This window comes from Mesorhizobium sp. Ca11 (genome assembly GCF_020165275.1).
Classification (GTDB): Bacteria; Pseudomonadota; Alphaproteobacteria; order Rhizobiales; family Rhizobiaceae; genus Mesorhizobium.
In genome coordinates this window covers 1-55,692 of sequence record NZ_JAIUHU010000003.1, presented here as the reverse complement: position 1 = coordinate 55,692, position 55,692 = coordinate 1, and the positions used below count along the sequence as shown (strand labels likewise).

Annotated in this window: 57 protein-coding genes and 1 pseudogene (1 of these 58 only partly in view); 32 read left to right on the top strand and 26 right to left on the bottom strand. The window is 63.5% G+C overall.

What is annotated here, in order from left to right:
• A protein-coding gene (locus LB538_RS06635; RefSeq protein WP_224531225.1) for a CapA family protein crosses the window boundary here: on the top strand, positions 1-66 show its final stretch. It extends 984 nt beyond the left edge of the window; only the last 66 of its 1,050 coding nucleotides appear in the window; its start codon lies beyond the left edge, outside the window; the stop codon is at positions 64-66.
• 3 nt (positions 67-69) lie between these two features.
• Here LB538_RS06635 and LB538_RS06630 read toward each other — a convergent pair whose 3' ends face one another.
• The gene (locus tag LB538_RS06630; protein WP_224531227.1) at positions 70-552 is read right to left on the bottom strand and encodes a YegJ family protein; all 483 of its coding nucleotides are present in this window, start codon (positions 550-552) and stop codon (positions 70-72) included.
• Positions 553-703: 151 nt separating this feature from the next.
• Complete coding sequence (locus LB538_RS06625) at positions 704-1,219, bottom strand: hypothetical protein (protein ID WP_224531231.1); 516 nt, start codon at positions 1,217-1,219, stop codon at positions 704-706.
• An 802-nt stretch (positions 1,220-2,021) separates the two neighbouring features.
• On the opposite strand from LB538_RS06625, the gene LB538_RS06620 reads away from it, so the two are divergent.
• The gene (locus tag LB538_RS06620) at positions 2,022-2,960 is read left to right on the top strand and encodes a diacylglycerol/lipid kinase family protein (RefSeq protein ID WP_224531234.1); all 939 of its coding nucleotides are present in this window, start codon (positions 2,022-2,024) and stop codon (positions 2,958-2,960) included.
• 71 nt (positions 2,961-3,031) lie between these two features.
• Here LB538_RS06620 and LB538_RS06615 read toward each other — a convergent pair whose 3' ends face one another.
• Genes LB538_RS06615 through LB538_RS06605 form a run of 3 tightly spaced genes read right to left on the bottom strand, consistent with a single transcriptional unit; the run spans position 3,032 to position 6,770 of the window.
• Positions 3,032-3,949 carry an NAD(P)-dependent oxidoreductase gene (locus LB538_RS06615; RefSeq protein ID WP_224531237.1) on the bottom strand — a complete coding sequence of 306 codons (918 nt, stop codon included), beginning with the start codon at positions 3,947-3,949 and terminating at the stop codon, positions 3,032-3,034.
• A complete protein-coding gene (locus LB538_RS06610) occupies positions 3,946-5,157 on the bottom strand; it encodes a mandelate racemase/muconate lactonizing enzyme family protein (protein WP_224531240.1) in 1,212 nt (403 codons plus the stop codon). Before LB538_RS06610 ends, LB538_RS06615 begins: the two co-directional genes overlap by 4 nt.
• A complete protein-coding gene (locus tag LB538_RS06605; RefSeq protein WP_224531245.1) occupies positions 5,154-6,770 on the bottom strand; it encodes a GMC family oxidoreductase in 1,617 nt (538 codons plus the stop codon). The genes LB538_RS06610 and LB538_RS06605 overlap by 4 nt, the downstream gene beginning before the upstream one ends.
• A 188-nt stretch (positions 6,771-6,958) precedes the next feature.
• On the opposite strand from LB538_RS06605, the gene LB538_RS06600 reads away from it, so the two are divergent.
• Positions 6,959-7,354, top strand: coding sequence for an acyl-CoA thioesterase (locus LB538_RS06600; protein WP_042646168.1), 396 nt, complete (start codon positions 6,959-6,961; stop codon positions 7,352-7,354).
• Positions 7,355-7,480: 126 nt separating this feature from the next.
• On the top strand, positions 7,481-7,684 hold the full coding sequence (locus tag LB538_RS06595; RefSeq protein ID WP_224531249.1) for a hypothetical protein: 204 nt from the start codon (positions 7,481-7,483) through the stop codon (positions 7,682-7,684).
• A 158-nt stretch (positions 7,685-7,842) separates the two neighbouring features.
• Here the strand turns inward: LB538_RS06595 and LB538_RS06590 are convergent, their stop codons facing one another.
• Positions 7,843-8,211, bottom strand: coding sequence for a winged helix-turn-helix transcriptional regulator (locus LB538_RS06590; protein WP_224531252.1), 369 nt, complete (start codon positions 8,209-8,211; stop codon positions 7,843-7,845).
• Positions 8,212-8,301: 90 nt separating this feature from the next.
• Between LB538_RS06590 and LB538_RS06585 the strand changes: the two genes are divergently transcribed.
• Together LB538_RS06585 and LB538_RS06580 are read left to right on the top strand one after the other, a co-directional pair.
• A complete protein-coding gene (locus LB538_RS06585; protein ID WP_095766563.1) occupies positions 8,302-8,907 on the top strand; it encodes an NADPH-dependent FMN reductase in 606 nt (201 codons plus the stop codon).
• Positions 8,908-9,104: 197 nt separating this feature from the next.
• The gene (locus tag LB538_RS06580) at positions 9,105-9,470 is read left to right on the top strand and encodes an avidin/streptavidin family protein (RefSeq protein ID WP_224531256.1); all 366 of its coding nucleotides are present in this window, start codon (positions 9,105-9,107) and stop codon (positions 9,468-9,470) included.
• Positions 9,471-9,516: 46 nt separating this feature from the next.
• Here the strand turns inward: LB538_RS06580 and LB538_RS06575 are convergent, their stop codons facing one another.
• On the bottom strand, positions 9,517-9,990 hold the full coding sequence (locus LB538_RS06575; RefSeq protein WP_224531259.1) for an SRPBCC family protein: 474 nt from the start codon (positions 9,988-9,990) through the stop codon (positions 9,517-9,519).
• A gap of 47 nt (positions 9,991-10,037) precedes the next feature.
• On the bottom strand, positions 10,038-10,907 hold the full coding sequence (locus tag LB538_RS06570) for an SDR family oxidoreductase (protein ID WP_224531263.1): 870 nt from the start codon (positions 10,905-10,907) through the stop codon (positions 10,038-10,040).
• A gap of 104 nt (positions 10,908-11,011) precedes the next feature.
• Between LB538_RS06570 and LB538_RS06565 the strand changes: the two genes are divergently transcribed.
• Entirely contained in the window at positions 11,012-11,905 is an 894-nt protein-coding gene (locus tag LB538_RS06565; RefSeq protein WP_224531371.1) for a LysR family transcriptional regulator, read from the top strand.
• A 152-nt stretch (positions 11,906-12,057) separates the two neighbouring features.
• On the opposite strand, the gene LB538_RS06560 is transcribed toward LB538_RS06565, so the two are convergent.
• Both LB538_RS06560 and LB538_RS06555 read right to left on the bottom strand, forming a co-directional pair.
• Positions 12,058-13,368 carry a hemolysin family protein gene (locus LB538_RS06560; RefSeq protein ID WP_140838599.1) on the bottom strand — a complete coding sequence of 437 codons (1,311 nt, stop codon included), beginning with the start codon at positions 13,366-13,368 and terminating at the stop codon, positions 12,058-12,060.
• 171 nt (positions 13,369-13,539) lie between these two features.
• Entirely contained in the window at positions 13,540-14,247 is a 708-nt protein-coding gene (locus LB538_RS06555; protein ID WP_224531265.1) for an LssY C-terminal domain-containing protein, read from the bottom strand.
• A gap of 53 nt (positions 14,248-14,300) precedes the next feature.
• Here LB538_RS06555 and LB538_RS06550 point away from each other — a divergent pair, with 53 nt between their 5' ends.
• Entirely contained in the window at positions 14,301-15,053 is a 753-nt protein-coding gene (locus LB538_RS06550; RefSeq protein ID WP_224531270.1) for a gamma-glutamylcyclotransferase, read from the top strand.
• Positions 15,054-15,059: 6 nt separating this feature from the next.
• Here the strand turns inward: LB538_RS06550 and LB538_RS06545 are convergent, their stop codons facing one another.
• From LB538_RS06545 to LB538_RS06535, 3 genes are all read right to left on the bottom strand, one after another.
• On the bottom strand, positions 15,060-15,890 hold the full coding sequence (locus LB538_RS06545) for an extensin family protein (RefSeq protein ID WP_224531273.1): 831 nt from the start codon (positions 15,888-15,890) through the stop codon (positions 15,060-15,062).
• 136 nt (positions 15,891-16,026) lie between these two features.
• A complete protein-coding gene (locus tag LB538_RS06540) occupies positions 16,027-17,016 on the bottom strand; it encodes an extensin family protein (protein WP_224531276.1) in 990 nt (329 codons plus the stop codon).
• 132 nt (positions 17,017-17,148) lie between these two features.
• Positions 17,149-17,574 carry a DUF3775 domain-containing protein gene (locus LB538_RS06535; protein ID WP_224531280.1) on the bottom strand — a complete coding sequence of 142 codons (426 nt, stop codon included), beginning with the start codon at positions 17,572-17,574 and terminating at the stop codon, positions 17,149-17,151.
• 177 nt (positions 17,575-17,751) lie between these two features.
• On the opposite strand from LB538_RS06535, the gene LB538_RS06530 reads away from it, so the two are divergent.
• Together LB538_RS06530 and greA are read left to right on the top strand one after the other, a co-directional pair.
• Positions 17,752-18,288, top strand: a complete 537-nt coding sequence (locus LB538_RS06530; RefSeq protein ID WP_095766572.1) for a tetratricopeptide repeat protein — start codon at positions 17,752-17,754, stop codon at positions 18,286-18,288.
• Between the two features lie 260 nt (positions 18,289-18,548).
• On the top strand, positions 18,549-19,022 hold the full coding sequence (gene greA / locus LB538_RS06525; protein ID WP_095766573.1) for a transcription elongation factor GreA: 474 nt from the start codon (positions 18,549-18,551) through the stop codon (positions 19,020-19,022).
• 140 nt (positions 19,023-19,162) lie between these two features.
• Here greA and waaC read toward each other — a convergent pair whose 3' ends face one another.
• Genes waaC through rfaD form a run of 3 tightly spaced genes read right to left on the bottom strand, consistent with a single transcriptional unit; the run spans position 19,163 to position 22,064 of the window.
• Positions 19,163-20,137 carry a lipopolysaccharide heptosyltransferase I gene (gene waaC, locus LB538_RS06520; RefSeq protein ID WP_224531283.1) on the bottom strand — a complete coding sequence of 325 codons (975 nt, stop codon included), beginning with the start codon at positions 20,135-20,137 and terminating at the stop codon, positions 19,163-19,165.
• Entirely contained in the window at positions 20,134-21,141 is a 1,008-nt protein-coding gene (gene waaF / locus LB538_RS06515; protein WP_224531285.1) for a lipopolysaccharide heptosyltransferase II, read from the bottom strand. Before waaF ends, waaC begins: the two co-directional genes overlap by 4 nt.
• Positions 21,114-22,064 (bottom strand): ADP-glyceromanno-heptose 6-epimerase, encoded by a 951-nt coding sequence (gene rfaD, locus LB538_RS06510; protein WP_224531288.1) that lies wholly within the window; start codon positions 22,062-22,064, stop codon positions 21,114-21,116. Before rfaD ends, waaF begins: the two co-directional genes overlap by 28 nt.
• 163 nt (positions 22,065-22,227) lie before the next feature.
• Between rfaD and LB538_RS06505 the strand changes: the two genes are divergently transcribed.
• From LB538_RS06505 to LB538_RS06485, 5 genes are all read left to right on the top strand, one after another.
• Positions 22,228-22,686 carry a thioesterase family protein gene (locus tag LB538_RS06505; protein WP_224531290.1) on the top strand — a complete coding sequence of 153 codons (459 nt, stop codon included), beginning with the start codon at positions 22,228-22,230 and terminating at the stop codon, positions 22,684-22,686.
• 63 nt (positions 22,687-22,749) lie between these two features.
• Complete coding sequence (locus LB538_RS06500) at positions 22,750-23,382, top strand: LysE family translocator (RefSeq protein ID WP_224531302.1); 633 nt, start codon at positions 22,750-22,752, stop codon at positions 23,380-23,382.
• A gap of 152 nt (positions 23,383-23,534) precedes the next feature.
• Positions 23,535-25,019, top strand: coding sequence for a D-glycero-beta-D-manno-heptose-7-phosphate kinase (gene rfaE1 / locus LB538_RS06495; protein WP_224531303.1), 1,485 nt, complete (start codon positions 23,535-23,537; stop codon positions 25,017-25,019).
• A 7-nt stretch (positions 25,020-25,026) separates the two neighbouring features.
• Positions 25,027-25,599: an SIS domain-containing protein gene (locus tag LB538_RS06490; RefSeq protein WP_095766579.1), complete on the top strand. Its 573-nt coding sequence runs from the start codon at positions 25,027-25,029 to the stop codon at positions 25,597-25,599.
• On the top strand, positions 25,592-26,221 hold the full coding sequence (locus LB538_RS06485) for a D-glycero-alpha-D-manno-heptose-1,7-bisphosphate 7-phosphatase (protein ID WP_224531305.1): 630 nt from the start codon (positions 25,592-25,594) through the stop codon (positions 26,219-26,221). Before LB538_RS06490 ends, LB538_RS06485 begins: the two co-directional genes overlap by 8 nt.
• Before the next feature lie 68 nt (positions 26,222-26,289).
• On the opposite strand, the gene LB538_RS06480 is transcribed toward LB538_RS06485, so the two are convergent.
• Positions 26,290-26,766: an Lrp/AsnC family transcriptional regulator gene (locus LB538_RS06480; protein ID WP_040989590.1), complete on the bottom strand. Its 477-nt coding sequence runs from the start codon at positions 26,764-26,766 to the stop codon at positions 26,290-26,292.
• A gap of 277 nt (positions 26,767-27,043) precedes the next feature.
• Here LB538_RS06480 and trxB point away from each other — a divergent pair, with 277 nt between their 5' ends.
• A complete protein-coding gene (gene trxB / locus LB538_RS06475; protein WP_224531307.1) occupies positions 27,044-28,018 on the top strand; it encodes a thioredoxin-disulfide reductase in 975 nt (324 codons plus the stop codon).
• Between the two features lie 71 nt (positions 28,019-28,089).
• A complete protein-coding gene (locus tag LB538_RS06470; protein WP_095766582.1) occupies positions 28,090-28,986 on the top strand; it encodes a LysR family transcriptional regulator in 897 nt (298 codons plus the stop codon).
• 146 nt (positions 28,987-29,132) lie between these two features.
• On the opposite strand, the gene LB538_RS06465 is transcribed toward LB538_RS06470, so the two are convergent.
• The 3 genes from LB538_RS06465 to LB538_RS06455 form a co-directional block, all read right to left on the bottom strand.
• The gene (locus tag LB538_RS06465; RefSeq protein ID WP_224531310.1) at positions 29,133-29,630 is read right to left on the bottom strand and encodes a methyltransferase family protein; all 498 of its coding nucleotides are present in this window, start codon (positions 29,628-29,630) and stop codon (positions 29,133-29,135) included.
• Between the two features lie 784 nt (positions 29,631-30,414).
• Entirely contained in the window at positions 30,415-32,463 is a 2,049-nt protein-coding gene (locus LB538_RS06460; protein WP_095766583.1) for an elongation factor G, read from the bottom strand.
• Between the two features lie 344 nt (positions 32,464-32,807).
• On the bottom strand, positions 32,808-33,665 hold the full coding sequence (locus LB538_RS06455) for an alpha/beta fold hydrolase (protein WP_224531318.1): 858 nt from the start codon (positions 33,663-33,665) through the stop codon (positions 32,808-32,810).
• A gap of 122 nt (positions 33,666-33,787) precedes the next feature.
• On the opposite strand from LB538_RS06455, the gene LB538_RS06450 reads away from it, so the two are divergent.
• Positions 33,788-34,366, top strand: a complete 579-nt coding sequence (locus tag LB538_RS06450) for a methyltransferase family protein (protein ID WP_224551624.1) — start codon at positions 33,788-33,790, stop codon at positions 34,364-34,366.
• Between the two features lie 9 nt (positions 34,367-34,375).
• On the opposite strand, the pseudogene LB538_RS06445 reads toward LB538_RS06450, so the two are convergent.
• Together LB538_RS06445 and LB538_RS06440 are read right to left on the bottom strand one after the other, a co-directional pair.
• A pseudogene (locus LB538_RS06445) lies at positions 34,376-34,534 on the bottom strand (aspartate transaminase); the annotation flags it as partial.
• Positions 34,535-34,613: 79 nt separating this feature from the next.
• Positions 34,614-36,143, bottom strand: a complete 1,530-nt coding sequence (locus LB538_RS06440) for a putative bifunctional diguanylate cyclase/phosphodiesterase (RefSeq protein ID WP_224531325.1) — start codon at positions 36,141-36,143, stop codon at positions 34,614-34,616.
• A 298-nt stretch (positions 36,144-36,441) separates the two neighbouring features.
• Here LB538_RS06440 and LB538_RS06435 point away from each other — a divergent pair, with 298 nt between their 5' ends.
• Positions 36,442-36,837 (top strand): cupin domain-containing protein, encoded by a 396-nt coding sequence (locus LB538_RS06435; RefSeq protein WP_224531327.1) that lies wholly within the window; start codon positions 36,442-36,444, stop codon positions 36,835-36,837.
• 55 nt (positions 36,838-36,892) lie between these two features.
• On the opposite strand, the gene LB538_RS06430 is transcribed toward LB538_RS06435, so the two are convergent.
• Positions 36,893-38,095, bottom strand: a complete 1,203-nt coding sequence (locus tag LB538_RS06430) for a pyridoxal phosphate-dependent aminotransferase (RefSeq protein ID WP_140838564.1) — start codon at positions 38,093-38,095, stop codon at positions 36,893-36,895.
• A gap of 219 nt (positions 38,096-38,314) precedes the next feature.
• Between LB538_RS06430 and LB538_RS06425 the strand changes: the two genes are divergently transcribed.
• The 3 genes from LB538_RS06425 to LB538_RS06415 all read left to right on the top strand — a co-directional run bounded on the left by LB538_RS06425 (position 38,315) and on the right by LB538_RS06415 (position 40,872).
• Positions 38,315-39,217, top strand: coding sequence for an EAL domain-containing protein (locus tag LB538_RS06425; RefSeq protein ID WP_224531331.1), 903 nt, complete (start codon positions 38,315-38,317; stop codon positions 39,215-39,217).
• Positions 39,214-40,074 carry an EAL domain-containing protein gene (locus LB538_RS06420; protein ID WP_140838560.1) on the top strand — a complete coding sequence of 287 codons (861 nt, stop codon included), beginning with the start codon at positions 39,214-39,216 and terminating at the stop codon, positions 40,072-40,074. The genes LB538_RS06425 and LB538_RS06420 overlap by 4 nt, the downstream gene beginning before the upstream one ends.
• 189 nt (positions 40,075-40,263) lie before the next feature.
• Entirely contained in the window at positions 40,264-40,872 is a 609-nt protein-coding gene (locus LB538_RS06415; RefSeq protein ID WP_224531334.1) for a glutathione S-transferase family protein, read from the top strand.
• Positions 40,873-41,322: 450 nt separating this feature from the next.
• Here LB538_RS06415 and LB538_RS06410 read toward each other — a convergent pair whose 3' ends face one another.
• Complete coding sequence (locus tag LB538_RS06410) at positions 41,323-41,535, bottom strand: cold-shock protein (RefSeq protein WP_027168154.1); 213 nt, start codon at positions 41,533-41,535, stop codon at positions 41,323-41,325.
• A 278-nt stretch (positions 41,536-41,813) separates the two neighbouring features.
• Between LB538_RS06410 and LB538_RS06405 the strand changes: the two genes are divergently transcribed.
• On the top strand, positions 41,814-42,140 hold the full coding sequence (locus LB538_RS06405) for a hypothetical protein (protein ID WP_140838556.1): 327 nt from the start codon (positions 41,814-41,816) through the stop codon (positions 42,138-42,140).
• 11 nt (positions 42,141-42,151) lie between these two features.
• Here the strand turns inward: LB538_RS06405 and LB538_RS06400 are convergent, their stop codons facing one another.
• Positions 42,152-42,721, bottom strand: coding sequence for a methylated-DNA--[protein]-cysteine S-methyltransferase (locus LB538_RS06400; RefSeq protein WP_140629883.1), 570 nt, complete (start codon positions 42,719-42,721; stop codon positions 42,152-42,154).
• A 165-nt stretch (positions 42,722-42,886) separates the two neighbouring features.
• Between LB538_RS06400 and LB538_RS06395 the strand changes: the two genes are divergently transcribed.
• The 9 genes from LB538_RS06395 to LB538_RS06355 all read left to right on the top strand — a co-directional run bounded on the left by LB538_RS06395 (position 42,887) and on the right by LB538_RS06355 (position 51,934).
• Complete coding sequence (locus LB538_RS06395) at positions 42,887-43,876, top strand: lytic transglycosylase domain-containing protein (RefSeq protein WP_224531338.1); 990 nt, start codon at positions 42,887-42,889, stop codon at positions 43,874-43,876.
• Positions 43,877-43,911: 35 nt separating this feature from the next.
• Complete coding sequence (locus LB538_RS06390; protein WP_224531341.1) at positions 43,912-44,409, top strand: GNAT family N-acetyltransferase; 498 nt, start codon at positions 43,912-43,914, stop codon at positions 44,407-44,409.
• 424 nt (positions 44,410-44,833) lie between these two features.
• On the top strand, positions 44,834-46,090 hold the full coding sequence (locus tag LB538_RS06385) for an ABC transporter substrate-binding protein (RefSeq protein WP_224531344.1): 1,257 nt from the start codon (positions 44,834-44,836) through the stop codon (positions 46,088-46,090).
• Between the two features lie 23 nt (positions 46,091-46,113).
• Positions 46,114-47,028 carry a carbohydrate ABC transporter permease gene (locus LB538_RS06380; protein WP_224531346.1) on the top strand — a complete coding sequence of 305 codons (915 nt, stop codon included), beginning with the start codon at positions 46,114-46,116 and terminating at the stop codon, positions 47,026-47,028.
• Between the two features lies 1 nt (position 47,029).
• Entirely contained in the window at positions 47,030-47,854 is an 825-nt protein-coding gene (locus tag LB538_RS06375) for a carbohydrate ABC transporter permease (RefSeq protein WP_224531349.1), read from the top strand.
• Positions 47,855-47,970: 116 nt separating this feature from the next.
• Positions 47,971-48,726, top strand: a complete 756-nt coding sequence (locus tag LB538_RS06370; RefSeq protein ID WP_224531352.1) for a DUF899 family protein — start codon at positions 47,971-47,973, stop codon at positions 48,724-48,726.
• A gap of 114 nt (positions 48,727-48,840) precedes the next feature.
• A complete protein-coding gene (locus LB538_RS06365; protein ID WP_224531355.1) occupies positions 48,841-49,395 on the top strand; it encodes a DUF4142 domain-containing protein in 555 nt (184 codons plus the stop codon).
• A gap of 253 nt (positions 49,396-49,648) precedes the next feature.
• Positions 49,649-50,041, top strand: coding sequence for a Rid family hydrolase (locus LB538_RS06360; RefSeq protein WP_224531358.1), 393 nt, complete (start codon positions 49,649-49,651; stop codon positions 50,039-50,041).
• A 312-nt stretch (positions 50,042-50,353) separates the two neighbouring features.
• On the top strand, positions 50,354-51,934 hold the full coding sequence (locus LB538_RS06355; protein ID WP_224531361.1) for an anti-phage dCTP deaminase: 1,581 nt from the start codon (positions 50,354-50,356) through the stop codon (positions 51,932-51,934).
• Positions 51,935-52,016: 82 nt separating this feature from the next.
• On the opposite strand, the gene carB is transcribed toward LB538_RS06355, so the two are convergent.
• Positions 52,017-55,520 (bottom strand): carbamoyl-phosphate synthase large subunit, encoded by a 3,504-nt coding sequence (carB, locus tag LB538_RS06350; RefSeq protein WP_224531364.1) that lies wholly within the window; start codon positions 55,518-55,520, stop codon positions 52,017-52,019.
• Between the last annotated feature and the right edge of the window lie 172 nt (positions 55,521-55,692).

The following is a 55,692-nucleotide window of genomic DNA, read 5'->3' as shown; positions in this document are numbered from 1 at the left end:
GTGCTCAAGCAGCGGGTCGCGGCCCGACTGGTGGCGATTTTTCCCATGGCGGGAAGTGGGCGATAGACCTCAGCAATCGAAGCCGTATTGGGCGCGCATGTACTCGGCCTCTTTCTTCGACATCTTCTTGAGCATCACGCAGACGGTGAAGCTGCCGACCTGGCGGCCGTTCCTGGTGTAGCCCCAGTCGGAGATGTCGTCCCTGGTGAATTCGATGTTCTGGCCAAGGACGACGTTGCGGACGATTTCCGGCTCGTTCGCCAATATCCCGACGAAGCCGTTGGCCGTCCGCTTGAAGGGAATGACCCAGAAATGCTCCGTCGCCTTGCCGTCGACGATCATCACCTTCAGCTTGAACCTGTCGGTTCCCGGCGGCGGAGCGTCGGACAGGTTCAGGAATTCATCCAGGCTGGATCGCGCCTTCTCGACCGCCGCCGCCATCTCGGCGTCGTCGGATGCGATCACCATAGCCTTGTCGTCGCCTTCCGCCCTGGCATGCAAGGGAGCGAGCGCCAGCAGCAGGGATAACGCGATACGAACGGCAATTGTCATGACACCCCCCGGTGAAGGCCAATATCCTGTGCGTTATCTTCGGGCAATGTGTCGGCTTGATCAATCCGGTCTGCGGTTGCGAAGCGGCCCTATTGTCATCGGGCAATGATAAGGGAATGGCTGTTCGGGCCGACCTGAACCTTGGGCAGGCTTACAGCCCGGTCAATCCGGCCAGCCAGCTTGCCGAGCGCTTCGCCACGTCCACCGTTGCGCCGGCAGCGCGGCTGAGGTCGGTCTTGACCACGGCATAGCCGGCCTTGGTGCGGTAAAGCACGGCGCGGCCGCCATCGACCGACCCGTCGAAGGCCACGGGCTTTGCCGATTCCGTTTCGCTGGCGGTCACCGTTCCGCCGACCGGAGCGCTCGGGCGATGGTCGAGCTCGGGCGGCAGCGGGGCGATGGTTTCGACAACGCGGTTCCTGGGTTTCAGATCCGGCCTGGAAGCTTTCTCGGCAAGCTCGGAGGAAGAGGCCGAGCCCTTGACGCGGCAAATGCCTGAAACCAGCGGATAGTCGAAATTGCGCTGGTGCAGCATCTGGCTCTTCATCGCCGCTTCGCAGTCGGCGAGCGTCGCCCACTTGGCCGGCGTCTCGCCGATATATTCGCAGAGCTTGGCGTCGCAGTCGCAGCCGACAATGGTCATGGCGACAAGGGCGGTCTTGATCACGGTCTTGTCCCTTAAATGTTCCCAAACCGATCAATCGCCCGGGAACAAGGCGGGATTTGGCCGCGATTGTGGATTGTGCGTGTCGATGCGTTACGGAAGGTTGCTTGGCCGGCGACTATGGCCGGAAAGCATCCGCGGCGGACGGCCCGGGAGGCGCGGTAGCCTGTGCGGCGGGCCAAAAAGACAGTCGGCGCTGGGATTTCTCCCAGCGCCTCCCTGTCAGATCAGGAACCAGTCAAGGCAGCAACTTCCGTAAAGTCGTCGCGCCAGGCCAGCCTTGATTTTGACGGTCCTGCCAGTCGCCGCCCGAAGGGCAGCTCCCGTTCCAGACCACGCCGATCTCCACCCTTGCGGGCTTCGCCCAGCGTGCCATCGAAGGTTTTCACCGGCCTTCATGGCAGCATCGGTCCGCCGTCGGCGTTGGCACGCTTTCCGCGGCACCCGTAGGTCTCGGCATCCGTCCCTCAAACAGGCGAGCCTGCTCTCGTTCTGGGCCGTACGGGCCTCAGGAAATCCGCCTTGCGCTTTTGCCTTTCGGCTGGGCGTTCGGTAGCCGCCTGAGATGGGTTGAATGTACGCCGGGCAAGGGTTCCAGGGAATGCCGGCGCGCCTGTGGATAGCGGGATTATCGGGGACCAATGGCAAAAGCCGCGGAATCCGGCGGCCGAACCGCTTAGACAGCCTGCCCCGCTTTTCTGTGACCGCTCGACGTTGGAGCCTTGCTCCGGCGCCCGGTCCGCGTTTCAATGTCGGCAAAAGACTTTGGGTACTAGTTGCGCGACTTGCCTCGGGGGAGGTCGACTTGAAAGTCGGGGTGGTTCTCAATCCGATTGCCGGCGGCGGCAGGCTCAAGCGGCATTGGGCGGAGGCCGCGGCATCGCTCAACAGGAATTTCGGCGATTTCGACTTGCGGGAAACTCAGGCCAGCGGCGACGCAGAGCGGCTGGCGATCGATCTCGCCGCCAGCGGGTGCGACCTGGTGATCGCGGCAGGCGGCGACGGCACCGCAAGCGAGGTGGCCGACGGGTTGCTGCAGGCACAAGATGAGACCGGCCAGGAAGCCGCGCTTGGCCTTCTGCCCTGTGGTACCGGCATCGACTTCGCGCGCGGGCTCGACTTGCCGCGCGGCATCGATGCCGCGCTGAAGCGGATCGCCGATTCCAATGCGCGAAAAATCGACGCCGGCCGCATCTGCTACATCGACGACCACGGCGCGCTGGCCAGCCGCCACTTCATCAACATTGCCAGCCTCGGCCTGTCCGGCGCGACGGATCGCGCCGTCAATGCCGACAAGCGCAAGGGCAGGGTCTCGGCCAAGGCGCTGTTCTTCTGGCGCACCGTGCTGGAGTTCATCCGCTACCGCTTCCAGGATGTCAGGATCACCATCGACGACGGCGAGCCGGTCGAGGCGCGCATGGCGCTGGTCGCGGTGGCAAACGGCAAATTCTTCGGCGGCGGCATGATGATAGCGCCGGACGCCGAGCTCGCCGACGGCCAGTTCGATATCATCATCCTGCGGGCCGCCGGCAAGCTTGGGCTGATCCGCGACCTCCGCCTGCTCTACGGCGGGCGCCACCGCAACCATCCGGCAATCACCATCCTGCGTGGCCGCAAGGTGCTGGTCGAGCCGCTCGGCGATGCCGAGAAGAACGGCGCGCTGGTCGACATAGACGGCGAGTCGCCAGGCCGAATTCCGGCGACGTTCGAGATCCTGCCCGGCGCGCTGACGCTGAGAGGTTGAATCAGCCGGCTAAGAGGCCGATTCAGCCGGTGCGGTCAGGCAATTGAAACAGCTGGCTAATTTCTGCCGGGTTACAGTTCGAGCTTCGCCGGAAAGCCCGGCGCGCGAAGCTCCACGCCGACTTCATCCTCAAGCAGCTTGACGATCTGTGTCGACCAGGCACCACCACCATAGGCGCGCTTACCCTCTTCGAAAATCGCGTTGACGCGGGTGGCAAGATCGAGCGGCGCGCCGAAATCCCTGGCCATGGCAAGCGCGAAGCCGAGGTCCTTCAGTGCCAGGTCCATGGTGAAGCCGATGTCGTAGGAGCCGTTGAGCACGAGCTGGCTTTCGGTTTCGTGGACGAAGCTGTTACCGGAAGAGGCGACGATGGCGTGGTAGGCCTGGGCGAGATCGAGCCCGCCCTGCTTCGCCAGCATCAACGCTTCGCCGGCAGCGACGAGATGAATGAAGGCGAGCATATTGGTGATGACCTTGATCACCGCCGCCGAGCCGACCGGGCCCATCAGGAAGGATTTCGCGCACATCGCCTCGATGGCCGGACGATGGCGTTCGTAGAGCGCCGCATCGCCGCCGACGAGCGCCGTGATCCTGCCCACTGCGGCCAGATGCACGCCGCCGGTCACCGGGCATTCGAGCGTCTCGATGCCTTGTGCCGATGCCAGCGCGGCGAGTCGTAAAATCTCGTCACGGCCATTGGTCGACATCTCGATCCAGGTGCCGCCCGCGGGCAGGCCCTGGAGCAATCCGTCGGGGCCGGCGAGCACAGTTTCGCTGACCTTCGGCGAGGGCAGGCAGGTGATTGCATTGCCGGCGCGGGCAGCGGCCTCGGCGGGGCTACCCGACGCCGATGCACCGAGCGCGACCAGGCGCTCGACCGGCGCCGGGTCGCGGTCGAAGACGGTGACGGCAAAGCCGTTGCGCAGCAGGCTAGCGGCAAGGTTGCCGCCGAGATGGCCAAGGCCGACGAAGGCATAAGCGAGGCTCACGGCATCAGCGGCGTCTGCATCATCTGCAGATGCAGCTCCTTGCCGCTATAGGGATGGGCCTCGCAGACCGCCTCGTCGAGCTCGACGCCGAGGCCGGGCTCCTTCGAGGGGATGACGTTGCCGTCCTGCCATTCGATCTTCTTCTTGAGCAGCGTGGCGTGGAAACCGTCCCACTGCTTCAGCGATTCCAGGATGAGGAAGTTGGGCAGCGTCACGGCAAGCTGGATGTTGGCGGCGCCGACGATCGGGCCGCAATAGCAATGCGGCGCCACCTGGATGTGGTAGGCTTCGGCCATGGCAGCGATCTTCTTGGTCTCGAGAATGCCGCCGGAGCGGCCGAGATCCGGCTGCAGGATGGTCGCGGCGCGGTTCTCGATGACGCGGGCGAACTCGAACTTCGTCGTCAGCCGCTCGCCGGTTGCTATCGGGATGGAGGTCTGGCGGGCGACTTGCGCCATCACCTCGGGCATATCAGGCGGCACCGGCTCCTCGAACCACAGCGGATCGTAGGGCTCGATGGCGCGGGCGAGGCGCAGCGCGCCCGAGGCGGTGAACTGGCCATGCGTGCCAAACAGGATATCCGCCCTGTTACCGACTGCTTCGCGGATCGCCTTGACCATGCGCGCCGACAGGTCGATGTCGATCAAGCGCGGCTGATGGCCGTCATAGGCGGTGTAGGGGCCGGCCGGATCGAGCTTCACGGCATTAAAACCCTGCTCGACATATTCGAGCGCACAGGCGGCCGCCATATCGGGGTCATTGTAGACGTTCTTGCCGCGCGCATCTTCCGAATGGACGCTGCCGGTGTGCGGATAGAGGTAGGTGTAGGAGCGCAGGGTCTCGTGCACCTGGCCGCCGAGCAGCTTGTAGACCGGCTTGCCGGCCTCCTTGCCGACGATGTCCCAGCAGGCCATTTCGAGCGCCGAGAAGCAGCCCATGCCGGAAACGTCGGGGCGCTGGGTGAAGCCGGAGGAATAGGCGCGGCGGAAGAAATTCTCGATGTCGTGCGGATCGCGGCCGACGAGATAGCGCTCGGCCATGTCCTCGATCATCGTCGCGGTGACATGCGCGGAGAAGGTGGCGTTGTAAGCCTCGCCATAGCCGACCACGCCGCCATCGGTGGTGAGCTTGACGAAGATGAAATACTTGCCGCCGATGCCGGGCGGCGGGTTGCCGACAACCCAGGTCTTCACGTCGGTGATTTTCATTTGTGATCCTCCAGAACCAGGTCGGCGCCTTTCCATCCGGTCAGGATCGCGGCGGCGTTGGTGTTGCCCGTGATGTTGTCGGGGAAAATCGAAGCGTCGATGACGCGCAGGCCGTCCAACCCATGCACCCGAAGCCGCGGGTCGACGACGGCGCGCGCGGGGTCCGGTCCCATGCGGCAGGTCGAGACCGGGTGATAGACGGTGCCGGAGCGTTTCCTGAAATCCTGGATCAGGTCGGCGTCCGACTGGATCGAGGGGCCGGGCAGCACCTCTTCCTCGATGATCTCGGCCATGGCCGGCATCGAGGCGATCTTGCGCACGAACTTCACCGCCGCCAGCATCTCGTCGACATCGGCATTGGTCGAATAGGCGTTGGGCGTGATCCTTGGATAGTCGCGCGGATCCTTCGAGCGGATCATGATCTCGCCGCGGCTCGAGGGCCGGCAATTGGACAGGCCGATCGAGAAGCCCGGCCAGGGGTCGGGCGTCAGGATGGGGCGCTCGCCGCTCTTCGGGATGACGGTGGAGAAGGCCTGGAAATAGAGCTGCATGTTCGGCCGCGTCATCGACGGGTCGGTGCGGAAGAAGCCGCCGGCATTGTTCATCGACAGCGACAGCGGACCGGAGCGCAAGAGGATGTATTGCATGCCGACCAGCAGCTTGCCCCACCACGGGCGCAGGATCTGGTTGAGCGTCGGCAGCTTGCCCTTGAAGGTGTAGTTGATGCCGACATGGTCCTGCAGATTGGCGCCGATATTGTCGTTGGCATGGACGACCGGGATGCCGAGGTCGGCCAGCAATGCCGCAGGGCCGATACCGGACAGCTGCAGCAACTGCGGCGAGTTGATCGAGCCGCCCGACAGGATCACCTCGCGGCCCGCGCGAGCCGTCTTCTTCTGCCCGTTCTGCTCGTATTCGATGCCGACGGCGCGTTTGCCCTCGAACAGGATTTTCGTCGCCAGGGCGTTGGTTTCGACACGGACATTGCCGCGTTTCATCGCCGGCCGCAGGAAGGCGCGGGCGGCCGACATGCGGCGTCCGTTCTTCGTCGTGATCTGATAGACGCCGACGCCTTCCTGGGAGGCGCCGTTGAAGTCCGGATTGAGCGGCAGCCCGGCCTGCTGTGCGGCGGCAAGATAGCGCTTGGTCAGCGGATGCACCGCGTTCGTGCAGTCCGTGATGTGCAAAGGGCCCCCGACTCCGCGCCACTGGTCAGCGCCCGCCGCATTATCTTCCAGCGCCTTGAAGGAGGGCAGGAGGTCATCATACGCCCAGCCGGGATTGCCGGCAGCGGCCCAGGCATCGAAGTCCTCGCGCGCGCCCCGGATGAAGACCATGGCGTTGATCGAGCTCGAGCCGCCAAGCAGCTTGCCGCGTGGCCAGTGGTCGGCATTGTTGCTGAGACCCGGATCCGGATCGGCCTTGTAGTTCCAGTTGACAGCCGGGTCGAAGAAGGTCTTGCCGTAGCCGAGCGGCATCTGGACATAGAAGCGCCGGTCGGTTCCGCCGGCCTCCAGCACCAGCACCGAGAAGCGGCCCGACGCCGACAATTTGTCGGCAACGACCGAGCCGGCCGAACCCGAGCCGACGACGATGAAATCATAAGTCTGCATGATGGAAAAGCGGGCTCCGCAACATTGGGCTTACCCTAGACATTGCGGGCTTGCGGCGTCGCCGTGGCTTCCGGCATGGCTTGTGAAAAAAGCGACCGGCGCAGTGGGGCACATTTCGCTTTTACCAGAGCTTGCGACATGGCGGTCGCATTGATACGCAACAGAAGCTGCCCTTTGAGGATTTCGCCATGGTGCATTACGCGGACGGAAAACCCCTTGGCGATCTGACCTTGCGCACGCTCGCCATGCCGTCCGACGCCAATGCGGCCGGCGACATCTTCGGCGGCTGGGTGATGGCGCAGATGGACCTTGCCTGCGGCATCCGCGCCGCCGAGCGCGCCAAGGGCCGCGTGGTCACCGCCGCGGTCAAGGAGATGTCCTTCGCCAAGCCGATGAAGATCGGCGACACGCTCTGCATCTACACCCATGTCGAGCGCGTCGGCCGCACCTCGATGGTGCTCAAGGTCGAAGCCTGGGCGCAGCGCTACCTTTCCGACTTGATGGAGAAGGTCACCCATGCCGATTTCGTCATGGTGGCGCTCGACGGCGAAGGCAAGCCGAAGCCGGTTCCGGCCGAGAGCTGACGCTCCGGCGGGATACTGATTCTCCCCAGACTTGCCGCTCTGTAACAACGCCTGCGCGGGAGATTTGCTTCGCGACATCCAATGGTTGCCTTCACGCCCCACCTTGTAGGCGCAGGGGGAAAGACAATGCGTCAACATATGCTGAACGGCTGGCTCGTGGCAGCCCTTGTTGCTTTGGTCTGCCTGCTCGGCGTAACGGCCTACATGGAAGTCAGCACAGGTCTTCCACACGTCGCCTGCATGCGGGATCGGACGGCGGTCGGCAAGATGGCCGCGCAATTCAAGAGCTGCTCGACGGCGTGCTGCGACAGCACTGCCCCAAGCGTCTGATCGGTGGCGGCTAAAGACGGGTCTCCTTGGCGAAGCGGCTGCCCGGCGACGCCGGCGGCGGAACCGCGGAGGCTCCGATCAAAACCGAAAGCGCGATGCGACCGACGCTCAAGTGCACGGTTCATCGGCCGGTCAAAAATCCTTGCATTGCAATGGCTTCAGGCCTGCAGGCTGTCAAATTTCGCGCGCGCTTCGCGGACCCGATTGGTGTTCTTGCGGGCCCATTCGCCGAGCGCGCCGACCGGCACGAGCAGCTCGTGGCCGAGTTGGGTGAGCTCGTAATCGACACGTGGCGGAATGGTCGGAAACACTTTGCGCGTGACGAAGCCGTCACGCTCCAAACCGCGTAAGGTGGTGGTCAGCATCTTTTGCGAAATTCCGCCAACGGCGGCGCGCAATTCGTTGAAGCGCATTGGTCCGCCGCCGAGCTTGCCGACCACGAGCACCGTCCATTTGTCGCCGACCCGTTGCAGGATTTCTGAAACGGCCCGGCAGTCCTCGGTGTTGTGCGGGTGCCTCAGTAACAAAGAAGTGCCTCCTTGCGCGCCGATTTGTCAGTATCACATATAGCGCCGGTATCCAAACGATACCAGAAATTCCCGCAAGGAGAGCCCCTTATGTCCAAGCCCAAAATCGCCATTGTCGTCGGTTCGACGCGCGCCGCCCGCTTCGCCGACGTGCCGACGCAGTGGATCGCCAAGATCGCCAAGTCGCACGCCGATATCGATGTCGAGATCGTCGATCTGCGCGACTGGCCGCTGCCTTTCTTCGACGAGGTCGCTTCCTCCGCCTGGGCGCCGTCGCAGAACGAAGTGGCGCAGCGCTGGCAGAAGAAGGTCGCCGAGTTCGACGGCTTCATCTTCACCGCCGCCGAATACAATCACGCCCCGACCGCTGTGCTGAAGAACGCCATCGATTACGCCGCCAATGAGTGGAACAAGAAGCCGGCCGGCTTTGTCGGCTATGGCAGCGTCGGCGGCTCGCGCGCGATCGAGCACCTTCGGCTGATCGCCGTCGAGCTGCAGATGGCGCCGGTCAAGTCGGCGGTGCACATCGCCTGGGGCGATTTCCTTGCGGTTCGCCAGGGCGAGAAGAAGCTCGAAGATCTCGAGCACCTGAACCAGTCCGCCGCCGCCCTGGTCAACGACGTCGCCTGGTGGGCAAGGGTGCTGAAAGCGGCTCGCGCCGCCGATGCGATCGCCGGCGAAGCCCAGGCCGCCTGAGCGGTCGATCGATACTGTCCTCCCAATGAGAAAGGGGCGGCGCCAGCGCTGCCCCTTTCCATTTGCGGAGCTGTCTGTCTTGCCTGGATCCCAGGCTGATCCCTTTGGCCGTCTCGCTGTTGACCGCTCGGAACGGCGCGTTAGATGCAGCCCCGAATCCACCGAAGACGAAGACAGCACAGTCGTGGAGGAGCGGGATGCCTTGGCTTGGCAGATGGCGCAATCAGTATGGGTCCGTCCTCGACATCACCGGCGAGGACGGCAGCCGGATTGAAGGCACGTTTCGCACGGCGCTCGAAGACAGCAGCTTCTATGGACAGACCGTGCCGATATCCGGCATCGCGCATGGCGACGTGATTGGAGTAACGGCCGCCGGCGAGGGTACGGCCGGCCCCGCCGCCGTGAGCTACACCGGCATTTTGCGGGACGGCAAGCTGGAGACGATGTGGCTGACAGTGGCCGGCAGCACCATCACCGGCAAAGAGGGCGAAACCGCTTCCCGCAAGCGGGTGGGGACCTGGCGTGCCTTCGGCATCAGCCTCGACACCTTCGTCCGAGAATAGCCAAGCCGACGAGAGAAGGTCCCTGGTTGATGTTCATGGGTGATGGTCAGAGCCGGCCCTCCATGAGCAACTCGCGGGTGCGCTTCAGTGTGGACAGCAGGGCAGCTTTGTAGCCCTGGTCGCCGTCGAACTGCGCCTGTTCGGCCTGCTCCTCTGGGCCGTTCGGCTCTTTGCCGCGCCGGCCGAGATAGCAGTAGAAGCGCAGATGGAGCGTGCCGTCGGCGCCCTCGAACAGTTCGTTGATGATCGCGCCCTCGCGCGGCCCGGTGGCCTGGAAGAATGTGACTTTGCTCTCCGGTTCAAGCGTGATGATCTCGCGCAGATCTGCACCCGCGATGGTCGCTTCGCGCACGAAATGCGTCGCGCTTTCTTCCACGACATCGCAGCGGGTGCAGAGGCCGGGCGGCAGGAATTCGCGGGCGTCGCGAGCCTTGAGCTCCAGGCCAGCCCAGGCTTGCGCACGGGTCAGCCTGGTCGCGCCTTCCGGGTTCACCGGGACGGTGGCGGTTGAGTAGATCATAATCGTATCCTTGGGATTGATGTTGGGGTGGCAGGCTGCCGCCGGCGTCAGGCCGCGGCGGCGATTTCTGCGGCGATGTCGCGATAGGTGCGTAGCGGACGGCCCAGCAGCTTGGTCAGGCGGTCGACGTCGCCAGCGTCGGGAATCATGCCCTCGCTGATGAAGCGCTCGCCCATCAGGCGCATGTCGAATGCCATCCAACCCGGCATGAACTGCCGCAGGTTCTGTTCGAAGCCTGCCAGGTCTTCGCCGGGATAGGCGATCTGGCGGCCCAGGACCTCGGTCCAGATGCCGGCGACATCCGTGCCGGTCAGGGTGTCGGGACCGACGAGGTTGATCCGGTCGAGCGGGAGGGCAATTTCGGTCTGCTCGCGGCGAAGCAACTCGATCGCCGCGACCTCGGCTATGTCGCGCGCGTCGACCATTGCCAAGCCTTTGCTGCCGATCGGCATCGGATAGACGCCATAGCTGAGGATCACGTCCTTGATCATGAACTCGTTGTTCATGAAATAGGCCGGACGAAGGATGGTGGCGTTGACGCCCATCTGCTCGATCATCCGCTCGACCGCGAGCTTGCCGGCGAAGTGCGGCACGTTCGCGTAAAGCTCACCGTGGATCACCGACAGGTAGACGATGCGTTCGATGCCTGCCTCGCGGGCCAAGTTGAGCGCGATCAGCGCCTGGGTGAATTCGTCGGGCACCACGGCATTGAGCAGAAATAGGGTGGAAACGCCCGAGAAGGCGCTGCGCAGAGAATCGACGTCGATCAGGTCGCCCTGCACCACGGCGACGCTCGCAGGGAAGTTCGCCTTCGAAGGGTCGCGGACAAGCGCACGGACATCGGCGCCGCGCTTGACGAGTTGGTTGACGACTTGGCTGCCGACATTGCCGGTCGCGCCGGTAACGAGAATGGTCATGGGGTTCACTCCGGGTTTGGGTCAAAAGACATCCCGTAAATGAGTGATCCACATTCGAACCGATAGGCGCTATATTTGGACACAGCGTCTCAATGTTGGAACAGATGGACCTTCTCGCCCTCGCTGATTTCAATCTGGTTGCCCGGCACGGAGGGTTTGGAAGGGCGGCGCGCGCCGCGGGGCGCCCGAAGGCGACCCTGTCTCGCCGGGTCGCGGAACTGGAGGCCGCCCTCGACTTGCGTCTGTTCGAGCGCGGGGCGCGCGCGCTGAAGCTCACCGAGGAAGGACGGGCGCTCTTCGAGCGGACGGGAGCGTTGCTGACCGAACTGGACGAAACCGCGACGGCGATCGCTTCGGGCGGACACACGCCGCGGGGCAGGCTGCGGATCAGCGCACCGCTGCTCTTCTCCCAAACTGCGATGGGGAAGCTGGCCGCCGGGTTCGCACTGAAATATCCGGAAATCCGGCTCGAGGTCACGACGGAAGACCGGGCCGTCGATATGATCGAGGAGGGGTACGATCTGGTGATCCGGGTCAATCCTGAGCCCGATGAAAGTCTTGTCGGACGGGTGTTCCTGCGCGACCGGCTGGTGGTGGTCGCGAGTCCGGGCCTCGCCAGACCGACCGACGATCTCGCCGTTCCGGCCGTCGTGCGGGAATCCGGCGAGCGCGTTGCCGCCTGGGACATCGTGACGCCGACCGGACGATCACGCATCGCGATTGAGCCAGTCCTTCGCCTTTCGTCGCTCCTGATGTTCCGCGATGCCGTCCGGGCGGGCGTCGGCGCCGGACGTTTGCCGATCTCGCTTGTAAGTCACGATCTGGCTGCTGGAACGCTGGTGCATTGGGGCGATGTCGACGGCCCGGACATCGCCCTATGGACGCTCTATCCGTCCCGACGCTTGCTCAGCGTCCGCGTATCGGCGTTCCTCGACTATTTGAAGCAGGCCTTTCCCAAGGGAACCCCTGACGAATTGGCGGCCTATATCGGCGGATGAGACGGAATGATCGAAACGCTATCTGCGCCTTCTCTATGCGGCGACCCTGTACGGTCGGGGGCGGCAGCTTGTTGGTGGGCCTGCCGAAAAGCAGACTGGGCGCCTCCCGCCGCAAAGCTGACGGCGAGTTGGTTACCACATAAATTTCGTCCTCAGCGCGCCACAGGGCGGTGGCCCTCGGGCAGGCGGGTGGCGATCAGCTTGTCGATGCGGCGGCCGTCCAGGTCGACCACCTCAAAGCGCCAGCCTTGCGCGTCGACGCATTCGCCGGTGGTCGGCAGATGGTGGAGATGCGACAGCACATAGCCGGCGACGGTTTCGTAGTCGCGGTTTTCGGGAAGGTCGATGCCAAGCACCTCGGCCATCTCGTCGGCCTGCATATAGCCGGCGAGCAGCCAGGAGCCGTCCTCGCGCTTGACGGCGTTTTCCTCCTCGCCGGCTTCGAGGTCGGAGCGGAACACGCCGGTGATGGCTTCGAGGATGTCGGCCGGGGTGACGATGCCTTCGAAATGGCCGTATTCGTCGTGAACGAGGGCCATCGGCACGTCCGATTCCCTCAGCTTCTGCAGGACATCGAGCGCGTCGGCCTGATCATGCACGATGGGGGCGGCGCGCACATGCTGGCGCGGATCCAGCACCCTGCCGGCCAGAAGGGCGGCCAGCACGTCGCGCGTCTGGATGACGCCGACCATGGCGTCGACATTGCCGTCGCCGACGGGCAGGCGCGAGTGCTGGGTATCCATCAGAAGCTTTTTGACCGTGGTCTCGTCGGACTGCAGGTTCAGCCAGTCGACCTCGGTGCGCGGCGTCATGACGGCGCGCACGGCGCGGTCGCCGAGGCGCATGACGCCTGCGATCATGCGGCGCTCATCGGATTCGATGGTGCCGTGATGCTCGGCCTCGGCGACCAGCATCTTGATCTCCTCGTCGGTGACCTTCTCTTCGGTCTCGCCGGCCTGCCCAAGCAGCCAAAGCACCGCGCGGCCCGAGAGGTCGAGCAGGAAGACGAGCGGCGCCGAGAAGGTGGCGAGGATGGTCATTGCCGGCGCGGCTCTGACCGCGACGCGCTCCGGATCCTTGAGCGCGATCTGCTTCGGCACCAGCTCGCCGACGATGAGCGAGGCATAGGTGATCAAAGCGACCACGATGCCGACGCCGACAGGATCGGCGATGTTTTCGCGGATGCCGGTCGACGCCAGATATTGCGCCAGCCTTTCGCCGAGCGTGGCGCCCGAAAAGGCGCCGGAGAGAACGCCGACCAGGGTGATGCCGATCTGCACCGAGGACAGGAACTTGCCGGGGTTAGAGCCGAGCGCCAGCGCGCGGCCGGCGCCCCTGACGTTGCGGTCGATCATCGCCTTGAGGCGGGCGGGCCGCGACGAGACGATGGCTAGCTCCGACATCGACAAGAGGCCGTTCACCAGAATGAGGACGGCCACGACGGCGATTTCAACATATAGCATGGGCGGTCAATAGCATTGCTGCAGTGCGTTCGAAAATAGCCCGCGGGTATTTTTGGAACATGACAGGCGCGCTGTTCAGGCGGCATCCCAAAGCGGCGCCGAAAAATGCCCGACAAACGCGTCGACCACGACGCGCACCTTCGGCGTCAGCGCGCGCGTGACAGTGCGCCGTCACTGCTGCGTCTTCAGAACGCCGATAATGGCCATGCCGTCGGTGAAATAGGGATCGCCGCCGCCATTGCGTCCGGCCTTGGTGGCGCCGATCCCGGGTATCTCGCTGGTGGAGGCCAGCAGGTCGGCGGCCTTCAGATCGCCGATCAGGAAGTCGCGCTCCGCGTCGATGTCGGGGCCGATATGGTGGGTGACGGCGCCGGTATCGTGGCTGAGGCCGACGCCGCGGTCGAAGCTCGCGGCGCCCAGCCAGTGCGGGCGGCCGTCGTCGCCCACCGTGTCCGTCTGCCAGAAGCGGACGTGGTGGCGACGGTCGGCGCTGTCGCCGACCGGCTTCTCGAAGGCCAGGTCCTGGGCTCGGCCCTCGAACAGAAGGCGGCTCATCGGCGCATCGGGGTAGGGGCGGGAAAACAAGACGCTTTCGCCGATGTCGATCGCGGTCCGCAGCGTCACGGCATCGGCCGTGTCCCAGCCGGCGACGGCGAAGGCGTGGACGATTTCCTTCTCGGTGCCGATCAGGCCGACATTGATCGGGTCGCCGGGAATGCCCTGCGGCGTATGCGTCACCATCTCGAAGGGCTGGGTGCGGAAGCCGCGCTCCCGCCAGGTCCAGAATTCCGGCGCGGCGAGATAGGCGAGCATCACGTAGAAGGCGCTGAAAGCCGCGATCCAGATCACCGCGCGTCGTCTCAAACTTCTGTGGCTCATGAACGCCGCTCGATCCCGTGTGGCATGTGTTGCGCGACAATCACGGGAAATCAATGGCCAGCGATCTGGAGACCGTCTACCATCGCAGCGAAATGGAACCGACAAAGACAGGCCGCGGGAAAATGGCGCTGACTGCCGAGCTTGTCGCGAGGGTCGAGCGCATGGAGCCGGATCCAGGTCCCGAGCCCGGAACAAGCGAGCATAGCGACGCTGAATTTGACGGTCTGGCCGAACAGCTGCTTGCGCAATATCGGCCTGAGACGCTTTGGGTCTTTGCCTATGGCTCGCTGATCTGGAATCCAGAGTTCATCTATGAAGAGCAGCGTCAGGCGACGGCACTGGGTTGGCACCGTTCATTTTGCCTGAAGCTGACACGCTGGCGCGGAACGCGTGAATTGCCGGCGTTGATGCTGGCGCTCGACCGGGGAGGCAGCTGCAACGGCATCGCCTATCGGCTGCCGGCGGAGGACCATCAGGGGCAGATCGTCCAACTGCTTCGTCGCGAAATAGATGCGAACCCGCCGACCAACGTGCCATGCTGGATCAAGCTCCGGACCAGGGACGGGCCATTGCGTGCGCTGGCTTTTGTCGCGGCGCCCGAGGGCAGGGCTTATGCCGGCAGGCTGGCGTTGGAGCAGGTTGCGCACACGTTGGCGCGCGCCGCCGGGCATTGGGGCTCCTCGGCGCAATATCTTTTCCGGACGGTCGCCAAGCTGGAGGAAAGCGGGATCCGCGACAGAAATCTCTGGCGTATCCAGGATCTGGTCGCCCGGCAGATCATCGCTGCCACCGAAGCCCAATGCTAATCTAGACTAGCGGCAGGCGCGGTAACCGCTTTTGCGGTTCTTGATGTCGAAATGGAAATGGTTGCGGTGGTCGTAATTGTAGCCTGGGCCGAGCACCGTGGTGAAATACTCGCAGCCGTCGGCGCGCACATTGTTGAGGAAGCCGCGCGTGCGGAAGGCGAACAGGCCGGGCTTGCGGACGTCGATGTCGTCGCCATTGTTGAGCTCGATGCTCATGACGTCGAGGGCGTTGCCCTTGCCGTGCTCGGACAGCACGCCTTCGCCGGCGATGTTGCGGCAGGAATAGCTGGAGCCTTGGTGGATCGCCTTGACGCCGGAGAAATAGCGCCAGCGGGCGGCCGGCTGCAGCTCGTTCTTCGTCCATGCGGCAAAGGTTGCGGCCATGTTGCAGGTCAGCGTCGCCGCGGGCGTCATGGCGACATTGCCGATGGCCGAGACTTTTACCGGATAATCAATGCCGCACTGGCCCTCATGGATCGGCTGGACGTCCTGATAGACGACTCCCATCCGCTTCAGCTCGTTGCGGCAGTCGATTTCGCTGGCCGGCATCTGCTCGAGAGGCGACATCGGCTCGTCCATGCGCGGATAGGCGACCTGCGTCATATAGGGGTTGGACGGAACAAGACGCTGCATTCCGGAATATTGCGGCGCATCGGGCTGCGGCACGGCTGCCGTCTGGCTGCCGACATCGACGGCCGGCTGCAGTGCAAAGACGTCACCGGTCGTGCAGGCCGATATCGCCGCCATGGCGACGCCCGCGGCCAGCCCGGCGACCGTGATGCGCGCACGCTTGCTCCGTTGCGCCGCTGCCAGCATAGCGCCAAGTCTTCGAGCCATTGAAAGGCGTCCTTGTCCCCGAATGGCACAAGGTTAAACGCCAACAGTAAAGGAAAGATCAGCGCCGGCATTCACGCATGGGGCGGAATTGCGGCGCTGTTCTTGGCTTGCTGCGGGCAAGACTTCCGGAATTCACCTATTGGCAGAAGGTTCCGCCGTGGCGGCGCGGTTCCAGGTCCAGATGGAAATGCAGCGCGTGGTCGGGATCGGCGCCTGGTCCGAGCACCGTCTTGAACGGCCCGCAGGCAGCCTTGCGCACCGCGTCGAGGAATTTTGCGTCCTTCTCCGGCGGCGTCGGCCCGACCTCGATCTTCCTCCCGTCCGACAAGGTGAAGCTGGCGATGTCGAGCGCGTTGCCGAAGGCGTGTTCGGACAGTTTGCGGGTGCCGTTGCGCGGCCGGCAGACAAAGGCCGAGCCCTGGTCGATCGATTTCAAATCGGCGCCGAGCTCGGCCTTTGCCGTGGGCTGGACGATTTCGGCCATGAAGCGCGCCGCCACCTCGGCCATCTGGCAGTTGAGCTCGGTGCCGGGACTGATGCCGATCGACTTGCCGAGCGTTTTCAGAATTATCGGATAGGGGATCGAGCAGCCGATTTCCGCATCGTGCTCGGCCTTGTGCTCCTCGAACTCGACGCCCAGAGCCTTCAGCCGCTCGCGGCACGCGGTTTCTTCCGCCGGCATCGTTTCGGCCGGCATGTCGGCCGAGCGCGGATCGGGAAGCATCTTTTCCTCGCCCGGCGGTTCGGGTTTCTGCGCTGGCTGCGGCGCGGTTTCCGGCGGCTCCGGCTCCAGTTCGGTGGGCTTCTGCGGGGGCGTCGGCACAACATCCGGCGTCTGCGGCTCGGCTTCCGTCCGCGGCGCGGATTGAGCGCTCTTCGAGCGCGGCGGACGGGCGTCCCATTTCGGATGCGATTTCTGCTGGTTGAGGAAGTCGTCGCTGCCGTCCGCGCGCGGCTTGCCTTGCCCGGACTTCTCAGTGCCGTTCTCCAGGTCCTGCGGACGCGATCCTGGAACCGGGGTCGCCGGCGGCGTTTCCGGAGCCGGAGCGGCGCTCTGGCTGGCCGGCGGCAGATGTCTTTTATGCCGATGATGATGCTTGGCCATGGCCGGCGTAACCAGCAACATCGCAGCCGCCACAGGCAGCGCCAATCTGCAAAGTCGTGAAAGGCTCAGCGTTGCCATCGCCCGGAAACGGCGGTCGCGGTGCGAAGTTGCCTGTATCGGCTGCCTGGCCGATCACAATCGGTTACCGGCGCGTTACGCGCCGATGGCTTCAAGGCCTTCCTCCAGCCAGTCGGCAAGCATCGGCAGCCCGAGCAGATATTTGGCCGCGCGCTTCCTGGGGCGCTCCCTGGCGGCGGCCACCGCGTCCGTCCATTCGGATGCCTCATAGTCACCGCGCCCGACCCAGGCGAGCGCGATGAGCTCGGCCGCTTCGTCGATATTGAGATCGTTGATCAGCTCGCGCAATTCTTCCCCGGTCAGGTCTTCCGAGGCTTCCTCGACAAGGCCGTCATGATGGTGGCTGTCATGCGTGTCGCCGTCGAACTCGACCTCGTGCTCAGCGCCGTCATCATAGTCCTCGTTGACAGCAGCACTCAGCGCCTTCGCCTTGAGGATGAACAGGCGCACCGTATCCGGATCGATCGAAAGTTCCCACTCCTTCTCGAGGCGCTGCTGCACGGTCCTTCTCCACGTGATGCGCTTGTCCGATGATAGCGGAATTAAAGCGCGCGTCACGTCCGCAGCTATCGGCTTCTGTCCGGCCCGTTCAAAATAGTTCGGTGGCCGCCCGCATTTCGGGATGAAACCGCGCCAAGGCGGCGTTAATCTGGCATTGTCACACTCACGGAGGCTTCGATGCGCAGACGTTTGCTGGTTCAGGTCATGGCTATTGCGGCGCTGCCGCTGTTCGTTGCGCCGGCTTTTGCGGCTGGTGAAGGCGGCAGCAGCGGTGGCCAGACGACCACCACCTGCAAGAAGGGCGAGGTCTGGGACAAGAAGAAGAACAAATGCGTAAAGCCGCAATATGGCATGCTGGACGACGACAGCATCTACGAGGCCGGTCACGATCTGGCGATGGCCGGACGCTATGACGAGGCGATCTCGGTGCTGACGCTCGCCGCCAACAAGCAGGATCCGCGCATCCTCAATTATCTCGGCTATTCGCACCGCCATTCGGGCCGCGTCACGGTCGGCCTCGGCTATTACGAGGAAGCGCTGCGGATCGACCCGAATTACACGCTGGTGCGCGAATATCTCGGCGAGGCGCATCTGCAGATCGGCGATCTCGCCGGCGCGCAGCAGCAGCTCCAGGAAATCGAAAAGCGGACCGGCAAGGGCTCACGCGAATATGGCATGCTGTCCGAGCAGATCGATCATTTCCTGAGGAGCTGAACAGGGCTCGAAGCCTCTCGAACCGGCTGCGGGCAATCGCAGCCGGTTTTTTATTGCTCGCCGTCAGCCCGGACCCGCGAAAGCGGTGATCATTTTGCCGAACTTCAATTTTTGGGCGTGAAAATCGCGCAAAGATCGCTATATTCAGGGAAATTGTGGTGAGACGGTTCCGTTAGCCCGAGGCTGCCGGACCGTTTTCTTTTTGTACCTATTGACAAGGTCCCTCCCGAAAACGGGGGTGGCGGCAGAAAGGTCAGGCTATGATCAAGGTCCCGATGACAGGCGAGGGGTTCGCGTCATTGAAGGAAGAGCTTCGCTGGCGCCAGCAGGAGGAGCGTCCTCGCATCATCGAGGCGATTTCCGAAGCGCGCTCGCATGGCGACCTGTCGGAAAATGCCGAGTATCACGCGGCGAAAGAGTCGCAGAGCCTCAATGAAGGCCGCATCAACGAGCTCGAGGATCTGATCGCGCGCGCCGAGGTCATCGACGTCTCCAAGCTCAGCGGCGACAAGGTCAAGTTCGGCGCGACCGTCGTGCTCGTCGACGAGGACACCGAGGAAAAGAAGACCTATCAGATCGTCGGCGACCAGGAAGCGGACGTGAAGTCGGGCCGCATCTCGATTTCATCGCCGATCGCGCGTGCGCTGATTGGCAAGGAAGTCGGCGATGCCATCGAGGTCAATGCTCCGGGCGGCGCCCGAGGCTACGAGATTGTCCAGGTGCAGTTTATCTGAGGACCTTTTGATAATTCTACTCTGGCGGCCGACTAGCGTAGTTTTCTGCGCTTCCGGTGCTCACGTACTTTAAGTACGCTCCGCTCCGGTTCTCGAAAACTACGCCATTCGACTCGCCAGAGCGAATTCTGAAAAGGTCCTCACGCTGGCGCCTTTGAACTGAGCGCCAGCAGCCGTTCCGCTTCCGCTATCACTTCAGCCGGCGTCACCCTGCCGCCCGCAGGCGCAAGCAAGGTCGATGCGAAAGGCCCGCGCGGGCCGGTGAGACCGGGTTCCGTCGCCAGGAAGATGGCGACCGTCGGCCGGCCGAAGGCGCTGGCGAGGTGGGTGAGGCCGGTATCGGCGCCGATGACCAGCGTCGAACGGCCGAGGATCGCGGCAATATCCGCGAGCGGCGATTTCGAAACCAGCACCGTCCTTGGTACGGCCGCGGCAATGGCTTCCGCCACTTTCCTTTCCGCCTCGTTCGACCAGGTGGCAACCGGCGTGAACTGCCGGTCGGCCAGTCGGCGCGCGGTTTCGATCCAGTCCTCGACCGGCCATTTCTTGTCCTCGCGGCTGGTGCCGTGCAGCAGGAAGGCGGTCTGCCCGTCGATGCCAGGCAGGTTGCCCGCCGGCGGCACGATACCTGAGCGAAGCGTCGACAGGTCGGGCTGATAGCCAAGCGCCAGCCCGAACAGCCGTCTGGTGCGCTCGATGGCGTGCAGGTCGCGCGGCACGGCGTATCGGTGTCGATAAAACAGCGTCGCCGACGGCTCGCGGGCGCTCGCCCGATCGAAGCCGGCAATCGGCGCGCCGGCCTGGATCGCGACCAGGGCCGATTTCAATAAGCCCTGCGCATCGATGACCAGATCGTAGCGGGAGGCGCGGAGCGCTCCGCGCAGTCCGGCCATCTCGCGCCACGTGGCTTCGTCGAGAAGCCGCTTGCGCCAGCGCCGGACCGCCACCTTGTGAATGGTGCCGATCGCCGGATGCAGAGCCACGATACCGGCAAACGGCTCCTCCACGCACCAATCGAAATCTATATCGGGGCGATTGCGCACCGCGTCCTCGATGGCGGGAAAAGTGTGGATGACATCGCCCATCGACGATGTCTTGACGATCAGCACTTTCATGCCGCTGCCGGAACCTTGAGCAAGCGGTCGGCCGCGGCGGTGACGCGCGCGACGTCGAGCGTGTTCAGGCAGTTGAGATGGCCGAGCGGGCAGACCTTCTTGTGGCAGGGCGAGCAGGACAGATGCAGCCAGATCAGCTCGGAGCGCTCGCTGAGAGGCGGCGTGTTATCCGGCGAGGTCGAACCGTAGACGGCGACGATCGGCGTGCCGACGGCGGCGGCGACATGCATCAGCCCGCTGTCGTTCGAGACCGCAAGCTTCGCCGCGGCGATCAGGTCGATGGCGTCCTCGAGGCGTGTCTTGCCGGCAAGGTCGACGGCGCCCGGCGCAAGGGCTGCGATCTCGCCGGTCACGTCGGCATCGTTCTTCGAGCCGAGCAGCGCGACGCCCAAGCCCTTGGCCATCATGTCTCGGGCCAGCCCGGCATAGCGATCGCTCGGCCAGCGTTTTGCCGGGCCGAATTCGGCGCCGGCCATGAGCGCCACGAATTTCTTCCCGGTCAGCCCGAAGCGCGCCAGCAGATCGGCCTGATTGGCCTTGTCGACGGTAAGACGCGGCGCGCGAAAGGTGCCGCCGCGCGCGAGGCCGAAATAGGCGCGTGCGGTGCGCCGTTTCAGGCTTTCCGGCAGCGGCACGACATCCGTCAGCAGGCCGTAGCGCATCTCGCGCAGATTGCCGACGCGATGTGGGATGCGGGCGAAGAACGGGATCAAGGCCGATTTCCAGCTTCCCGGCAGCACATAGGCCATGTCGTAGCGGCCGCGCAGCAGGCGGCCGAAGCGCCTGCGGCTGCGGAATTCGAGGGCTCCCGGCATCAACGGAAAGTCGATCTGGCTGCGTATCTCGGGCATGCGCTTGACCAGCGGGGCCGCCCATGCCGGCGCCAGCACGTCGATGGCCGCGTTCGGATGTTTTTCCTTCAGCGCCGCAAACAGGCACTGCGCCATGACCATGTCGCCCACCCAGCGTGGGCCGATCACGAGGATCGTTGGGCCTTCAGCCATTCGACATAGTCCCTGACGCCGGTTTCGACTGTGCGGAATTGGCCATTGTAGCCGGCCGCGCGCAAGCGGGACATATCAGCCTGCGTGAAACTCTGGTAGCTGCCCTTGAGATGGTCGGGGAAGGGGATGAATTCAATCTCGCCCTTGCCCAGCGTGTCGATCACCGTCTCGGCAATGGCCCGGAACGGCTGGGCGCGGCCGGTACCGCAGTTGAAGATGCCGCTCGCGCCACGCTTCCACAGCCACAGATTGACGTCGGCCACATCGCCGACATGGATGAAATCGCGGCTCTGCTCGCCTGGACCGAAGTCGCCATAGGCGCCGAACAGCTTAGGGTTTTCGCCGCGCTCGACCTGGTTGAACAGATGGAAGGCGACCGAGGCCATGGCGCCCTTATGCGCCTCGCGCGGCCCATAGACATTGAAATAGCGCAGGCCCGCCACTTGCGAATGATCGGTATCGAAGACGTTGCGGCGGACGTAGTCGTCGAACAACTTCTTCGAATAGGCATAGACGTTGAGGGGACGCTCGAAGTCTGGCTCCTCGCGAAACTCGCTGCCGCCGCCATAGACCGAAGCCGACGACGCATAGAGGAAAGGCACGCGCAACTTCAGGCAGGCATGCAGCAGCCGCTTCGAATAGGCGTAGTTCACCTCCATCATGAACTTGCCGTTCCATTCGGTGGTGGTCGAGCAGGCGCCTTGATGGAAGACGGCCTCGATGCGACCGAGCGCGCCGTCCTCGAGCCGGGCGAGAAAATCATCCTTGTCGAGATAGTCGGCGATGCGAAGGTCGGCAAGGTTGGCGATCTTGTGGCCATCGGTGAGATCGTCGACGACGACGATGTCATCATGGCCCTCGGCATTGAGAGCGGCGACGATGTTGGAGCCGATCATGCCGGCGCCGCCCGTGACGATGATCATGCTTTCTTCAGCCTCGCTCCGTTGCCGATTCCGGCCCTTATAGGGGAGGTGGGCTGGGCTGTCGATAAAGCTCGCCAGCCGCGGGTACGACGAACGTAGGGATAGATCGGCGGAAGGGCTTTCGGGATAAGCTGCTTGCGAGCACCGCGGCGAAAGGCCGCCGGTGCGGGTCCTTGCTCGTGGTGCAACAGTGACGTCCGATCTAAAGCCCGGCCTCCGCCATCGTCAAATCCTGCGGGTCGATGACACCCTGACGGTGCCTGCCATGACGCCCGCCTTTGCGGGTTTTGGCGACATGCCACCGGTTTTCGCCACCGCCTTCATGGTCGGCTTCATTGAATGGGCGTGCATCGAGGCCTTGCGCCCGTTCCTTGGCAGCCACGAGAGAACCGTCGGCACACATGTCGACGTCAGCCATGTCGCCGCCACCCCCGTCGGCATGATGGTCACCGCCGATGTCGAGCTTGTCGCCGTGGAAGGGCGAAAATTGCGCTTCAAGGTGTCATGCACCGACGAGGGCGGACTGATCGGGGAAGGTCTGCATGAGCGCGCGGTGATCGACCATGACAAGTTCATGGCGCGTGTCTTGACCAAATCCGGGCAGACAGGTTCTTTGTCATAGCGAGGCTGCAAAGCTACGGCTCCAGTTCGGCCTTCGCCACCTGGCGTAGCGTGAGGGAACAAGATGCCGACGACCGAACTGCTCATCGCTTTCTTCGCCACCACGGCGATCTTCGCCTACATCCCCGGTCCTGCCATGCTCTACGCCGCTGCGCAGACGATGGCGCGCGGGCGCTGGTCTGGGCTGACGGCGGCACTCGGCATCCATCTCGGCGGCTATGTGCATGTCTTCGCGGCCGCTGCCGGCCTGTCCGTCCTGTTTCACGCCGTGCCGCCGCTGTACCTGGCGGTCAAGCTGATCGGCGCGCTTTATCTGGTCTGGCTCGGCGTTGCCATGTTCCGCAAACGGGCGGACGGCGATATGGCTCTGCCCGCCATCGAGCGGAAATCGGCCCGGCGCGCCTTTTTCGAAAGCATCATCGTCGAGGTGCTCAATCCGAAGACGGCGATCTTCTTCATGGCGTTCCTGCCGCAATTCATCGATGCTTCGGCGGCGTTTCCGGTCTGGCTGCAGTTCGTCGTGCTTGGAACCATCGTCAACCTGATGTTCTCCTCCGCCGATGTCATGTGCGTATTCCTTGCCGGCGCGATGATAGCGCGGCTGCGGCGTTCGGGACGCGCGCAGCGCCTGATGCAGCGAGCGGGCGGCGCCGTGCTGGTTGGCCTCGGCGTCCACGTCGCCCTGCAGAGGAGCTGATTGCCAACCCGGCTCCGGCTAAGGTCCGCGCCGGGCTGCCGTTGCGCTCGCCCGAATTGCGGTATATCGGCATCGCTTTGAACAGCCCGCGCCACAATTCCGGCGCTGAAACCTAATCAAGTCCGGCCGTCTTCAGGCATAGCTCGAGCGAGATGATCAAGCACCATCTGCCTTCTCCGGAACCTTTGCATCGCACCATCGCCCGGTTCGGCGACGTCACCGTGCTGGTGGTGGGCGATTTCATCCTGGACCGTTTCGTCAGCGGGGTGATCGAGCGCATCTCGCCGGAAGCTCCCATTCCCGTGCTGCATGGAAAGGGCGAGGCGTTGAACATGGGCGGCGCCGGCAATGTCGTCTCCAACATCGTTTCGTTGGGCGCGGCCGCCATTCCCGTCTCGGTGATCGGTGCCGACCAGGCCGGCGACAATCTGATGCGCATGCTCAGCGAGATCGGCGTCGATACAGACGGGCTCCTGCAGCGCCAGGACCGCATGACCTCGTCGAAAAGCCGCTTCAGCGCGCTCAACCAGCAGGTGCTGCGGTTCGACGAGGAAGAGATCAAGCCGCTCACCGGGGCCGAGCGGGCGAAGCTCATCGATCATTTCCAGGCGGCGCTTGGCCGCGCCGACATCGTCATCCTCTCCGATTACGGCAAGGGCATCCTGCTCGACGGCGTCGCCGGCGAGCTGATCGCGATCTGCCGAGATGCCGGCAAGCCGGTGCTGGTCGATCCGAAGGGACGCGACTATGCGCGCTATGCCGGCGCCACGGCTGTGACGCCGAACCGCAAGGAGCTTGGCGAGGCGGTCGGGCGCAATGTGTTCGGCGATGACGAGATCGTGGCGGCGGCGCGCGACCTGATCGCCACGCATGATTTCGAGTTCATCGTCGCCACGCGCAGCGAGAAGGGCATGAGCGTGGTCTCCGCCGAGGACGCCCGCCACATCTCCACCCAGGCGCGCGAAGTGTTCGACGTCTCCGGCGCCGGCGACACGGTCATCGCAAGCTTCGCGCTTTCGCTCGCCGCCGGCGCCGACCGGGTGCATGCCGCGGTCATCGCCAACGCGGCCGGCGGCGTGGTGGTCGGCAAGCGCGGCACGGCGCGGCTCAACGTCGAGGAGCTATCCGGCGCGCTGTTCCGCTCGCACGGGCCGACGGCTCATACCGATGCCATCCTCGATTTCAATGCCGCGGCCAGGATGGTCGCTGCCTGGAAGGAAGAGGGGCTGACCGTCGGCTTTACCAATGGCTGCTTCGACATCCTGCATGCCGGCCATGTCAGCCTGCTGCATGCCGCACGCAGCCAGTGCGACCGGCTGGTGCTCGGCCTCAACAGCGACGCCTCGGTGCATCGGCTGAAAGGGCCGGGGCGCCCGGTCAACAACCAGCATGACCGCGCCTGCGTGCTGGCAGCACTTGCCTCTGTCGACGCCGTCGTCGTCTTCGAGGAGGACACGCCGCTGAAGCTCATCGAGGCGCTTCTTCCGGACATTCTGGTCAAGGGCGCGGATTACACGATCGAGACCGTGGTCGGCGCCGATGTCGTGCAGAAGGCGGGCGGGCGCGTGGTGCTGGTCGACCTCGTCGCCGGCAAGAGCACGACGAACACGATCGGCAAGCTGCGTGCCGCAAACTGAGGATCTCATGTCAGATTTGAACGACTACCTGGTCCGCTCCGCGGCGGCGATATCGGCGATGGTCGAGCGCGACCTCACCGACGAGATGGAACGCGCGGTGAGCACCGTGGTGACGGCGCTGTCGCAAGGCAAGGCGCTGCTGATCTGCGGCAATGGCGGCTCGGCCAGCGACGCCATCCACATCGCCGGCGAGCTGGTCGGCCGCTTCCTGAAGGAGCGCAAGGCCTATAACGTCATCGCGCTGCCGGCCAACGCCGCGGTGCTGACCGCCTGGGGCAATGATTACGGCTTCGACACCGTGTTCTCGCGCCAGGTCGAGGCGCATGGATCGGAAGGCGCGGTGCTGCTCGCCATTTCCACCAGCGGCAATTCGCCAAGCATCCTTGCCGCCGCCGAGCAGGCGCGGGCGATGGACATGACGGTGATCAGCCTGACCGGCGAGACCGGCGGCAAGCTCAAGCCGCTGACCGATATCCTGCTCAACGTGCCGTCGACGTCGACGCCGATCATCCAACAGGGGCATTTGTGCCTCTATCACCATCTGTGCGAGGCTGTCGAAGCGCGTCTCAGCAATGGCTGAGAGCGAAGGCTTTCCGCTGGCCGAGCCGGGCCTTTGGATCGAGCGGGTCGGTGACAGGACGTTTCCGGCCGGCCGGCCGGCGCTGTTCCTCGATCGCGACGGCACCATCAATGTCGATACCGGCTATCCAGACGATCCGGCGACCATGGTGCTGCGCGATGGCATCGCGCCAGTCATCGAGGCCGCGAACGTGCGCGGTATTCCGGCCATTGTCGTCACCAACCAGTCCGGCATCGCGCGCGGCTATTTCGGCTGGGACGCGTTCGCGCGGGTCAACGGGCGCGTGCTCGAGCTGCTGGCTGAGAAAAATGCCTTCGTCGACATGGTGCTGGCCTGCGCCTATCACGAGGCCGGCAGGGGCGCGTTGGCGGTTGCCGATCATCCGATGCGCAAGCCCAACCCGGGCATGCTGCTGGAGGCGGGCCGCCGCCTCGGCCTCGACCTAAAGCGATCGCTGATCGTCGGCGACAAGCCGGCCGACATGGAAGCTGGTCGGCGCGCCGGCCTCATACGTGGCTGGCTCGTCGACGGCGAAGCCTCGATGATAGGCGGGTTTTCGGTGTCGCGGTTCCGCGACGCCACGGACCTTGAGGGACTGCTTGCCGCGATACGGTCGCTCTGATCGCGGATTGATTCAAAACCCGGTGCTAAGGCCTTGTTCGCGCGGGCGAATTTCTGGAAGCCGGCACATTAAGTTGGAAAAGCCACCAGCCCTTCATCCTTGACGCGGCGGATGGTCAAGGCGGTACGCACGGTGTCCACATTCGGGGCCGAAGCCAGTTCCTCGATGACGAAGGTCTGGAAGGTGCCGAGGTCGCTCGCCACGCAATGCAGCAGGAAATCGGATTCGCCCGAAACCATCCAGGCGTCGCGCACGATCGGCCAGCCGCGCGTGCGCTCGGCGAAGGTCTTCAGCTCGGCATCGGCCTGATGATGCAGGCCAATCAGGCAGAAGGCGACGACATCCATGCCGAGCGCCGGCGCATTCAGGAGGGCGCGGTAGCCGCGGATGATGCCGGCCTCTTCCAGCCGCCTGACGCGGCGCAGGCAGGGCGGCGCCGAAATGCCGACCCGGTTGGACAGTTCGACATTGGTCATGCGGCCGTCGCCCTGCAGTTCGCGCAGGATCTTCCAGTCGATGGCATCGAGGTCGGCTTTGAGCGGCATGGACGGCTTTCGCGCAAGAATCTTTCGCGATTTTGTAATTTGGTTTCGCCTGGGAGGCCATCCCTTTACGATGATTTTCTCCTTCTTTTGATGGATGGGGTGATGCCAGAGCCGCGCATACCTCCGGACGACATGCATCGGTGAGGGGCGGCGATATGCCCGATATGCGAGGAACGAAGCTTTCCGGGGACGAAAGCCAACTTGCCTTGCTGGTCTCACGGGCAACACTTACATTACCCGCGACAAACCACGGCTTCGCGCCGCAGGGGACTTTTTCATGAACACCAAACACGCGCCCGTTCTTATCATCGGTTCCGGCCCGGCCGGCTACACGGCGGCGGTCTATGCCGCGCGCGCCATGCTGAAGCCGATGCTGGTCGCCGGCCTGCAGCAGGGCGGCCAATTGATGATCACCACCGACGTGGAAAACTATCCGGGCTTCGCCGATCCGATCCAGGGTCCGTGGCTGATGGAGCAGATGCTCAAGCAGGCCGAGCATGTCGGCACCGACATCATCAACGACATCATCACCGAGGTCGATCTCAATGTGCGGCCGTTCCGCGCCACAGGCGATTCCGGCACCGTCTACACCGCGGACGCCTTGATCATCGCCACCGGCGCGCAGGCGAAGTGGCTGGGCATCCCGTCGGAGCAGACCTTCATGGGCTTCGGCGTTTCGGCCTGCGCCACCTGCGACGGCTTCTTCTATCGCGGCAAGGACGTCGCGGTGGTGGGCGGCGGCAATTCCGCGGTCGAGGAGGCGCTCTATCTGTCGAACCTCGCCAAGAGCGTCACCGTCATCCACCGGCGCAGCGACTTCCGCGCCGAGCGCATCCTGCGCGAGCGGCTGCTCAAGAGGGACAATGTCCGCGTCATCTGGGACACGGTCGTCGACGAGATCACCGGACGGCCGGGCAAGGCGCCGCTGCCGCCCTCGGTCGAGGGCCTGACGCTGCGCAACGTGGTGACCGGCCAGGAATCGAAGCTGCCGGTCGACGGCGTGTTCGTTGCGATCGGCCATGCGCCGGCGGTCGAGCTCTTCGTGGGCAAGCTGAAGCAGAAGCCGAACGGCTATCTGTGGACGGCGCCCGATTCCACCCGCACCGACGTGCCCGGCGTGTTCGCCGCCGGCGACGTCACCGACGACGTCTACCGCCAGGCGGTGACGGCGGCCGGGCTTGGCTGCATGGCCGCGCTCGAGGCGGAAAAATATCTGGCGGGCATCGAGGTTCACCGCGAAGCGGCGGAATGACAATCGGCTGAAAAGAGCCGTTTAAAAGCCTGATTTTTCATTCAGACGCCAAAGGCAACGCGAGGGGAATCATGGCGCTGGACTGGGACAAGCTACGCGTATTTCACGCAGCGGCGGAGGCTGGGTCGTTCACCCATGCCGCCGAGACGCTGCATCTGTCGCAATCGGCCATCTCGCGGCAGGTCAGCGCGCTGGAGCACGATGTCGGCGTAGCACTCTTCCACCGCCATGCGCGCGGCCTGGTGCTGACCGAGCAGGGCGAGATGCTGTTCCGCACGGCGCATGACGTGCTGATGAAGCTGGAAACCATCAAGACGCGGCTGACCGAAACCAAGGATCGGCCGTCGGGCGTGCTCAGGGTGACGACCACGGTCGGCCTGGGCGCCGGCTGGCTGACGGAGCGCGTGCAGGAATTCATTGAGCTCTATCCCGAGATCAGCCTGCAGCTGATCCTGGCCAATGAGGAGCTCGATCTCACCATGCGCCAGGCCGATTGCGCGATCCGGCTGCGCCAGCCGCAGCAGCCCGACCTTATTCAGCGCCGGCTGTTCACGGTGCATTTCCACCTCTACGCGGCGCCGTCCTATATCGCCAAGTTCGGCAGGCCGGCCTCGATCGCCGAGCTCAGGAACCACCGCATCGTCACTTTCGGCCTGCCGGTGCCCTCGCATTTGTCGGAGCTGAACTGGCTGGAGACGGTCGGCGATTTCGAGGGCGGGCAGCGGGTGCCGACGCTGCAGATCAACGACATCCTGTCGATCAAGCGGGCAGTGCAGGGCGGCGCCGGCATCGCCATGCTGCCGGACTATGTGATCAACAAGGACACGAACCTGGTGCAGCTGCTGCCGGAGACCGAGGTGCCGTCCTTCGACACCTATTTCGCCTATCCCGACGCGATGAAGAACCAGGCGAAGCTGCACGTGTTTCGCGACTTTATCATCGCCAAGGCGCGCAGCTGGTCTTACTGAATATTCAGGTGAGGCCTGCCTGCGAACGCCAGGCTCCTGCGCTTCCGGTACTCACGTACTGAAGTACGCTCCCTTCCGGTTCTCGGAGCCTACCGTTCTCGACTCGGCCTGACCTGAATATCGGCACCCCTCTCGGAAAGGGCGGCTTATCCGCGCCAGGGTTTCAGGCGCGGCAGCCAGCCGGGCACGCCGCGGCGGTAGACCTCATATTCTTCGCCGTAGCGGTTGGCGAGCGTCGGCTCTTCATAGAGCTTGACGAAGGAGATCATCGCCGCCGCGGCGATGAGGCCGTAGGCCAGCACCGCCCAACTTGAAAAGATCAGCGCCTGGCCGAGGATGATCGACAACACCGCCACATACATGGGATTGCGCACATGGCGGTAGACGCCGCCGACGACCAGTTTCTCGGTCGGAGCCACGGGAGCGGGCGTGCCCAGGCCCTCGAGGGCAAAGCGGGCGAAGGCATGAAGCAGGATGGCGGCCGCTCCGATCACAAGAATCGAGCCCACAGCCACGAAGCCAGGCAGAGCCGACAGAGGTTTGCGATAATGGTCGGTCAGCAGCCACGGCGCCAAGCCGGCGACGACGCCCGGCGCTGCGACCAGGAACAGCGCGCTGCCGGCGATTGCTGAAAAAGTTCGCATCATCGGTCTCCTGCCGTAAAAATAAACTCGGCCTGCCGAAATCGACATCATTTCGCCGACTCGCATATTTCTGAGCAAAATCGGCTCGGTTTGCTTTTAAGCAGTCGCTTTAGCGCCGGAAACGCGTCGGAATCGGCGACTTTTCTGGTCCTATGGCTTCGAGGAACAGGTTGGACCACAGCCTGCGTCTTTTTGCATGCGTGTGTTGCAAAATAGATGCTTGTTTCTTGGGCATGATGAGCACATATATAGTCACATCTCCGGGGCGCGTTCTCCTCCCATTAGCGCCCTCGAGTGTTCCCCTCTGGAGGTTAGCCTTAATCGGCACTTCCAATCAAACTCAGCCGGATCTTTATTGATCCGGCTTTTTTGTTGCCCGCATGCCTTCGAGCCGGCAAGAAAACGACTGAATCCACCGCGTAACAGTGACATGTAACATCGGGTAACATGTCGCAGACCCACTCTATCGTTTAAGTAGACGATAGGACGCGGTTGGTCGGTTCGGGAGATGGGGGCATCACTCGAAAGACCGGGCTCAGGCAAGCACCGCGTCCGAACCTTTTTACGGATGCGGCGGACCAGCCGTTGCCTCCCAGGAGAACGGTCCGCAATAGGAACGGCGTCCGGATCATCCGGACGCCGCTTTCATATCCCCAACAGAAGCCTGCTAGCAGGCCGATCTGCTCGAGCGTTTCACCGTTTCACGGAAATGGCGAACCGCACTATCTCCTTGTTCTTACGCAATTCCGGACGGAAAACCGCTCACACTTTTCTCGGAATTGCTCTAGGCCGCTTTGCCGTTGGCGTTCATCGCTTCGTCGGCCAGCCGGCCGGTGAGCTCGGCCATGTGATCGAAAGTGGCCTTGTAGCTGGCGACGCCGGCGGTCGCCGAGCGCAGCTCGATGATCAGATCGCCGATTTCGGCCTGCGGCATGGTCGCCTCGACGACGTCCCAGCCGGGCCAATCGGGCCTTGCATCATAGCCGAGGATTTGGCCGCGCCGCTGCGGGATCAGCGCGATGATCTTGGAGGTCGCGTCGGAGGGCGTGACGATCTCGACCTTCATGATCGGCTCAAGCAGGACCGGCGAACAGGCGGCCATGCCTTCCTTCATCGCGAGCTTCGCCGCCATCTGGAAGGCCATGTCGGAGGAATCGACCGCGTGGTAGGAACCATCCGACAGATTGACGGCGACATCGACGACCGGAAAGCCGAGCGGGCCTGTCTTCAGATAGTCGCGAATGCCGGTCTCCACCGATTGGATATAGGTTTTCGGCACCACGCCGCCGGTGATGGTGTCGGAGAACTGGAAGCCGGACCCGCGCGGCAGCGGCTTGATCTCGATCACCACGTCGCCGAACTGGCCGTGGCCGCCGGACTGCTTCTTGTGGCGGCCACGCTGTTGCGCCGATTTGCGGATCGTCTCCCGGTAAGGCACCGCCGGGGTATGGCCCTCGATCGGGATCTGGTTCTTGCCTTCGAGGCGCTCGCGCACCACGCGCAGATGCATCTCGCCGTGACCCGACAGGACGGTTTCGGCGGAGTCCTGGTTGTGGCGCAGGCTGAGCGATGGATCTTCTTCGGCAAGCCGCTGGATCGCCGCCGACATCTTGACCTCGTCCTTGCGCTCCTTGGGGCGAAGCGCGAAGGCGAAGACCGGCTGCGGCGGCTCCAGCGTGACCAATGGCCGGATGCCGCCCTTGGCCGAGCTCAGCGTCTGGCCGGTCTTGACGTTGTCGAGCTTGCCGAGCGCAACCGTGTCGCCCGCCTTGGCGGATGTCAGCTTCGACTGGTCCTTGCCGAGCATCCTGTAGATGCCGGAAACCTTCGCCGTGTCGCCGTTGGAAAGGAAGAGCTCGGCTGCGTCGGCCAATTGGCCCGAGAGCACGCGCGACACCGAAAGCTTGCCGCCATGCGCGGTGTGAATGGTCTTCATCACCTGCACTACCGTCTGGCCGTCCGGCGCGCCAAGGCGCTTCCGCGTCGCCTCGACATCCGGCGCGTCATGGCGGATGGCTTTCAACAGGCGCAGCACGCCGTTGCCCTTCTCGGCCGTGCCGATCAGCACCGGCGTCACCGCGCCGGCGCGCAGATCGGCCGAGAGATCGTCGAAGATCGCGTCCTTCGGCGGCTCGATCTCCTCCAGCAACTGCTCCATCAGGTGATCGTCATGGTCGGCGAGCGTCTCCAGCATGGAGAAACGCGCTTCCAACTCGCGCGCCTTGTCGTCGTTCGGGATCTCGGCAACCTGGCTCTCGGCGTATTCGCGATAGATGTAGGCGCGTTCCAGCGCCAGATCGATCGAGCCGATGACGATGCCGTCCTTGCGCACCGGAATCTGGCGCAGCAGCAGCGGTACCGTGCTTGCCGGCTGCAGCATCTTCAGCGTCTCGCGCACGCCCGCGACCGCCTTGTCGACCTTGTTGAGGAACAGGATGCGCGGAATGGCGAGATCGTCGAGCTTGCGCATGATGAGCTGCAGCGCCGGGATCTTCTTCTCATCGGCCTCGGCGACGACGACCGCGAGGTCGCAAGCGGCAAGCACGGGTTCGGCCTCGAAGGCGAATTCGATTGAGCCGGGACAGTCGACGAAAGTGATCTGCTCGCCCATGAAATCGGTGGTGGCGAAGGTCGCCTCGACGCTCATGGCGTGGGCGCGTGCCTCCGGCGAATGGTCGGAAACGGTGTTGCCCGATGAAACTGGTGACTGGCGGGGAATGGCGCCCGTGCGGGCGAGGATGGCTTCGAGAAGTGTCGTTTTACCGCTTGCGAAGGGACCGACTATGGCAATGCATTTCGGTCCCGTGCGTCGTCCTCCGGCGCGAGTACCCATGGCTGAACCTCCACTCAGGCGTTTCCCAAGAGAGCGATCAGCAAAAGTGGAAACCGGTTTGCGTCCGATCGCACCCTATGCAGAGCGGCGGCCGGCCTGTTCGGCCGTCGCGGGCGGGTTTTCACCTCTTCCCAAAACCATCGTCACACGGGTTTGTCGGGAGGGCAAGAAAAATAGGACGTTCGCCGGCTTGGGTTTCGTCAGGTCGCGATTTCCTGTTTGTCAGCCCGTGAGGGCAAGACCGCAGCCGCTAAAAGCCAAGCCGGCACCTGCCAATTGGGCCGCCGCGCCACCCATCGATGGTGGTGGTTCAGAAGCCGGAATCGGAAGATGTCGATAAAGGCTCAGCCGGCCTCGGTTCGGCGCACCGGCATGACTGCGCTCTGCTTCACTACCTTCTCGGCAAAGCGTGACAGCAGCGGATTGAACAGGTCCGGCTTTTCCCAGAAAGGTGCATGGCCGGCGCCGGATATGACATGGCACCGTTCCCACAGCGAGGTGTAGGCAACTGTCTCGAAGTAGCTCAGCCGCACAAGCGGGTCATGCTCTCCATTGATCACCGCGACCGGGAAGGGGGCATTCTCGACCACCTGCTTCTGGTCGGCGCCCTTGCCGGCAAACATGCCGAACGCCACGCCCGAGCGCACCCTGCCGTCGGTGCGCCTTATGGCCTCGCGGAAAGACGGACTTGCGCTGCCGCCGAAGCAAAACGCCTCAAAGCGCTCGATGTCGCGTTCGGAGTAAACTTTCTTGGAGGTGAGCAGCATGTCCCAGTTGGCATGAAAGCCACGCAGCATGCCGAGCGGCCCCCTCGACACCGGCGGCGCCCCGGTCAACACCAGACCGTTCACCGCGTGATGGAAGCTGGCAAGTTCAATCGCTACATGGCCGCCAAGCGACCAGCCGAAGATGATGGCGTGGCCTATGTTGAGGGCATCGAGAAGGCGGGCTGTGGTCTGGGCGAGGCCGGTGATCGTATAGGTTGCGGCCGGGTCGCGAGCATCGGAGGAGTCGCCATGGCCGGGAAGGTCGAAAGCGATCAGCCGGTGGGCATCGGCGAGCGGACTGTCGAACTGACGCGCAAAGACGGCGCGCGAACTGCCCGAGCCGTGGATCATGACGATGGGCAGGCCGGAACCAGACGACTGGCTGAGGCGCAAATCAGCCTGCGGCGTACGGATTGTGCGGTCAGTGACGCTCATGCTGGATTAGATCCTCGGATGTGGCTGGTGGCCAACATCGCATCCGGGGCTCTATATCTTCTTTAAGCATGTGGTTAAGAGAGGGTTCCTGGAAATAAGCGGCCGGCGTGGCTACCGGCTGGATGGCAGCACCGGCGGAAACCCCTACGATGGAACCACTCCTCGATCTTCTTGTCTCGATTTGCAGCATCGCGACCATTGGCCAATATGTCTGGTCGATGCGGGCGCATTTCCAATTGCAGGCCATGTTTCCAGGCGCCATGGTGATTTCGGCAGCGGTGATTGCTACGACTTTTTTCTTTCTCGCCATCCTGTGGATCCAATCGCAGCCGGTTCCGGCAAAGCTCGCCGGGCTCGCCGTCGAACTGGCAAGCTCTGCCCTCTTCTGGTGGGCGATCGTCACCTCGCGGAAGGCGCGGCTGCACTTCGCCTTCGCGCCCGACAATCCGCACAGCTTGCTGACCGGTGGCCCCTATCGCTACATCCGCCACCCTTTCTACTCGTCATACATCATCTTCTGGATTGGATGGGGGATCGCGACCTGGTCGATCTGGGCGGTGGTGCCGGTCGCCGGGATCGCCGTCCTCTATGTGGTTGCGGCGCTGGGCGAAGAAAAGAAATTTTCGCGGACGCCATTGGCGGGCGATTACCAGGCCTATCGCGGTCGAGCCGGCCTGTTCTGGCCGCGGCTGGGGTGGTAGCCGACAAGTGATGCCGGAGACCGGCGGGTATTTCGTCTCGCCGCGGCGGATCGCCTCGATCGCCGCGTTCTTGATGTTGTCGGGCGTATCGAAGTCCGGCTCGCCGGCGCCGAGGCCGATCGCGTCACGACCGGCATTTTTCAGGGTTTCACCTCTTCCCAAAGCCATCGTCACGCGGGTTTGTCGGGAGGGCAAGAAAAATAGGACGTTCGCCGGCTTGGGTTCAGCAGGCCGCCATTTTTGCTTGTCAGGCTGTGAGGGCGAGCGGTTCGCGGGCGGCGGCACATAACGCGCTTGCCTTGTCGCGCGGCGCCGGCCTGCCGAAGAAATAGCCCTGGAAGCGGCTGCAGCCGGCCGTCCGGGCAAGCGCGAATTCCTCCGCGGTTTCGACGCCTTCCGCGACGATGGCGATGTCCTGGATGCGGGCGATCTGCGCAAGCGCAGACACGAAGATCTGCGCCACCTGGTCGTGGGCGAGGCTGCGGATATAGGAGCGATCGATCTTGACGCTGTCGATGGGCAGCGACTTCAGGTAGTTGAAGCCGCAATGGCCGGTGCCGAAGTCGTCGAGGGCGATGTGGAAGCCGAGGCCGCGCAGTGCCTCGAGGCGCCTGAGAACCTCGGGCGTCGCGGCCGTCGCCACCGTCTCGGTGATCTCGATGATGAACTGCGACGCGGACCGGCCGGTCTCGCGCAGGACCCGGTCGCACATCGTCACGATCTCGTCGCGCTTCAGCTGCTCGCCGGAGACGTTGATCGAGATGCGCCGTCCGGGAAAATGCCCGATATCGGCGCAGGCCCGCTTGAAGACCCATTCGCCGATCATGTCGATCAGCGTCGAACGCTCGGCGATCGGGATGAATTCCGACGGCGAGATCAAGCTGCGCACGGGATGACGCCAGCGGATCAATCCTTCCAGTGCGTCGACCGAGCCGTCGGGATCGACGATCGGCTGGTAGTGCAGTTCCAATTCGCCGAGATAGATTGCGGCGCGCAGCTCGCGTTCCACCAGCCGGCGATAGCGTTTGTCAGACAGCATCTCCTCGTCGAAAACGGTGACGCGGCCGCGGCCGCCCGCCTTGCTCTCGTAGAGCGCGAGATCGGCCAGCAGCATCAATTCAGTGCCATTCGAAGCGTGCAACGGCGCGAGCGCGACGCCCACCGAGATCGACAGGGGAATGATCTTGCCTTCATGTCTCTTGCCGGCCCGCATCGCATGCAGCAGCCGGCGCGCGTCCTTGCCGATACTGGCGACGTCGCCATGCGGAACCATGATGCCGAACTCGTCGCCGCCGAGCCGGCCGATGACGCCGTCCTCGAAGATGCGCTGCGCTTCCGCGATCAGATGCGCCAGCGCCAGATCGCCGAACTGATGGCCGAATGTATCGTTGAGCTGCTTGAAATGATCGAGGTCGATCAAAAGCACGCTTGCCTGGCGGCGATTGCGCGAGCCGCTCAGCCAATCGCCCAACGCTTCGATGAAGTAGCGCCGGGTCATGGCGCCTGTCATGGCATCGACAGTGAGGAAGCGATGCTTCTCGGCCTCGGCGTCCGCCGCCGATTGCAGGCGCTGGACGACGTTCGAGCGCATATACATCAACACCAGAAGCGCCAATAAGGTCGAAGTCACCGACACCGCGAGCGCGCCGGCGCGGGAGGCGTTCTCCGTCAGCGCGAAAGCCGCAAGCCCGGTGGTGGCGATGCTCATCACGAGCAACGCCTGGATGCCGCGATAGATACGGCCGCTGTGATCTTTGATTGTCGCCAAGATACTCATGTCCGCGCCCCCACAGCACGCGACATGGCTAGGACCTCAGCCGTTAAGAAACGCTGAGCTTGGCCGCTGCCTGGATCTATTCCTTTGCTTCTGAGTGGAGATCGCGATTTTATGGTTAAAAAGCAACTATTTGTGACGGTTCTCTGACATTCTAATGCTGCAATCCGCCCGCTGCGCGAATGAGAAATCGAGGTTGCCGCCCGGTAACGGCTCAAAGCCAGTTGCAACGGTCTCCCGACGAGGTGAAACTACCGCGTGAGACGCCGCGCGGGGCGCTTTGTTCGAGAGGATCTGAACGATGAAGCTCATTGCGTGCGGCAGCGTGCCGACGATCATCGCGCCGGAGACATATTTCACCGGGCGGGTGCTGCAGACGCCGATCATCGAGAAAGAGGCGCCGGCGCGGCTCAGGGCGACGCTGGTCAGCTTCGAGCCCGGCGCGCGCACCCATTGGCACACGCATCCGCTTGGACAGACACTCTATGTCACCGCCGGCGCCGGCCTGGCGCAAAGCTGGGGCGGCCCCGTGCAGGAGATCAGGGCAGGGGATGTCGTTTCCTTCGCGCCGGGCGAAAAACACTGGCATGGCGCCGGCCGGAAAACCGCCATGACACACATCGCCATGCAGGAGGCGCTGGACGGCGTCCACGCCGACTGGCTGGAGCAGGTTTCCGAGGAGCAATATGGCGGCTGATCGGCGTCCAAGAAAAACCCGGCGCGGCGCCGGGTTCTTCTTGCCGGCTGGCCGATCAGGTCAGCGACGCGGTGAAGCGCTGGATGCGCGTGCAGGCTTCTTCCAGCAAGGCGTCCGACGTGGCGTAGGAAATGCGGAAGTTCGGTCCGAGGCCGAAGGCCGAGCCGAACACCACCGCGACACCTTCGGCCTCCAGCAGTTCGGAGCAGAAGGCCTCGTCATTGTCGATCACCTTGCCCGTCTTGGTCTTCTTGCCGATCAGCTGGGCGCAGGACGGATAGACATAGAAGGCGCCTTCCGGCGACGGGCAGGAGATGCCCCGCGCCTGGTTGAGCATCGAGACCACGAGGTCGCGCCGGCCCTGGAAGATCGCCTTGTTCCTGGCGATGAAATCCTGCGGCCCGTTGAGCGCCTCGACCGAAGCCCATTGCGCGATGGTGCAGGCGCCCGAGGTCTGCTGGCCCTGGATCATGTCCATCGCCTTGATCAGCGGCACCGGGCCGGCGGCGTAGCCGATGCGCCAGCCGGTCATGGCGTAGGCTTTCGACACGCCGTTCATGGTCAGCGTGCGCTCATAGAGGTTCGGCTCGACCTCGGCGATGGTCTTGAAGACGAAATCGCCATAGGTCAGGTGCTCATACATGTCGTCGGTCAAGGTCCAGACATGCGGATGCTTGAGCAGCACGTCGGCCAGCGCCCGCAGCTCGGCCTCCGTGTAGGCGGCGCCCGACGGGTTCGACGGCGAGTTCATCAGCAGCCATTTGGTCTTCGGCGTGATCGCCTTTTCCAGCACTTGCGGCGTGAGCTTGAAGCCGTTGTCGATCGAGGTGTCGGCGAACACCGAGGTGCCGCCGCAGATCGCCACCATTTCGGGATAGCTCACCCAGTAGGGGCGCGGGATGACGACCTCGTCGCCCGGGTTCAGCGTCGCCATGAAGGCGTTGAACAGGATCTGCTTGCCGCCGGTGCCGACGATGGTCTGCTCCGGCCGGTAGTCGAGATTGTTCTCCCGCTTGAATTTTTTCGCGATCGCCTCGCGCAACGGCACGATGCCGGAAACCGGCGGATATTTGGTCTCGCCGCGGCGGATCGCCTCGATCGCCGCGTTCTTGATGTTGTCGGGCGTATCGAAGTCCGGCTCGCCGGCGCCGAGGCCGATCACGTCACGGCCGGCATTTTTCAGCTCGCGCGCTTTCTGCGTCACCGCGATGGTCGCGGAAGGCTTAACGCGGGAAAGGGCGTCGGCGAGAAAGGCCATGACGAAATGTCTCCTAGGAAAAGCGGCCAGGAGCGGCCGCGGCGCTTCTCATGTCGCATCATGGCGCGGAGCGCAAGCATTGTGCGATGAGCCAGAGGTCAAGGAGGCGTGACCCAAGTCAGCCTGTGTGAGCGGCAACGCTAAATTCATCAACGGCCGGTAAACCCTTGGCTGGCAGGATCGCAGATCGGATTGCGACTATTCGCGGAGCGAGAAACCTTGTCGCGCAGCATCGGGCTCGCCCACATCATCCGTCATGATGACGGCACCTCGACCGGTGTCTGGGGCATCTATACGTTGCAGAGCGCGTTCCAGCCGATTTTCGCCTTCAAGCAGGGCAAGCTCTCGGTCGTCGCTTTCGAAGGGCTGATCCGGCCGTTCCGCGATGGCGAGCCGCAGTCGCCGGGGACATTTTTCGGCACCTGCCCGGCGGCCGACCGGCTGCATATCGAGGCGCTGACGCGCACGCTGCATCTTCTGAACGCCGGCGCCTGCCTGCCGCACGAGGCCTCTATCTTCGTCAATTTCGACCCGTCGGTCTTCACCGATCGTCACATCGCCGACAAGGCCCTGCGCGACATGCGGCTGGTGCTGCACGAAGCCGGCATCGATCCGCGCCGCATCGTCTGCGAGGTCACCGAGCAGAAATCGGCTTCGCAGGAAGCGCTCTACGGCTTCGTCGAGGCGCTGAGGGCCAATGGCTTCAGTATCGCGGTGGACGACTATGGCGCCGATGATTCCGACATCAATCGGATCAAGGAACTCAAGCCAGACATCGTCAAATTCGATGCGAATTGGATCACCCATCTGATGGAGTCCGGCGCCGGCTTCGCCTTGCTGACGGCGATGGTGCAAAGTTTCGAGAACCAGGGCATCCGCACCGTCTTCGAAGGTATTGAGGAAGGCTGGCAGTTGGAGCTCGCCGAGAGGTCCGGCGCCTCCATGGTGCAGGGCTACGTGCTTGCCCGGCCGGAATTTGCCCCCACCAGCTTTCGCGTCTTCGGCAAGGGCGCGCAGCAGCCTTCGAGCGAAGACAGCAAGGCACAGGCCGCCGCAAGCCCGGCGGCCCCAACGCTGCACGGACGGCCGGCAAGGGTGTTCGGGCGCAAGGTCGCGCCATGAGCGGACAATCAGACAGGCGGCGCAACGTCGCCGAGGCGATCTTCGCCGACGAGATCGGCCTCCAGTTCGGCGTCTATGGCGAGTACCGGCTGTGGAGCGCCTATCAGCCGATCTTCGCGCCGGAGGGCAGGGTGCTCAGAGCCGTCGCCGTCGAGGGGCTGATCGAGCCGCGCCGCGTCGCGCAGCCGGTAGCCGCTTCGGTCTTCTTCGGCAGCATTCCCGCGTCCGACCTTCTGTTTGTCGAAACGATGTGCCGGATGCTGCATCTCGGCAATTACCGCAACATCGGCGTCGAGGGATTGACGCTGTTCTTCAACTATAATCCGACCATCAACGACCATCTCGGACGGGCGCTCGCCGAGATCCGGCTGATGACCAGGCATCTCGGCGATCTGGAGCTCGAGCCCAGCCTGCTGGTCTGCGAGATCACCGAACAGGCAGCCGATGACCAGGTTCTTGCCAGCCTGGTGCGCGAAATGCGGCGCGACGGCATCCGCATCGCCATCGACGATTTCGGTACGGGGCATTCGACCGAAGCGCGAATCGATCTGCTCGCACCCGACATCGTTAAGATCGACGGCGCCTGGTTTGGCGAGCTCTGCCGCCATGCCGCCGCCGAACGCTTCTTCCGGCCGTTGGTGGCAATGCTGCATGAGCGCGGCGCCAAAGTGCTGGTCGAGGGCATCGAGAATGCACAGCACTTGCGCGTCGCGCTCGAGGGCGGCGTCGACCTGCTGCAAGGCTTCCATCTCGCCCGCCCGGCGCTCGCCGGCACGGTCTTCAAGGAAGAACCGCTTTCCATCGACGCTCTCATCGACGCCGGCAACAAGGTCGTGCCCCTGCATCAGCATCGCTGATGCTCGATCCAAAGACGCATCAGCATCGCTGATGCTCGATCCAAAAGACGCATCAGCATCGCTGATGCAGAGAAAAAAAATATCAGCGCCGCTGATGGTTCTTCTTGAAAACAAATCACTGGATGGTCTCGCCTGGGCGCGTTAGAGCCGTGCTGAAATGAGCTTCAGGCGACGCGCGAGGTATGTGCGATGATCCTTTACGACATGGCCGACAGTGGCAATTGCTATAAGCCGCGGCTGTTGATGGCCAAGCTCGGCATTCCTTTCACCCGGGTCGAGGTGAGCTCGCATACCGGCGAGACACGCAAACCAGACTACGTCGCCAAGAATCCGAACGCGATGGTGCCGATGCTCGAGCTCGACGACGGCAGGCGTATCGCCGAGAGCAACGCCATCCTGCTCTATCTTGCCGAAGGCACGCGCTTCCTGCCGGCTGACAAGTATGAACGCGCGCTGGCTTACCAATGGCTGTTCTTCGAGCAATACAGCCATGAGCCCTATATCGCGGTGCGCAAGGCGCTTTTGACTTTTCCGGAACGGGCGAAGGACGCCACGCCTGAACGATTGGCGCAGACGCTGGAGCGAGGCAACAAGGCGCTCGGCGTGATGAACCAGCATCTGGAGCGGAACGAATTCTTCGCCGGCAACGCCTACAGCGTCGCGGACATCGCCTTATACGCCTATACCCACACCGCCGGGATGGGCGGCTTCCAGCTCGACGCCTATCCGGCGGTCGCCGCCTGGTTGAAGCGCGTCGAGGCGGATAAGGGGCATGTGCCGATCGAGTGGGTGCCTTAAGGCAGCGCCGGCGATCGGCGAAAGGCTGGGGACAGCTTCCTTCTCCCGTTCACGGGGAGAAGATGGCGGCAGCCAGATGAGGGGCTGCGCCGGCCTTACTAAGTCAGCCAAAATGACAGTCCTGAGACGTTGGCGCTGCCCCTCATCGCCCTGCCGGGCACTTCTCCCGTGAACGGGGAGAAGGAGGCAACTCGCCAAAATCCAGGCAACAAAAAAGGCGGGCAATGCCCGCCTTCCTCTGCCGGTAGCCTGATCGGGAGCGTCTGGTCCGGGCTGGCAGCTATCTGCTGTTCCAGCTTGTCGGGTCTTTTCGCTCCGGCGCGCTTCTCGCGCGACCGTCAGTACATCCGTGACTTGCCGCGCGCCCCGAACCTTCGCCCGGTGCGCGCCTTACTTAGTCGCATTTTGCGCCGCTGGCCGTAAAGCCTGCCGCAAAATGCTTAAGCCAAATCAGGCTGCCTTGCTAAGAGACCCAGCAGCGGACTTGCCGGTGCGGCGGTCCTGCTCGATCTCGAAGTTGATTTTCTGGCCTTCGGCCAGGCTCGTCATGCCAGCGCGCTCGACAGCGGAGATGTGGACGAAAACGTCCGCGCCGCCATTGTCAGGCTGGATGAAGCCGTAGCCCTTGGTGGCGTTGAACCACTTGACCGTACCAGTTGCCATATAGAATGCCCTTCACATTTGCTTTTGTTTGACCGGACCAACGTCCGGCCGGCGGTATCGAAATTTTGGAGATAGACGTCAGCAAACGCGAAGATCGCGGCCCGATCGATCGGCCAAATTCAATGCTGCGGATATAGGATAGTTTGAGCAAGAAAACAAGACGGGTTGCCTGGACGCTGCCCCGCATCCCGGATCGAGCGGAATACAAGCATGGAAGTTTTGACAGCGGTGCCGCGTTGTGAGGGGATGGGATGCTTGCCCTTCCGAGGAGAGAAGTCATGAAAGCCATTCTGCTTGCCGCCTGCTTCCTGCTGCTGGCCGCGGAAGCGCAGGCGGTGACGCGCTATGATCCGACGCGCATGAGCTGCGACCGGGTGCAGGCGACGATCGCCAGACAGGGCGCCGTCATCCTGCGCTACCAGTCGACGCGCGTGCCGGGGCTGCCGCTCTATGACCGCTATGTGCGCGACGAGCGCTTCTGCAACGCGGGCGAAGTGAGGGCACGTGCCTATGTGCCGAGCGCCGACACCAGGTCCTGCATGGTCTATGTCTGCAAGCGTCCGGATTTCGAGCGGCGTTTCCGCCGCCGGTTCCTGCAGGACTGATACGCGGCGCCTTAGAAACCGAACGAGGCCTGCGCCGCCGGCGGCGGGCCGACGCGAACGCCTTCCATGGCCAGCATCCTTTCCTTGGTGGCCGAGCCGCCGGGCGCGGAGAAGCCGCCGATCTTGCCGCCGGCCGCCAGGATGCGATGGCACGGAATGACCAGCGGCACCGGATTGGCGCCTAGCGCCGCGCCCGTTTCGCGCGGAAGGCCCGCATGGCCGGCGCGCTTGGCCAGTTCGCCATAGGTGGTGGTCTCGCCGAAGCCGAGCTTGCGAGCCGCGTCGTAGATGGCGAGGCGGAAATCGTCGACGCCGTCGAGATCGACCGGCACGCTCGAGAAGTCGACGTCCTCGCCGGCGGCATAGGCCTTGATCGAGGCGATCAGATCGACCACCCAGGACGGCTGGTCTGTCGAGGCTGAGACGCCGGGGTGGCGAAGCAGCCGGCGCTCGACCGCTTCGCGGCTGCGCTCCGGCAGGCAAAGCCGGATCAGGCCCTTCTCGCTCCAGGCAATGCCCATGAAGCCGATCACTGTTTCTAACACAGCGTGGCCGGCCGTGATCTGGGATGTGGGTTTCATGGCGTATTCCTTCGGCAAAACAGCGAAAAACGAGTACATATCCAGAACAATATGGCACTTCGGCCCTGTTGTCGCCACCCGAAAACCGCCGGGTGGCCCCGATTGCCGGGTGTGAATCGCTGGTGTAAGGACTCCTTAACAACCGACAAACCGGACCCGCACGGCTTGCCAGCTAAAATCATATTCACCGCGCTCAGCGTGCTCGTAGCCGCTGCTGGTCTCAGCGGCTGTACCTCGACCTCGCAGATGAAGGCCGCGCCCGCGCTTGCGGAAGCCTCGACGCCGGCCGTCGCGGACGATACGCCGACGCTCGCGCTGCCCGAAACGGTGGCCGTGCTGCCGGAACCTTCGGGTCTCGCGCAGGTGCAGACCGCGGCGCTGGCTGGCGATGCCGTCGCCATGGCGACCACGCCAGGCGCGCCCGCGACGCAAAGCGCGCCCGCGACGCAAAGCGCGCTGTTGCCGCCGCCTGTCCAGCCCGGCGCGCCCGCCGCGGCGCTGGCTCAGCCTGCGGCTTTCGCCGGAGCGACGCCGATAGCCGGCCAGTTTCCGCCGCCGCCGGTGCTGACGGCCGGCGGCTCGCCGACCGGCCCAGGATCCATCAGCCGAGCGGCGGTCTATACTACCGCGGGCATGGCCATGCCGGTCACCGGCCAGTCGGCGAAAGTCGCCCCGATGCCGGGCGTCCAACAGGTTGCTTATGTGGCGCCGGACAACCCGGCGCTGCTGGCGGCACCCGGCCAGCCCGAGCAGCACGCCAGCGGCCCGCGCGGCGAGATCGAGCGGCTGATCGAGAAATATTCGGCGATCTATGAAGTGCCGGTCGAGCTGGTGCGCCATGTCGTCAACCGCGAGAGCACCTTCAATCCGAAAGCCTACAATCATGGCCATTGGGGGCTGATGCAGATCAAGCACGCGACGGCGCGCGGCATGGGCTATGACGGGCCGGCGGCCGGCCTGTTCGACGCCGAGACCAACCTCAAATACGCGGTGAAATATCTGCGCGGCGCCTGGCTGGTTTCGGGCGGCAACGCCAAGCGGGCCGACACGCTCTACCAGACCGGTTACTACTACGACGCCAAGCGCAAGGGCCTGCTCGAGGCGACGGGGCTTGGCTCCGACCGCAAGCGGCACCGCCTGCCACCCGACGCCTGAGCGGACGGTTCCGCGCGGCGTTTCGAGACAGCGCCATGCATGAAAACACAATTCCCTGCCGGCCGGCTGCCAACGACATCCGCCTGCGCAAGCTGCTCGACGACACGCTCACCGCGCCGCACTGGCCGCAGGGTTTCGTCATGCGCGCGTTCGAGCACCGTGATGCACATGCTTTGCACGCGCTGCTGGAAGAGGTGTTCGACGACGGCACCGACGGGCCGTTCGACGAGTGGTGGCCGCGCATTGCCGGCGATACGGAGCTCGACCCCAGCCTCTGTTTCCTGGCGATCGACGGCAAGGGCCTGCTGGCGGGCGCGGCGCTCTGCTGGACGTCCGGTTTCGTCAAGGACCTCGCCGTCCATCCGGAATCGAGACGGCAGGGCCTCGGCGAGGCGCTGATGCGGCAGGTGTTCCTGACCTTTCGCGAGCGCGGGGCGACCCATGTCGATCTCAAGACCAATATTGTGAAGAACACCGCGGCCTTCAGGCTCTACGAGCGGCTCGGCATGATCCCGGTCGACTGGGAAGGCTGACGCGCAAAGCGCGGCGGCCCGGATCGGGAGGCTCCCGGCGCGGCGTTGCAATCGCCTGCGCCCGGACATTGTGAACTCCTTCACATAGGCTGACGTTAGGGCATGCTAATTCGTCGTCGTGCCGGGCGGCCGATCGGCGGATCGACGCGGGCAAGGCGTCGGAGGAGGCTGTGCCGGCATGCGTCAGCCACTCCCAGGCGGGCTCCGGGGCGGGGGTTTCGGAGCCCGTCCGCTTTGCGTGAAGCGAGGCGGACGGAACGGGCCGCCGACGCGGTCGAGCCAACCGGGATCGGCTTCACCGACCTGCTGGCCCGGTCGGCCACGCACAACGCGGGAACCCTAAGCGGCGTCGCGCATTCAACGCAGGGGCCTTGATGAACTGCGACCTGTGCGTCGCCGGTCGCGCAGGGAGGTCCGCAATCCCGTGAAGCTCGCTTCAGCATTCCTGGCCGCCGGCATGCTGCTGGGCGCTGTTCAAGCGCGAGCCGTGGAACTGTCGATCGTGTCGGGCGATACCGGCAACGGCATCAAGGTGCTGCGCGAGATACTCGATCGTTACGAGAAGAAGAGCGGCAACAAGGTCGATATCGTCGTCATTCCGCCCTCGACCACCGACCAGTTCGGCCAGTACCGGCTCTGGCTCGCCGCCGGCAGCAGCGATATCGACGTCTACCAGACCGACGTGATCTGGGCCCCGCAGCTTGCCAGCCAGCTGGTCGACCTGACCGAGGCGACAAGGGATGTAGTGGGTGAGCATTTCCCGTCAATCATCCAATCGCAGACGGTCAACGGCAGGCTGGTCGCGCTGCCGATCTTCACCGACGCGCCGGCGCTCTATTACCGCAAGGATCTGCTCGACAAATATGGCGCCAAGGTTCCGACCACCTGGAAGGAGCTCGCCGATACCGCGAAGCTCGTGATGAACAAGGAGCGGGCGGCCGGCAACAAGGACATCTGGGGCTTCGTCTTCCAGGGCAACGCCTATGAGGGGCTGACCTGCAATGCGCTCGAATGGGTGATGTCGAATGGCGGCGGTCGGATCATCGAGCCGGACGGTGAAATCTCCATCGACAATCCAAAGGCGGCCGCGGCGCTCGACATGGTCAAGGGCTGGATCGGCACGATCGCGCCGCCGGGCGTGCTCGCCTATCAGGAGGAAGAAACGCGCGGCGTCTGGCAGACCGGCAATGCCGTCTTCATGCGCAACTGGCCCTATGCCTATGCGCTCGGCAACAGCGAGAATTCGCCGATCAAGGGCAAGTTCGACGTGGCGCCGCTGCCGGCCGGCGAAGGCGGGCGGCCGGTCGCCACGCTGGGCGGTTGGAACCTTGCGGTGTCCAGATATTCGAAACATCCAGACGAGGCGATCGAGCTGGTCAAGTTCATCGCGTCGCGCGAGATGCAGAAATACCGAACGCTGAGAACGTCCAACTTGCCGACCATCCCGGCCCTCTATGACGACCCCGACATCGCCCGGCAGCAGCCGATCGTGCCGCGCTGGAAAGGGATTTTTCTCAACGCGCAGCCAAGGCCGTCGGCAACCGCCAGGATCAAGTACAACGAGGCATCCAGCCAGTTCTGGACTGCCGTGCACGACACGATCTCCGGCCAGGGCGCCGCCGCCGACAATTTGGCCGATCTCGGCGCGAGGCTGACCAGGCTGAAAGGCAAGGGCTGGTGAGCGCGGCAAGGCGATCGCCGCTGATGCGCCGACGCGTGCGCACGGCCTGGCTGTTCCTCGCGCCGATGCTTCTCGTGCTCGCCGCCGTCGCCGGCTGGCCGTTCCTGCGCACGGTCTATTACGGTTTCACCGATGCTTCGCTGGCGGACCTCGACGCGCGGCAATGGGTGGGCTTCGACAACTACTTTTCGGTGCTGCGCCTGCCGAGCGGCCGCCTGCTCTATGACGGGTTGCTCGTCGATCCGGTCTGGTGGCGCGCGGTGTGGAACACGGTGCGCTTCGCCGTGGTGTCGGTGGCCTGCGAGACGGTGCTGGGCATGATCGTGGCGCTTGCGCTCAACACCGAATTCCCGGGACGCGGCATCGTGCGGGCCGCGATCCTCATTCCCTGGGCGATCCCGACCATCGTCTCGGCCAAGATGTGGCAGTGGATGCTGAACGACCAGTTCGGCATCATCAATGTCGCGCTTCTCAATCTCGGCCTGATCGACGCCAAGATCGCCTGGACCGCCAATGCCGATACCGCGATGATCGCCGTGCTGATCGTCGATATCTGGAAGACGACACCATTCATGGCGCTGCTGATCCTGGCGGCCCTGCAGATGCTGCCGCGCGAGATCCTCGAGGTGGCGAGGCTCGACGGCGCGAACCCGTGGCAGATCTTCTGGCGGGTGACCTTGCCGCTGATCCGGCCGGCGGTGATGGTGGCGGTGATCTTCCGCGCGCTCGACGCGCTGCGCATCTTCGACCTGATCTATGTGCTGACGCCGAACAATGTGCAGACCAAGTCGATGTCGATCTTCGCGCGCGAGAACCTGTTCGAGTTCGACAAGTTCGCCTATGGCTCGGCCGCCTCGACGCTGCTTTTCCTGATCATCGGCCTGCTCACCATCGCCTATATCCGCATCGGCCGGCTGAGTTTCGAGGGAGGGCGCTGACATGAAAATGCTGAAGCGCGCCGGCTTCTACCTGCTGCTCCTGGCGATCGTCTTCGTCGCGGTGTTTCCGTTCTACTACGCCATCGTCACCAGCCTGAAATCGGGAACAGAGCTGTTCCAGGCGGGCCTGTGGCCGCAATCGTTCAGCCTTGCCAATTACCGCAACGTGCTGACCGAAGGTCCCTTCCTGCGCAATCTCGTCAATTCGCTGATCGTCTCGGGCGCGGTCGTCGCGATCTCGCTGCTGCTCGGCGTCACCGCGGCGTATGCGCTGGCGCGCATTCGTTTCCGCGGGCGCTCGGCGCTGATGCTGGCCATCCTGTCGGTGTCGATGTTTCCGCAGGTCGCGGCACTTGCCGGGCTGTTCGAGATCATCCGGGCGCTGCATCTCTACAATTCGCTACTGGCGCTCATCCTGTCCTACATGATCTTCACCCTGCCGTTCACGGTCTGGGTGCTCACCACTTTCGTGCGCGACCTGCCAATCGAGATCGAGGAAGCGGCGATCCTGGACGGCGCCGGACCATGGACCATCCTCACGCGCATCTTCCTGCCGCTGATGTGGCCGGCGCTCGCCACCACCGGGCTGCTTGCCTTCATCAGCGCCTGGAACGAGTTCCTGTTCGCGCTCACCTTCACCTCCACCAACACGCAGCGCACCGTGCCGGTGGCGATCGCGCTTCTGTCAGGCAACTCGCAGTTCGAGATTCCGTGGGGCAACATCATGGCCGCCTCGGTGATCGTCACCGTGCCGCTGGTGGTGCTGGTGCTCGTCTTCCAGCGCAGGATTGTCTCGGGTCTCACGGCTGGCGGCGTCAAAGGCTAGATGCGGCGCGAGAAAGTGACCGGAAAGCGTGTGCCGAAATGTCGGATCGGGTCGCGGCGGGCCGTCCTTGGATCGTAGAGCAACCCGCGCCGGGACGCCGGCGCCAGGAGACGATCATGATCACCTTTCCCAATGAATCCGCCAAATATCGCACCGCGCGCGAAAAATTGCTGCGCAAGGAAATCGAGCTGCGCCGCGCCATGGAAGCGGTGGCGGAGGCAAGGCGCGCTTTGCCGCCGGGCGGTTTGGCGCCGCAGGACTATGTGTTCGATGCCCTGGACGACCAGGGCCAGCCGGCGAAAGTCAAGCTGTCGGACCTGTTCGCGCCGGGCAAGGATACGCTGATCCTTTATCAGATGATGTTCCCGCGCCATCCGCAGGAGACGCGCGAGGTGGCGAAAGGCGGCGAGACGGCGAAGCTTGCCCGGCAGGACCAGCCATGCCCCTCCTGCACGGCCCTGCTCGACCAGTTCGACGGCGCGATCGGCCATCTCGAAGCGGCGGGCTTCAACTTTGCCGTGGTGGCGAAGACCGCGCTCGACAATCTGCTAGCGCTCGGCCGCGACCGCGGCTGGAAAAACATGCGGCTCGTCTCGTCGGCCGGCAACGCTTTCAAGCGCGACTACAACTCCGAAACGGCTGAGGGCGCGCAGATACCGCTGCTTTCGGTGTTCCACCGCGATGGTGACGGCATCCGGCATTTCTGGTCGTCGGAGCTAGACTTCGCGCCATCGGATCCGGGACAGGACCCGCGCGGCATCGGCACCTGCGAGATCCTGTGGAACCTGATGGATTTCACGCCCGAAGGGCGGCCGAACTGGCACGAGCAGCTGCAATATGCCGGGCATGCCGCCGGCGCGCACTGCCACTGATGGCGATGCGGGCGCCCGGCCCGCGCGCTTCCTTTCGAGGCAACCTCTTAGGCAACCCTGGGGCCGGTGCCGCGTTGGGGAAGGCGGAGGGGCTGTTTCGGATCGGAGATCGAGATGAAAACGCTGCTGCCCCTGGTCGCCGTCGCGCTTCTTGCCGGCGCGCCCGCCGCGTTCGCCCAGTCGGACAATTCAGACGCCGTGGGACCGATGGTGACCGAGAACAAGGTCGACACCCAGACCTTCGTCACGACGGTGCCGAATGCCAACATGTTCGAAATCGAGTCGAGCAAGCTGGCGCAAGAGAAGTCGGCGTCGGCCGACGTCAAGGCCTTCGCCGCTCAGATGGTCAAGGATCACAGCAAGGCGGCCGAGGATTTCAAGACGGCGCTGAGCCAGGGCCAGACTACGGCATCGATCAAGCCGGCCGGCCCGGCGCTGCAGCCGAAGGAGCAGCAGCTGCTCGACGATTTGAAGGCCGCGAGCGGCAAGGAATTCGACGCCAAATACATCAAGATGCAGGCCGACGCGCATAAGGATGCGGTGGCGCTGTTTTCCACCTATGCCAATTCAGGCGACGACCCGGCGATGAAGGAATTCGCCAAGAAGACGCTGCCGGTGCTGAAGATGCACGAGAAGCACGTGAAGGAACTCGCGGTCGCGCATCAGTGAGGGGGCGCACTTGCCTTCTCCCCCTGTGGGAGAAGGTGGCCGCGCAGCGGCCGGATGAGGGGTGCTCCAGCGGGGTGAGACGCTGGCAATAAGCCATGCGGTCACGGTTGGACGAGCCGTTTTGCCAGGCTGGAACACCCCTCATCCGTCTCGGCGCTGCGCGCCGATCCACCTTCCCCCACAAGGGGGAAGGGAAGACCTGGCGTTCCCTCGCTGCCGCGACAAGCTCGCGCCCAACAAAGGGAGGACCGCTATGGACAAGGAAATCATCGAAGTACCCGTGATGTCGGCAAAGGTGCGCGCGCTCGGCCTGCCGTGCTCGACGGCGGTGCGGGCCAACGGCTTCGTGTTCATCTCGGCGACGCCGCCGGTCGACATGGTGACGGGCGAGATGGTGCGCGGCGACATCGAGACCCAGACGGAGGCGTCGCTGAAGGCGCTGAAACACTGTCTGGAAGCGGCCGGCACCTCGCTGGACAAGGTGGTGATGGTGCGCATCTACGCCGTCAATTCCGGCTTCTACAATGCAATAAACAGGGTGTATGCGCGGTATTTCAGCGTAAACCCGCCGGCGCGGAGCTTTGTGCCGGTGGCCTCATGGCCGATGGAGTTCGATATCGAGATTGAGTGCGTGGCGGTGGGGTGAGCTTTTAGACGCAACCGTTTCGCGGGAGTGCAACTAATATCCCTATTTTTTATCGTTCCCCGAGGCCGCCTTCAAAGACATCGACTGCGATCGCACGGCGAATGGTCCACGTAGCTCTTGTGGCCTCGCGCTTAGAGATTTAGCTACCTGACTCAGATTTCTTTGAAGCTGGCTGGAGTGCTGTTTAACATTTGTGTTTGTCACAGTTTCCCCTCGCTGATTTTGAGCCATCGGTTGATTCCTCCGTGATTCCTATTAATGAATCTTTTCGTTTCAACGGACAAGTTAAATGTCCGGTTCCGGGGGGAACTCATGACATCGAATGACAACGCGCTAAGTGAGTCAACGGATTGGCCCGAACTCGTTTTTGGGCTGGTCGGCCCAATCGGCGTGAACATGCGCATCGTAGAACAGAAACTGCGCGAGGCGCTCGTCTCAGTTGGTTACAATCCACAGTCAATTCGATTGACCGATTTGATGTCCCAAATTGCGATCGATGGGATCGAGATCGACGACGGTTCGAACCCAGTCGCAAAATACGAATCAAAAATTCGATACGCAAATGCGGTCCGGAAGAAATGTGAAAATGATGCCGCTCTCGCTGCGCTCGCGATCGATGAGATACGAAATCGTCGTGAAGCCCATTGGAGAGAAGTTGATCCATCGCCTGATGCCGCAAAGCGCCCCGTCGAGCGCGCAGCCTACATTCTTCGACAATTGAAAAGAGCCGAAGAAATTCTACTGCTTAGAAAAGTTTATGGACGGAAATTTATTCAAATATCTGTCCATCTAAGCGAGAAAGATCGAAAGAAAAATCTTGAGCGTGATATAGCGCTTAACAATGCAAATTTAACGCCAAAGCAATGCGCGGATTACGCTGAAAGCCTTGTTGAGACCGACATGAGCGAGCGCTCAGACATTCATGGTCAACGTATTGAGGAAGTCTTTCACATGGGGGATGCCTTCATTAGCGGACGAAACGAGGACAGTATTTCACGAACGACTGACCGCTTCATATCTGCGTTCTTCGGAAAAAACTCGATAAGCCCGACAAAGGATGAGTACGGTGCTTATATGGCGGCCTCGGCCTCGCTTCGATCTATCGACCTTTCTCGCCAAATTGGTGCGGCGATATTTTCAACGCGAGGCGAAGTAATATCACTTGGTTGCAATGAGGTTCCAAAGTTCGGGGGTGGGACTTATTGGACCGAAGACGATGATCCCCACCGAGATTTTGATGACGGGATTGATGCCAACCGCACCGAGAAGAATCGTATTATTTTTGACTTTCTCCGCACGCTCGAAGGCGCTCAGGTTTTGAGGGACGGAGCATCCGCTGCAACGATTTACTCAGACGAGAATGTCCGTAAGCGCATCAAAGATGCTGCAATTTCGGACATAACGGAGTTCGGCAGGATGACGCACGCTGAAATGACGGCTCTATGCGATGCTGCTCGATTGGGTAGAGCCACCGCCGGAGCTACAATATTCGTTACGACATTTCCATGTCATAACTGTGCTAAGCACATTATCGCATCGGGAATTCGAAGAGTTGTATTTATTGAACCATACCCAAAGAGTAAAGCGCTCTCATTGCATGAAGATTCCGTCTCACTAGACGACGGTCAGGAAAAGAGAGTTATTTTTGAGCATTTCGTGGGAATATCTCCCAGGAGATATAGAGATATCTTTGAAAAGACATCTCGGCGAGGTGGCGGCGGTCAGCTCTCGGAATGGTACGAGGATAGTGCAAAGCCACGGCTTGAGGATAAGGGGCCCTCCTATATCTGGAATGAGGAATCTGGAATTTTTTCAACACTTGAAAAAGTGGTGCAAGAGCTGGGCATCGAATTAGAAAATCAGCAGGAGACCAAAGCTGAAATAGGCCACTGATTGGCAATTCCTCCGCTGCACTCACAAGGCTGGCCGACAGCGCACCTGTACCGGAGTCCCTTCCACAAGGTCAGCTGCTCTTCTAAGCAAAATACTCCTGCAGCGGCCGCACCTCCAAATTCCCCGCCCTTAGCGCAGCAATCGCTTCCGCCACGGCCGCAGCTCCCGACAGCGTCGTGTAATACGGCACCTTCTGCATCAGCGTCGCCCTGCGCAGCGACTTCGAATCCGACACCGCCTTTTGGCCGTCGGTGGTGTTGAAGACGATCTGGACCTGGCGGTTGCGGATGGCGTCCTCGATGTGGGGGCGGCCTTCGAGCACCTTGTTGATCTTTTCGGCCGTCACGCCGTTCTCGGCGAGGAAGCGGGCGGTGCCGGACGTGGCGAGCACTTTAAAACCCTGGCCGGCGAGGCGCTTGACGGCCGGCAGGATGCCCTTCTTGTCCTCGTCGCGCACGGAGACGAACAGCGTGCCGGAGCGTGGCAGGTCGACACCCGCTCCTAACTGGCTCTTGGCGAAGGCCAGCGCAAAGTCGCGGTCGAGGCCCATGACCTCGCCGGTCGAGCGCATTTCCGGGCCGAGCAGGATGTCGACGCCGGGGAAACGGGCGAAGGGGAAGACGGCTTCCTTGACCGCGATGTGGCCAGGGTTGCGCGCGTCGGGCATGGCGCCGTAATGGGCGAAGGCGTTTTCCAGCGTCTCGCCGGCCATGATGCGGGCGGCGATCTTGGCGATCGGACGCCCGATGGTCTTGGCGACGAAGGGCACGGTGCGCGAGGCGCGGGGGTTCACCTCCAGCACATAGACCGTGCCGTCCTTGATCGCATATTGCACGTTCATCAGGCCGCCGACATTAAGCGCGCGGGCCAAGGCCGCCGTCTGGCGCTCCAGCTCGTCGACGAGGTCCGACGGCAGCGAGTGCACCGGCAGCGAGCAGGCCGAGTCGCCCGAATGGATGCCGGCTTCCTCGATATGCTCCAGGATGCCGGAGACGAAGGTATCCTTGCCGTCGCACAGGCAATCGACATCGACTTCGATGGCGCCGGAGAGATAGGTGTCGAACAGAAGCGGGTTCTTGCCCAGCAGCGTGTTGATCTGGCCGGTCTTGTCGTTGGGGTATTTCTGCTTGATGTCCTCCGGCACCAGGCCTGGGACGGTGTCGAGCAGATAGGTCTGCAGCATGCCTTCGTCATGAATGATCTGCATGGCGCGGCCGCCGAGCACATAGGACGGGCGCACCACCAGCGGGAAGCCGAGCTCGCCGGCGACGAGGCGCGCCTGCTCGACCGAATAGGCGATGCCGTTCTTCGGCTGGCTGAGGTTCAGCTTGTGCAAGAGCTTCTGGAAGCGGTCGCGATCCTCCGCCAGGTCGATCATGTCGGGCGAGGTGCCGAGGATCGGGATGCCGGCCTTCTCCAGCGCGTCGGCCAGCTTCAGCGGCGTCTGGCCGCCGAACTGGACGATGACGCCGACGAGCTCGCCGGAGGCCTGCTCGGCGCGCAGGATTTCCAGCACGTCTTCCGCCGTCAGCGGATCGAAATAGAGCCGGTCGGAGGTGTCGTAGTCGGTCGAGACCGTCTCCGGGTTGCAGTTGACCATGATCGCTTCATAGCCGGCGTCGCGCAGCGCGAAGGCGGCATGGCAGCAGCAATAGTCGAACTCGATGCCCTGGCCGATGCGGTTCGGGCCGCCGCCGAGGATGACGACCTTCTTGCGCGACGAGACGCGCGCCTCGTTGGCGGGCTCGCCGACGAAGGGCACTTCATAGGTCGAGTACATATAGGCGGTCGGCGAGGCGAATTCGGCCGCGCAGGTGTCGATGCGCTTGTAGACCGGATGAACGTCGAGCTTTTCTCGAGCCTTCTGAATCGCTTCCGCGTCGGTCTTCGTCAGCGAGGCGAGGCGGGCGTCGGAAAAACCCATCGCCTTCAGCATGCGCAGATTGACGGCATCCTGCGGCAGGCCGTGCTCGCGGACGCGTTCCTCCATGGCGATAATGCCGGCGATCTGTTCGAGGAACCACGGGTCGATCTTGCACATGGCGTGCACGTCTTCCAGCGAGGTGCCCATGCGGATCGCCTGCGCCACCATGCGCAGCCGGTCCGGCGTCGGCGTGCCGAGCGCTGCACGGATCGCGTTGCGGTCGTCGGCGTGGCTTGCGGCGGTGCTCCCGTGGCCAAGGCCCGGAATCTCGATCTCGTCCAATCCGGTGAGACCGGTTTCCAGTCCGCGCAAAGCCTTCTGCAGTGATTCCTGAAAAGTGCGGCCGATGGCCATCACTTCGCCCACCGACTTCATGGCGGTGGTCAGCACCGGCTCGGCGCCGGGGAATTTTTCGAAGGCGAAGCGCGGGATCTTCGTCACCACGTAATCGATGGTGGGCTCGAACGAGGCCGGCGTTGCGCCGCCGGTGATATCGTTCTCCAGCTCGTCCAGCGTGTAGCCGACGGCAAGCTTGGCCGCGACCTTGGCGATCGGGAAGCCGGTGGCCTTTGAGGCAAGCGCCGACGAGCGCGAGACGCGCGGGTTCATCTCGATGACCACCAGCCGGCCGTCGGCCGGGTTGACGGCGAACTGCACGTTGGAACCGCCGGTCTCGACACCGATCTCGCGCAGCACCGCGATCGAGGCGTTGCGCATCATCTGGTATTCCTTGTCGGTCAAGGTCAGCGCCGGCGCGACGGTGATGCTGTCGCCGGTATGCACGCCCATCGGATCGAGGTTCTCGATCGAGCAGATGATGATGCAATTGTCCGCCTTGTCGCGGACGACCTCCATCTCGTACTCCTTCCAGCCGAGCACGCTCTCCTCGATCAGCACCTCGGTGGTGGGCGAGGCGTCGAGGCCCGACTGGACGATGTCGTAGAATTCGGCGCGGTTGTAGGCGATGCCGCCGCCGGTGCCGCCCATGGTGAAGGAGGGGCGGATGATAGCCGGCAGGCCGACATGGTCGAGCGCCTGGGCGGCGATGGCCATGGCGTGGCTGATATAGCGCTGCTTGCGGTCGCCTTCGCCGAGGTTCCAGCGGGTTTCCAGCGCATCGAGGGCGGCGTCGAGGTTTTCGGGATGTTCGGCTTTCAGCGCGGCGCGCTCGGCCTCATGCGTCTTGCGGTCGGCGTTCTTGACGTCGGTGGCATTGGCCAGCATCGACTTCGGCGTCTCCAGCCCGATCTTGCTCATCGCCTCGCGGAACAGCGCGCGGTCCTCGGCCTTGTCGATGGCTGCCGCGTCGGCGCCGATCATCTCCACTTGATAGCGCTCGAGCACGCCCATGCGACGCAGCGACAGCGCCGTGTTGAGCGCGGTCTGGCCGCCCATGGTCGGCAGCAGCGCGTCTGGGCGCTCCTTGGCGATGATCTTGGCCACCACTTCGGGCGTGATCGGCTCGATATAGGTGGCGTCGGCCAGCTCCGGATCGGTCATGATGGTGGCCGGATTGGAGTTGACCAGGATGACGCGGAAGCCCTCTTCCTTCAACGCCTTGCAGGCCTGGGTGCCGGAATAGTCGAACTCGCAAGCCTGGCCGATGACGATGGGGCCGGCCCCGATGATCAGGATCGACTTGATGTCGGTGCGTCTTGGCATGTCTACGGGTTCCGTTCGGCGAGCAGCTTGCACGAAAAACCGGGCGGGAAGGACCCGGCCGGTTGTGCTTGCGATTCTGGTATCAGGCTAGGAGGGCCTTATAGGGAAGAGTTTTGGCGGATGTAACCCCGAAAATGAGGGGAGTAGGGGAGTAGGGGAGTAGGGGAGTAGG

Coding starts and splice junctions, on each gene's coding strand:
- LB538_RS06630 (WP_224531227.1), bottom strand. CDS start 552: ATGACAATTGCCGTTCGTATCGCGTTATCCCTGCTGCTGGCGCTCGCT.
- LB538_RS06610 (WP_224531240.1), bottom strand. CDS start 5,157: ATGAAAATCACCGACGTGAAGACCTGGGTTGTCGGCAACCCGCCGCCC.
- LB538_RS06605 (WP_224531245.1), bottom strand. CDS start 6,770: ATGCAGACTTATGATTTCATCGTCGTCGGCTCGGGTTCGGCCGGCTCG.
- LB538_RS06600 (WP_042646168.1), top strand. CDS start 6,959: ATGGTGCATTACGCGGACGGAAAACCCCTTGGCGATCTGACCTTGCGC.
- LB538_RS06595 (WP_224531249.1), top strand. CDS start 7,481: ATGCGTCAACATATGCTGAACGGCTGGCTCGTGGCAGCCCTTGTTGCT.
- LB538_RS06585 (WP_095766563.1), top strand. CDS start 8,302: ATGTCCAAGCCCAAAATCGCCATTGTCGTCGGTTCGACGCGCGCCGCC.
- LB538_RS06580 (WP_224531256.1), top strand. CDS start 9,105: ATGCCTTGGCTTGGCAGATGGCGCAATCAGTATGGGTCCGTCCTCGAC.
- LB538_RS06575 (WP_224531259.1), bottom strand. CDS start 9,990: ATGATCTACTCAACCGCCACCGTCCCGGTGAACCCGGAAGGCGCGACC.
- LB538_RS06570 (WP_224531263.1), bottom strand. CDS start 10,907: ATGACCATTCTCGTTACCGGCGCGACCGGCAATGTCGGCAGCCAAGTC.
- LB538_RS06565 (WP_224531371.1), top strand. CDS start 11,012: ATGGACCTTCTCGCCCTCGCTGATTTCAATCTGGTTGCCCGGCACGGA.
- LB538_RS06560 (WP_140838599.1), bottom strand. CDS start 13,368: ATGCTATATGTTGAAATCGCCGTCGTGGCCGTCCTCATTCTGGTGAAC.
- LB538_RS06555 (WP_224531265.1), bottom strand. CDS start 14,247: ATGAGCCACAGAAGTTTGAGACGACGCGCGGTGATCTGGATCGCGGCT.
- LB538_RS06550 (WP_224531270.1), top strand. CDS start 14,301: ATGGCCAGCGATCTGGAGACCGTCTACCATCGCAGCGAAATGGAACCG.
- LB538_RS06545 (WP_224531273.1), bottom strand. CDS start 15,890: ATGGCTCGAAGACTTGGCGCTATGCTGGCAGCGGCGCAACGGAGCAAG.
- LB538_RS06540 (WP_224531276.1), bottom strand. CDS start 17,016: ATGTTGCTGGTTACGCCGGCCATGGCCAAGCATCATCATCGGCATAAA.
- LB538_RS06530 (WP_095766572.1), top strand. CDS start 17,752: ATGCGCAGACGTTTGCTGGTTCAGGTCATGGCTATTGCGGCGCTGCCG.
- greA (WP_095766573.1), top strand. CDS start 18,549: ATGATCAAGGTCCCGATGACAGGCGAGGGGTTCGCGTCATTGAAGGAA.
- waaC (WP_224531283.1), bottom strand. CDS start 20,137: ATGAAAGTGCTGATCGTCAAGACATCGTCGATGGGCGATGTCATCCAC.
- waaF (WP_224531285.1), bottom strand. CDS start 21,141: ATGGCTGAAGGCCCAACGATCCTCGTGATCGGCCCACGCTGGGTGGGC.
- rfaD (WP_224531288.1), bottom strand. CDS start 22,064: ATGATCATCGTCACGGGCGGCGCCGGCATGATCGGCTCCAACATCGTC.
- LB538_RS06500 (WP_224531302.1), top strand. CDS start 22,750: ATGCCGACGACCGAACTGCTCATCGCTTTCTTCGCCACCACGGCGATC.
- rfaE1 (WP_224531303.1), top strand. CDS start 23,535: ATGATCAAGCACCATCTGCCTTCTCCGGAACCTTTGCATCGCACCATC.
- LB538_RS06490 (WP_095766579.1), top strand. CDS start 25,027: ATGTCAGATTTGAACGACTACCTGGTCCGCTCCGCGGCGGCGATATCG.
- LB538_RS06485 (WP_224531305.1), top strand. CDS start 25,592: ATGGCTGAGAGCGAAGGCTTTCCGCTGGCCGAGCCGGGCCTTTGGATC.
- LB538_RS06480 (WP_040989590.1), bottom strand. CDS start 26,766: ATGCCGCTCAAAGCCGACCTCGATGCCATCGACTGGAAGATCCTGCGC.
- trxB (WP_224531307.1), top strand. CDS start 27,044: ATGAACACCAAACACGCGCCCGTTCTTATCATCGGTTCCGGCCCGGCC.
- LB538_RS06470 (WP_095766582.1), top strand. CDS start 28,090: ATGGCGCTGGACTGGGACAAGCTACGCGTATTTCACGCAGCGGCGGAG.
- LB538_RS06465 (WP_224531310.1), bottom strand. CDS start 29,630: ATGCGAACTTTTTCAGCAATCGCCGGCAGCGCGCTGTTCCTGGTCGCA.
- LB538_RS06460 (WP_095766583.1), bottom strand. CDS start 32,463: ATGGGTACTCGCGCCGGAGGACGACGCACGGGACCGAAATGCATTGCC.
- LB538_RS06455 (WP_224531318.1), bottom strand. CDS start 33,665: ATGAGCGTCACTGACCGCACAATCCGTACGCCGCAGGCTGATTTGCGC.
- LB538_RS06450 (WP_224551624.1), top strand. CDS start 33,788: ATGGCAGCACCGGCGGAAACCCCTACGATGGAACCACTCCTCGATCTT.
- LB538_RS06440 (WP_224531325.1), bottom strand. CDS start 36,143: ATGAGTATCTTGGCGACAATCAAAGATCACAGCGGCCGTATCTATCGC.
- LB538_RS06435 (WP_224531327.1), top strand. CDS start 36,442: ATGAAGCTCATTGCGTGCGGCAGCGTGCCGACGATCATCGCGCCGGAG.
- LB538_RS06430 (WP_140838564.1), bottom strand. CDS start 38,095: ATGGCCTTTCTCGCCGACGCCCTTTCCCGCGTTAAGCCTTCCGCGACC.
- LB538_RS06420 (WP_140838560.1), top strand. CDS start 39,214: ATGAGCGGACAATCAGACAGGCGGCGCAACGTCGCCGAGGCGATCTTC.
- LB538_RS06415 (WP_224531334.1), top strand. CDS start 40,264: ATGATCCTTTACGACATGGCCGACAGTGGCAATTGCTATAAGCCGCGG.
- LB538_RS06410 (WP_027168154.1), bottom strand. CDS start 41,535: ATGGCAACTGGTACGGTCAAGTGGTTCAACGCCACCAAGGGCTACGGC.
- LB538_RS06405 (WP_140838556.1), top strand. CDS start 41,814: ATGAAAGCCATTCTGCTTGCCGCCTGCTTCCTGCTGCTGGCCGCGGAA.
- LB538_RS06400 (WP_140629883.1), bottom strand. CDS start 42,721: ATGAAACCCACATCCCAGATCACGGCCGGCCACGCTGTGTTAGAAACA.
- LB538_RS06390 (WP_224531341.1), top strand. CDS start 43,912: ATGCATGAAAACACAATTCCCTGCCGGCCGGCTGCCAACGACATCCGC.
- LB538_RS06380 (WP_224531346.1), top strand. CDS start 46,114: ATGCGCCGACGCGTGCGCACGGCCTGGCTGTTCCTCGCGCCGATGCTT.
- LB538_RS06375 (WP_224531349.1), top strand. CDS start 47,030: ATGAAAATGCTGAAGCGCGCCGGCTTCTACCTGCTGCTCCTGGCGATC.
- LB538_RS06370 (WP_224531352.1), top strand. CDS start 47,971: ATGATCACCTTTCCCAATGAATCCGCCAAATATCGCACCGCGCGCGAA.
- LB538_RS06365 (WP_224531355.1), top strand. CDS start 48,841: ATGAAAACGCTGCTGCCCCTGGTCGCCGTCGCGCTTCTTGCCGGCGCG.
- LB538_RS06360 (WP_224531358.1), top strand. CDS start 49,649: ATGGACAAGGAAATCATCGAAGTACCCGTGATGTCGGCAAAGGTGCGC.
- LB538_RS06355 (WP_224531361.1), top strand. CDS start 50,354: ATGACATCGAATGACAACGCGCTAAGTGAGTCAACGGATTGGCCCGAA.
- carB (WP_224531364.1), bottom strand. CDS start 55,520: ATGCCAAGACGCACCGACATCAAGTCGATCCTGATCATCGGGGCCGGC.